Genomic DNA, 56,937 nt, shown 5'->3' with positions numbered 1-56,937 from the left:
CACGCGCACTGCGCAGCGTCGACGTCTACTGTGCGCCGAACACCGGCGGCGAGAGCTTCGGCATGATCCTCACCGAAGCCATGGCCGCCGGAACGCCCGTGCTGGCCAGCAACCTGGACTCGTTCAGGCGCGTCCTCGACGACGGCCGCGCGGGCGTTCTCACGGAAACGGGTGACCCACACGCGCTCGCCTCGGCGTTGCGCGAACTCCTCGAAGACCCGGCACAGCGCCTGTCGCTGGCCGCCGCGGCGGGGGAGCGGGTCGCGATCTTCGACTGGTCCGTGGTGGCCACCCAGGTGCTCCGGGTCTACGAGACCGCGGTCGCGGCCGACCCGCGCCGCGTGAGCGAAAGCGACCGGGAGTTCTCGTGACCTGGCTGATCGCGCTGATCGTCGCGCTCCTCGTGCTCGGCGGCCTCTTCCTGGTCGCGACGGCGAACCGCCTCGACCGGCTGCATGTCCGCCTCGACGCCGGCTGGCTCGCACTCGACGCCGCACTCGCCCGCCGCGCGGTCGTCGCACGCGCCGTCGCTTCGTTGAACGGATTCCCGGGTTTGCACGCACTCGCCGAGCGCGCCGAAGCCGCCCCGCGCGCGGAACGCGAGTTCGAGGAGAACGACCTCACCCTGCGCCTGGCGGAAATCGACCGCACCACACTGCCTTTGCCGTTGGCCGACGAACTCACCGACGCCGAGCACCGCGTCGTCATCGCCCGCCGCATGTACAACGACGCCGTCCGCGACACCCTCGCCTTGCGCCGCCGCCGCAAGGTCCGCTACTTCAAACTGGCGGGCACCGCGCCGCACCCCGTGTATTTCGAGATCGCCGAACCCGACGTTTAGCTCTCTTCCACCTCGCGGAGGCGCTGCCGGATATCCCTCGCTCGATGAGGGCGGCCGCAATTCTCAAAGAGAGCAGCTGCTCCACGCCAGCATGAGATGGCCTCGACAGTGTCGCCGGTTTGGTGCAGGGATATCGCGAGTGTGGCCAGCGCATCGGCGGCGGACACGGCGTACTGGCCTACTGCGCGACCGAGAGTGATCGCCTCTCGGCAAAGCGCGATCGCCATCTTGTGGTTACCGAGCCCTTGCCATGCTTCAGCCACGTAACAGAGGGCAGCCGACTCTCCAGTGAGGTCGCCGGAGCGTCGCCGGAGTTCCAGCCCACGCTCCCCATGCTCGAGCGCTTCCTGGTAACGATTGAGGCCGGAATAGGCCCGACTGAAGTTTCCCTCGACGACCGCCTCCCGTCTTCCGCTGTCGATACCCTGGACTAAGGGCAGTGTCTCTTCTAGAAGGAGCAGTGCTTTCTCGAACTGCCTCCGGTCACAGAACATCGCGCCAAGATTGACGAGTGCCCCCGCTTCTTGGATGCGGTTGTCGAAAGCGCGGGCCAGCGTCAAGGCCTGGTCGAGGTCGGATTGCGCCTCGTTCCATTGCCTTAGCATCATGAACGTTTCTCCACGGTCACTGAGGAAATTCGCCTCCGCGTCACGGTCCCCGCAGGATCGCGCCACCGCTAGTCCGCAACTTGCGGTATCGAGGCATTCATCCCAGCTACCCGACAGTATGAGGAATCGCATACATTCGGCTAAGTCGATGGCATGGTGGTGCAGCTGGTCGCGGACGGCGTTGTGCAGAGCAGCAAGCAGTGATCTCCGTTCGGTCTCCAACCATTCGAACGCTTGCACCCGATCAAGAGGTGGCGTCGTGTCGGCGGAAGCAGGCAGCCTGGGTTGTAGCCGAAGGTGGGCTGGGAACAAGACTTGGTCACAGGCTCGGGCCATATAGGTGTACCAGCGGAGGAGAGCTTCGTGGGCACTGCTGAGCTCGTCAAAGGAGTCGTCGTGATGCGCTCGGTCAGCGGCGTAGGCACGGAGCAGATCATGGAACCGGTATCGGCCTCGTCCCGTAGGTTCGATCAGGTTTGCCGCAGCTAACGCGTCCAGTAAGTCGCGGGTTGTTCGCAAGTCCAGGCCAGCCACCGCGGCCGCGCCCTGCGGAGAGAAACCGGGACCGGGGTGCAGGCCGAGCAGCCGGAACAGTCGGGCTTGATCGGCGGGCAGACGCTGATAGGACCAGTCGAATACGGTCCGTACCGTAGCCAGCTCGTCACTGCCGCGACTCAGTACGTTCAATCCTTCTTCGGCCAGTTCCGCGACGACCTCCGCGACCGTGGTCTGTGGGTGTGCGGCCACCTTGCTGGCGGCAATGCGCAGGGCGAGCGGTAGCTGGGCGCAGAGCCGGATCAGGTCTTTGACTGCCTCGGGCTCGGCTTCGGCGCGATCGGCCCCGATGATGCCGCTGACGAACTGGAGCGCTTCAGGCGGGCTGAGCAAGTCGAGATTGAGCCGGTAGGCGGCCTCGGTGACGACGAGGCCGGTAAGGCTGTCCCGGCTGGTGACCAGCACCATGCATCCAGGCGTGCCCGGCAGCAGAGGCGGACCTGGGCCGCGCTGTTGGCGTTGTCGAGCACGATCAGCATTCGGCGTCCGTTGAGCAGAGAACGGTAAAGGGCTGCTTGTGCGTCGGCCCCGGTCGGCATCTTGTCGGCCGGAGTGTCGAGTGCGCGGAGGAATCCGTCCAATGCCTCACCGGCGGTTGCGGGCTCGCCGGGGCCGTAGCCGCGCAGGTTGATGTGCAAGGTCCCATCGGGAAAGCGGTGTTGGATGCGGTGAGCCCAATGAACCGCGAGCGTGGTCTTGCCGATGCCCGCGCAGCCGTCGACCGCCGAGATGACGACCGCACGCATCGCCTCGTCCTCTGGCGGGATCAGTTTGTCGAGCGCGGCCAGATGCTCGACGCGTCCGGTGAAATCGCGCACGGCGAGCGGCAATTGCCGTGGCACTGTGCGTTCGGGCGCCGGGGCGTTCGCGGCGTCGGGTGGATAAGGATGGTCAGGCAGTGTGATCCAGCCGGTAGTGGTGGTTTCCTTTTCCACCACCGAAACCTGGCGGTAGGTAGCGGGCGCGGCACCGGGACTGTGCCGTACGACGTCGTCGAAGAACCAGTTCGACGTGATCACCGCCAGCACGCCCGGCGAGGAGGCGAGCGCTGTCTTCAGTGGCGCCGCGTTGATCAGCCTGAAAGCCAGAGTGAGTGAAGCCGAAGTGACGCCGTGGTCGTCGTAGCAGACCTCCCCGGCATGCAGGGCCATCCGCAGCCTGATGCGCTGCGCGTCGGGGTGAGTTTCGTTGTGCACCCTTAGTGCGGTGATCAGCGTCGGAGGCAGCGTCTCGACGAAAAGGGCCTTCGGTGTCGTTGCGGGCGCGAGGATGAAGACCGCGTCGCCGCGATCCTCGTGATAGCAGTCCGCCCACGGCACTCCGACGGTGTCAAAGGCCGTCTTCACCACCTGGTAGAGCCCGTCGCGGACGCCGCGCTGATGGGTGTTCGTGCGACGCCGGTCGCCGAAACCCTCGACGTCCACCACGACGACCGTGTGGTGTTTGATCTCCATCTCAGCGAGTGCAGCGTCTGATGACCCAGGCGCTATAACCCCACACGTGTTTCTCGGCTTCGAAGCAATCGGTGAAACCGGCGGCGTCGGATTTGTGTTGCGCGTCCCAGCGCGCGTACATCAAAGCGAATTCCGGCCCGAAGCTGCTGTCACCGTCACCGCGGAAATCCCTTGTCTCACTGGCGGACGCGAGCGGAGCGCTCAACAAGGACACGGTGGCCGCGATCAACACGGCCCGTTTAAGGATTTTCGTCATGTTCAAAACGCTAGTGAGTACATGACGGTGGCACACTAGCCCGCATGGCCGATTCCTCTTGCGAAGTAGCACATGGCAACGCGGCACCCGAAACGGCGGAACGCACCCTGGTCGCGGTCTTCGCCTCACCGGTCGCGCGTTTCCTGCTCGCCTATGCCCGCGACCTCGGCTACCGCCCGGTGCTCTTCGAACCCGACACCACCCGCGAAGTCCCCGAGGGCGTCGAAGTGATTTCCGCCGCGCCCGATGTCGACGGCACCGCCGACATCGTGGTCACCGACCACCACCGCCCCGAGCTGGGCGCCGTGCTCCGCGACGTCCTCGCGGGCCCGTCACGTTGGATCGGCGTACTCGGCAACCCGCGTCACCCCGGCCCGCACGTCGACGCGCTCACCGCGCTCGGCGTGCCCGCCTCGGACATCGCGCGCGTCCACCGTCCGGTCGGCCTGAACATCGGCTCACGCACCCCGCCCGAGATCGCCATCGCGACTCTGGCCGGCCTCATCGCCGACCGGAACGCCCGCCCCGGCGGCTTCGCCTTCTGACAAAAATCCCAATGTGGCATTGGTCAGGTTTGAGCTGACGAATGCCACATTGGCGTGCTGAAACCTGACGAAAGCCGCATTGGGATTTTTGGGGACCGGGTCAGTGGGCGGCGGCTCCTTGGGGCATGGGTTCGAAGCGGGCGTGGTGGCGGGTGAACGTCGCGGTGCCCGAGGTGAGGGAACGCAGGTCGATCGCGTAGCGGATCAGCTCCGTCGCCGGGACCTCGGCGCGGACGATCGTGCGGCCGCCTTCGTCGGCCTCGGTGCCCATGACCCGGCCTCGGCGGGAGGACAGGTCGCCCAGCACGTTGCCGAGGTGTTCGTCCGGCAGGCGGACGGCGACCTCGTCCAGCGGCTCCAGCAGGGAGACCCGGCCGTTGGCGGCCGCGTCGCGCAGCGCCAGCGCGCCCGCCGTCTGGAAGGCGGCGTCCGAGGAGTCGACGCTGTGCGCCTTGCCGTCGACCAGTGTGACGCGGACGTCGATGACCGGGTGACCGTCGACCAGCCCGCGCGCGAGCTGGGCGCGGACGCCCTTTTCGACGCTGGGGATGAACTGGTGCGGCACCGCGCCGCCGACCACCTTGTCGACGAACTCGAAGCCACCGCCGCGGGGGAGCGGGGAGACCTCGATGTCGCAGACGGCGTACTGCCCGTGCCCGCCGGACTGCTTGACGTGGCGGCCGTGTCCTCGCGCCGGCGCGGCGAAGGTCGAGCGCAGGCTGATGCGGACGGGCTCGGTGTCGACGTCCGCGCCGCCCGCGCGCAGGCGCGAGAGCACGACGTCGGCGTGTGCCTCGCCCATGCACCACAGCACGAGCTGGTTCGTCTCGGCGTTGCGGTCGAGACGCAGCGTCGGGTCGCCCGCGACGAGGCGGGAAAGGTTGCGCGCCAATGTGTCCTCGTCGCTGCGGGTCTTCGCGATGACCGCGACGGGCAGCAGCGGCTCCGGCATCGCCCACGGCTTCATGAGCAACGGCTCGTCCGGTGACGACACCGTGTCGCCGGTCTCGGCCGAGCCGACCTTGGTCAGCGCGCACAGGTCGCCCGCCACACAGAACGGGACCTCGCGCAGGTTCGCGCCGAGCGGTGAATAGAGGTGCGCGACGCGTTCGTCGGCGTCGTGGTCCTCGTGACCGCGTTCGGCGAGGCCGTGCCCGGACACGTGCACCGGGCGCTCCGGCCGCAGCGTCCCGGAAAACACCCTGACGAGTGAAACCCGGCCGACGTAGGAGTCGACGGCGGTGCGGACGACCTCGGCGGCGAGCGGGCCGTCCGGGTCGGTGGTCAGCGTCGCGGGCGGGGTGCCGTCGGGCGCCGTGACCTCGGGCAGCGGGTGCTCCAGCGGCGAGGGGAACGCCCTGATCATGCCTTCGAGCACCTCGGAGAGGCCGAGCCCGGTGGTGGAGCAGACCGGGATCACCGGGTGGAAGGAACCGCGCGCGACGGCGGTCTCCAGGTCCGCGATGAGTGTCGCCTCCGGCACCTCCTCGCCCGCGAGGTAGCGGTCCATCAGCGTCTCGTCTTCGCTCTCGGCGATGACGCCCTCGATCAGCTCGTTGCGTGCCTGGGTCATCCGGTCCAGGTCGGCGGGGTCGGGGTCGGCGATCTTCGGCGGGAACCCTTCCGAGTAGTCGAAGAACCGCTGCGTGATCAGCCCGACCAGGCCGTTGCCTGCCGGTAGGTAGAGCGGGAGCACGCCGGCGCCGAACGCGGCCTGGCAGGCGGCGATTTCGGCCTGCGCGTCGGCGCGGTGGTGGTCGAGCCTGGCGATGACGACCGCGCGCGGCATCCTGACGGCCGCGCACTCCTCCCACAGCGCGATGGTGGCGGCGTCGACGCCTTCGGCTGCGCACACCACGAACAGCGCGGCGTCGGCGGCGCGCAGACCGGCACGCAGCTCACCGACGAAATCGGCGTACCCGGGCGTGTCGATCAGGTTGATCTTGAAGCCGTTGTGGACCACCGGCGCCACGGACAGCCCGACCGAGCGCTGCTGTCGCACGGCGGCGGGGTCGTGGTCGCAGACGGTGGTCCCGTCGACCACCGACCCGGCCCTGGTCACGGTGCCCGAGGCGGCCAGCAGCGCCTCGGTGAGGGTGGTCTTGCCGGACCCCGACGGGCCGACCAGCACTACATTGCGCACCTTCGCGGGATCGTCCACAGCGACGGCGGCCCCGGAGTCTCCGTTCCTGCTTTGTTTGTCGGCCATTTCACTCTCCTCGTCGAGCAGTGTGCCCTCGATCACACACCCGATATGCTGACGGCGGCAAGACCTGGGGCTAGGGGGCTGAGGTATGACATTCAATCGGCGTACATTCCTGCGGATTTCCGGAGCGGGGGCGGTGGCGGTCGGCGTAACGGGCGCGTCGGCGCCAGCGGTCGCGGCGCCGCGATGGGACAAGCTGCGGGCCAAACTCAAAGGCCCGCTCTATCTGCCGTCGGATCCCGGCTACGAGGGCGTTCGCACGGGCTTCATGACCATGTTCGACGACCATTTCCCGGCCGCGGTGGCCAAGGTCGCGCGGCCGGAGGACGTCCAGGCCTGCGTCGAGTTCGCGGCGAACCACGACATCCCGATCGCGGCGCGCAGCGGCGGCCACGGTTACGCCGGCTACTCGACGCCGCATCAGGGCCTGGTGGTCGACCTCGGGCCGCTGAACGCGATCCAAGTTCACCCGGACGGGCGGGCGGTCGTCGGCGCGGGCGCGCGGCTCGGCGAGGTCTACACGGCGGTCGCGAAGGCGGGCAGGCTGCTGCCAGCCGGATCGTGCGCGACGGTCGGGATCGGCGGGCTGGCGCTCGGCGGCGGTATCGGCGTTCTCGGCCGGAAATACGGGCTCACCTGCGATCGGGTGATCTCGATGCGGGTGGTCACGCCGGACGGACGGCTGCGGACGGTCTCGGCGATCTCGGAACCCGAGCTGTTCTGGGCGCTGCGTGGCGGCGGGGGCGGCAACTTCGGCATCGTCACCTCGTTCACGTTCGACACCGCGCCCGCGCGTGATCTTTCCGTGTTCGCACTGGGTTTCGTGCCAGAGGCGCTGCCCGCGGTGCTCGCCGCGTGGCACGACTGGGTGCTGTCGGCGCCGGACGAGATGTGGGCGAGCATCGGGATCTCGGGTGGCGTGCAGCCGTCGTTCGGGCTCGAAGGCTGCTTCGCCGGCCCCGCGAGCGCGGCCGCGCCGATTCTCGACGACCTCATCCGCCGGGTCGGCAGCAAGCCGACTTCGCGGTCGGCGAAGGACCTGAGCTATTACGCGACCATGGAGTACTACGGCGGCTGTGGCGATTTCACCGCGCCCAAGTGCGGCCCGAGCTGGAGTGGCGGCAAGGGCGAGTACGCCAGGGGCGCGTACGTGGGCGCGTCGCGGATGATCTCCGCGCCGTTGTCCGACCCGGCGCGTTTCGCCGAGGTCGTCACGGCGACGCCCACGATGTACACGATCGTCGACACCTTCGGCGGGGCGATCGCGCGCGGGGATTCGGCGTTCCCGCATCGCGACGCGACGTCGAGCACGCAGATCCTGCTCGACGTCGGGCCGTCGACCGGCGACGAGGCCGCCGTGCGGCGGCAGGTCGGCCAGGTCCGCGACGAGATCGGCAAGATGACCGGTCCCACCGGCTACGTGAATTACCTTGATCCGGAAATGCCGGATTGGGCGCACGCCTATTACGGCAGGAACCTGCCGAGGCTGCGCCGGGTCGCCAGTAGATATGACCCGGACGGGTTGTTCGCGTTCGCGCAAGGTCTGTCTACAAAGGATTGACCTTAGACTCGGCGGAGTGCCCCAATTCGCGTTGACCGCCCAGGACATGGCGCACACTCGCTTCGCGTTCTCTCCACTGTGGGAATGCGTCGCGAGTGTGCGTGTGCTCTCCGAACCCGGCGGCCACGCGGTGCACCTGCCGTGGGCCAAGCGGGCGCGGCGGCGGATTTCCCAAGCGGGACTGGACATCGGGCTGCTGCGTGACCTGGTGCCCGACCGGCAGCTGCCCGGCTTCCTCACGCCGACCCCGTCGACGCCGCTCCCTGACCTGGAGCACGAACTCGACGTGCTGCGTGACGTGCCCGCCGGCGTCGTCCGACGTGATCTGGACACAATGGACTCTTACGGCTCCGGCGGCCTCGCCCGGTTCTACCGCGATCCGGCGAAAGGCCTGGAACGGCTGGCGACGCTGATCGAGGACTATTGGAAACTGGTGCTCGAGCCGTGCTGGCGGCGGATCAGCGCGCTGCTCGAGGCGGATGTGCTCCACCGCGCGCGGCAGCTCGCCGAGCACGGCGCCGAGCACCTGCTCAACGACCTCTCGCCGATGGTCGCCTGGCACGAGGGCGCGCTGACCGTCGCGCACGCGCACCTGCACGCCGTCCACCCGCTCGGCGCGCGGGGGCTGGTGCTGGTGCCGTCCGCGTTCGCGTGGCCGAAGGTGTATTCGAAGAACGATCCACGCTGGCAGCCGGTGCTGCGCTACCCGGCGCGCGGTCTGGCGCGGCTGTGGGAGGAGGGCGGCGCGCCCGCGTCCCGTGAACTGGCCGCGGTGGTCGGCAGGGGAAGAGCGATGTTGCTCACGGAATTGGCCGCCCCGGTGGCCACTTCCGAGCTCGCCACAAGGACCCGCATGACCCCGGCGGCGGTACGCGGGCAGCTGACGACTTTACGGGCTGCGGGCCTGGTCAGCGCACAGAAAGTAGGCCGCGAGACGCTCTACGTGAGAACGGCGGCCGCCGACGGCCTGGTGGCCGCGAGTGCCGAAGTGGACTGCTGAAATCGTCGCGTACTGGCCTGGGTGAGCGGTCCACGTGGCACCTAGACTGGGTGGCACAGACCCCTCTTGGAAAGGCCACTTCAGTGACTGACGTTCAGCCCACTCCCGAAACCGGCACAGCCCGCGTCAAGCGCGGCATGGCGGAAATGCTCAAGGGCGGCGTGATCATGGACGTGGTCAACGCCGAGCAGGCGAAGATCGCCGAGGACGCGGGCGCCGTCGCCGTCATGGCGCTCGAGCGCGTGCCCGCCGACATCCGCGCGCAGGGCGGCGTCGCCAGGATGAGCGACCCCGACCTGATCGACGGCATCATCGAGGCCGTCTCGATCCCCGTCATGGCGAAGGCGCGCATCGGCCACTTCGTCGAGGCGCAGCTGCTGCAGGCGCTCGGCGTCGACTACATCGACGAGTCCGAGGTGCTCACCCCGGCCGACTACGCCAACCACATCGACAAGTGGCAGTTCACCGTGCCCTTCGTCTGTGGCGCGACCAACCTGGGCGAGGCGCTGCGCCGCATCAACGAGGGCGCCGCGATGATCCGCTCCAAGGGCGAGGCCGGCACCGGCGACGTCTCCAACGCGACCACCCACATGCGCAAGATCCGCGCCGAGCTGCGCCGCCTGTCCTCGCTGCCCGAGGACGAGCTCTACGTCGCGGCCAAGGAGCTGCAGGCCCCGTTCGAGCTGGTCAAGGAGGTCGCGGCCAAGGGCAAGCTGCCGGTCGTGCTGTTCACCGCGGGCGGCATCGCCACCCCGGCCGACGCGGCGATGATGATGCAGCTCGGCGCCGAGGGCGTGTTCGTCGGCTCCGGCATCTTCAAGTCCGGCAACCCGGCCCAGCGCGCCGAGGCCATCGTCAAGGCGACCACCTTCTACGACGACCCGGACGTCATCGCCAAGGTCTCGCGTGGCCTGGGTGAAGCGATGGTCGGCATCAACGTCGACGACGTTCCCGAGCCCCACCGTCTCGCCGAGCGCGGCTGGTAAAGCTACATCTGTTGATCGAGAGGCCCTGTGAACGCCTGTTCACGGGGCCTCTTCGGTTCTCAGCCGAGTGCGAACACGGTCGCCGAGGCCCCGCCGCCACATTTCGGTGCCCCGCCGACGAAATAGGCGGTCCGCCCGGCGGCCGCCGCGCCGAACGCGTGGCGCGGCGCGGGCAGCGGCGCCAGCGCCGTCCACGCGTCGGCGCCGAGGTCGTACTCGAACGCGTCGCGGTAGGCGTCGAAGCTGGCGGCGTCCCCGTTGGCGGAGCATTCGCCGCCCACATAAAGGATTCTGCCGTCGAGCACGCAGTACGCGCCCGAAGACCGGGCCGCGGGCAGCTCCGCCGCGGCCGACCACGCACCGGTGGCGGCGTCGTACACGTCGTGCCGGGAAAGGTTGTCGCCGATGTCCTCCCGGCGGCCGCCGAAGAGGTGCACCCGGTCGCCGAGGACGGCGACGCCCAGGTGGTCCCGCGCGGGACCGGGCAACGGCGCGGCCGTCGCCCACGTCCGCGTGCGCGGGTCATAGGTGCGATGGGTGCTCACCGTGCCGAAGCCCGCGGACAGCTCGGGCCCGCCGGGGCCGGTGTCGAGCTTGACGATCCGGCTGGACGTGCGCCCGCCGAAGACGTGCAGCAGCCCGCCCGCGGCGGCCACCGCGACCGACCCGATCGCCTCGGGCAAGGGCGGCAAGACGTGCCAGCTGTCCGTCGCGGGATCGTAGGCGAACACGCAGTCCCGCGGACGCAGGTGCACGGGTTCGAGGAAACCGCCGACGGCGTAGAGCAGCCCGTCCAGCACGGCGACCCCGGCGTGGCTCAACGGCGCAGGTAACGGGGACCGTTCGCGCCACGTGTCCGAGGCGGGGTCGTAGACGGTGTTGCGGGTGCAGGCCCACAGCGGCGCGCCCGCCGCCTGGAGCGTGCCGCCGAGCACGTGGATCTCGCCGCCGAGTTGGGCGACCCCGATCTCGGCTCGCGCCTCGGGCAGTGGTGCTCGTTCGGTCCACGCGGTCACTGGTCGTTCGTTCACGATCCCAGTAGAGACCGGCGCCCCGGCGGTGCGCCAATACCCATGCCGTACCCCACGAACCGTCCGGGTATCAGCCCACTTCGCGATAGGCGGCCACGGCGAGCCTGACGAAGGATCGCACGAGCGGACCGGGGTCGTTCCCATGCCAGGCGACCACGACCCGGCTGGGTGCCATGCCCGTCAAGGGCACGACGGCCAGCTCCGCCGGATGCCGGTTCCCCAGTGGTGTCAACCCGATCGTGCCGTTCCACAGCACGGCCTGCCTGCACTCGTGCACCGCGCGGACGACCGGACCCTCCCTCGGCTCACCACCGTTCCAATAGGACTGCCAGAGCGGATCGGTGCCCGCCGGGAACTGGAACCAGCGCCGTTCCCGTAGTTCGGCCAGCGCCAGCCCGGTCCGCCCCGCGAGCGGGTCGTCGGTGCGGAGCACCACCCCGACCGGATCGGCCCGCAACTCGTGCACGGACAGCCCCGTCAGGTCGAACGGCGCCCGCGTCACCGCGACGTCGACCAGCCCCGCCCGCAACCCGCAGGTGGGATCGGCCAGGTCAGCCTCCCTGATCCGGACCTCGACCGCGGGGTGCCGCCGCCGGAACGCGTCCGCCAGCCGGGTGGCGGCGACGTCGTCCCCCTCACCCAGCAACCCGACCTCGAGCACTCCGGGCCCGTCGGCCGCCGCCACCCGCGCCCTGGTCCGCTCGGCAAGGTCCAGCATCAGCCTGGCCTGCTCCAGCAGCGCGTCCCCGGCCGAGGTGAGCGTGATCCCGGCGGGGGAGCGGCGCAGCAGCGTGGCGCCGAGGTCGGTCTCCAGCTGCTTGATCGCCCGGCTCAGCGGCGGCTGGCTCATGTGCAACCGAGCGGCCGCGCGTCCGAAGTGGAGTTCTTCGGCCACGGCGACGAAGTAACGGAGTGTGCGCAAGTCCATCGCCGCGCAGCGTACCCGCGCCGGTTGGTGCGTCGCCGGGCGTTTCATCGGGATTTCATCGCGCCCGCCTAGCGTTCCAGGCCAACCCTCGAGGAGGAGGAATGGGACTGCTTCACGCCTGGCGCGTCCAGAAGGTCGTCTCAGACGCCACGACGGCGTTCAACAGGGGCGATCTGACGTTCACCGTCGACATCGACATCGATTTCCGCGCCAGGGTGACGGCGAAGATGGTCCGCAAGGAAATCGACCTCATCGCCCGCCGTGTCGAACCGCAGGGCTGGCGGTTGATCGAGTACGGGCCGTTCCTCAACTCCATCGAAATGCACTTCATGCGCGCGCCGCGGTAAGAGAGCGTGTGGGCGGAATCTGGACGGTCACGCGGGAAGACTGCCGCGCATGAGCATCAAGAGGATCCTGGCAGCGGCCGGATGCGCGGTCGCCGCGATGGTGGGCCTGGCGCCAGCGGCCACGGCGCAGGTCGAAGCCGCGCCGAACTGCCAGTACGGCAACACTTATGGCACTCGCGTCACCTCCGCCGCGGTAGGCGGGATGGGCGCCATCCAGCTCTGCCGTGACAGCAGCTATCGGTACTGGGGCTTTCTGCTGCTGACTCGGTCGCCGTCGTCCGGGCAGCACGGGCAGGGCTACCTCGAGCGCTACCGCGACGGAAAGTGGGAAAGCTACGTGACCTGCGACAGCTCCGGCGGCAACGGCAAGGTGCTGCCCGGGCAGACCCGATGCTGGACGCCGAAGTTCACCGGGGCGAGCGGGCACTACACGTTCCGGGCCTGGGGAGCGGTGTTCGACAACCCCCACCCCCACGACCCCGTCGCCTCGGGTTACACGGGGCTCACACGCTAAAAGGTCGTGAGTGGTATTGCCGGTTCTAACCGGCAATACCACTCACGAGTGCTCGGATATCTCAAAGCTCCGGGTGTCCGGCTCCAGCGCCTCGAAGATGTGCGGCGCGTCGCCGGGGTAGGAGATGTAGTCGCCCGGGCCCAGTTCCACGGGGTCCTCGAGTGGCCCGACCAGCGCGCGCCCCGTCGCGATCACGATGTGCTCGATGACGCCGCGCATGTGCGGTTCGGAAACGCGGGCCGAGCCCGGCTGCGCGACGATCTGATAGAGGTCGCGCTGCGCGTTGGACGGGCATGACGAGAGCAGCGTGCAGAGGTAGTGCGCGCGCTCCGAATAGATCTGGGGCCCGTCGCCTGCCCTGATCAGCCGTACCTGGGGGACCGGCGGCTCGAACAGCCGCGACAGTGGCACGTCCAGTGCGACCGCGAGCGCCCAGAGTGTCTCGACGCTCGGGTTGCCGGTGCCGGACTCGAGCTGCGAAAGCGTCGACTTGGCGATGTTGGCCCGTTTGGCCACTTCGGTGAGCGAAAGCCCTGCGTGGGAGCGCTCGCGGCGCAGTGACGCCGCGATCACGTCCAGTGGTGCGCCGCCTTTGGCCTGGTCGTGCTGCATGTGTTCGCTCCAGCGGTCAATCCGTTCGACTTGACGAACGGGTCCGAAGTGTTCAGTATATGATGCTATGCGTTCGATATGGCGAACCTTGGATCGCCGGATCATCAGGGACATCGGGCTGGTCGGCCTCGCCAGCACCATTGTCGGGCTGTCGTACGGGGCGATCTCGGTCGGCTCCGGCTTCCCCGTGTGGCTGCCGATGCTGATGTCGGTGGTGGTCTTCGCGGGTGCCTCGCAGTTCATGTTCATCGGCATCGTCGCCTCCGGCGGCAACCCGGTGGCCGCGGTGCTGGCAGGCCTGCTGGTCAACACCAGGCATCTGCCGTTCGGCTTCGCGATCGGCGACGCGATGGGCACCGGCTGGGCCGCCAGGCTGGCCGGCAGTCATCTCATGGCCGACGAGACGGTCGCGTTCGCGCTGGCGCAGGAGGACACGCGACGACGCCGCGCCGTCTACTGGGCGTGCGGGATGACGTTGTTCGTCTGCTGGAACGTGGGCGTCGTGACCGGCGCGTACGCGGGCTCGGCCATCGGTGACACCGACGCGTTCGGCCTCGACGCCGCGTTCCCCGCCGTGCTGCTGGCGCTCGTCGTGCCCTCGCTGAAGGACCGCGCGACGCGGTTGCCGGTGGCGATCGGCGTGGTCGTCGCGCTGGCCACCTCGGCGTTCCTGCCCGCCGGGCTGCCGGTGCTGCTCGCGCTGGTCGGGGTGTTCGCCGCGCTGGACCGCAAGAAGGCGGAGGTGACGTGCTGATGGAACCGTTGACGCTGGTCATCGCCACGGTCGTGCTCGGCGCCGGCACGTTCGCGCTCCGGTTCGCCGGGCCCGTGCTGCGCGCGAAGATGACGTTGTCCCCGAAGGCGGAGCGGCTCATGACCATCTCGGCGGTCGTGCTGCTGGCCGCGCTGGTCGCCGTCGCCGCGCTCACGGAAGGTCACGGCTTCGCCGGCATCGCGCGGCCCGCGGGTGTGCTGGTCGGTGGAGTCTTGGCCTGGCGCAAGGCGCCGTTCGTCGCCGTGGTGATCGCAGCGGCGGCCACGGCGGCGCTGTTGCGGCTGGCGGGCGTGCCCTGACCGTCGGTGACCAGTGCGGACCGCCTAGAGTAGTGGGAAGGTCTTCGGGAGGTCAGGTGTCGGTCGCTCGGCCGTTGGTGGGTGTGCTCGCTCTGCAGGGTGCCGTGCGTGAGCACGTCGCGATGCTGGAGCACGCGGGCGCGCGCGCCATCGGCGTGCGCAGGCTCAGCGAACTGTCCGAAGTGGACGGTCTGGTGCTGCCGGGTGGCGAGTCGACCACCATGTCGAAGCTGCTCGAGACGTTCGAGCTGCTGGAACCGCTGCGCGAGCGCATCGCGGGCGGCATGCCCGCGTTCGGCTCGTGTGCCGGGATGATCCTGCTGGCCAAGCAGGCGCTCGACGGCAGGCCCGACCAGCAGCAGCTCGGCGGGCTCGACATCGTCGTCCGGCGCAACGCGTTCGGCAGGCAGGTCGACTCGTTCGAAGAGGATCTGGAGTTCACCGGCCTGGACGGTCCGTTGCCCGCGGTGTTCATCCGCGCCCCGTGGGTCGAGAAGGCGGGCGACGACGTCGAGGTGCTGGCCCGCGTGCCGCGCACCCCGTCGGCCGGTGAGGCTGCCGATAGGATCGTCGCGGTCCGGCAGGGGGCGGTGCTCGCCACCGCGTTCCACCCGGAGCTGACGGGGGACGAGCGGGTGCACCGGTTGTTCGTGGAAATCGTGCGCGAGGCGTAGGCGCAGCAGCTGCGCATTGCAGATGGAGGAGAGATGAGCGGCCACTCCAAATGGGCCACTACGAAGCACAAGAAGGCCAACCTCGACGCGAAGCGCGGCAAGCTCTTCGCGAGGTTGATCAAGAACATCGAGGTGGCCGCGCGCACCGGCACCGGCGGTGGCGACCCGGACGGCAACCCGACGCTCTACGACGCCATCCAGAAGGCCAAGCGCAACTCGGTGCCCCAGGACAACATCGAGCGCGCGCGCAAGCGCGGCGCCGGTGAAGAGGCCGGCGGCGCCGACTGGCAGACGATCACGTACGAGGGCTACGGCCCCAACGGTGTCGCCGTGCTGATCGAGTGCCTCACCGACAACAAGAACCGCGCCGCCATGGAGGTGCGCACCGCGCTCACCCGGAACAACGGCTCGCTGGCCGACCCGGGTTCGGTGTCGTACATGTTCAACCGCAAGGGCGTGGTGATCATGCCCAAGGCCGGCACGACCGAGGACGACGTCCTCATGGCCGTGCTCGACGCCGGCGCGGAAGAGGTCAACGACCTCGACGAGAACTTCGAGATCGTCTCCGAGGCGACCGACCTGCTGCCGGTGCGCAAAGCCTTGCAGGAAGCCGGTTTCGAGTACGACTCCGCGGACCTCACCTTCCTCCCGTCGGTCAGCGTGCCGCTGGACGTCGAGGGCGCCAAGAAGGTTTTCAAGCTCATCGACGCGCTCGAAGACTGCGACGACGTGCAGAACGTCTGGGCGAACTTCGACGTCTCCGATGAGGTCATGGCCGAAGTCGATTAACTTTTTCTGTTGGCACACTGGGAATGAACGAGGGCGTGGGGCAGAATGGCCGCCGTGACGACGACCGATGCCATCACCGCGCAGGATTCCCAGCTCATCGAGTGGATCGAGGCGCAGGCGAAGGAGCGGGGCAACGCCGTCATCAGTGTTCCTGAGGACAAAGACGGCGCCGGGTTCTGCTTCACCGCCTGCGCCTGGGCGCTGCACGAGGTGCCGGAGGCGGTCGTCATCGGCCTGCCCGCGCACATGGGCCCGGTGCTGCTGGACGCCTATGTGGACCGAGCGGCGGCAGGCGAGGACTTCGAGACCGGGCGTCGCTACACCGACTTCTTCGAGGGCGTCTCGGTCACCTTCGAATGGGTCGCCAAGGGGCACTACCCCGAGTTCTTCGGCAGCGCGTTCCTGATCTACCCCGACGGTGACTTCCCGGCCTTGCAGCTGATCGTCGCCACCCCGGACGGGCACTGGCCGTGGAGCCCCTTGGCTCCCGAAGGCTTCGCCGACTGGCAGCCGGTGCTCACCGAGTCCGGGGCCCCCGAAAGCTGGACGCCCGGCGTCGACGGCGTCTGAAAAAAATCCCAATGTGGCTTTCGTCAGCTCAGAGCTGACGAAAGCCACATTGGCGTGCTGAAACCTGACCAATGCCGCATTGGGATTTTTTTCAGGGCGGGAACTCGACTGAGGCGTCGGTGTAGGGCGGGACCACGACGGTGCCCATGAGGCTCCAGGCGCCCAGGGACGAGGCCGACTGCCAGACTCCGGCGGGCACGACGACTTGGGGGCGTTGACCTGTGGCGACGTCCAGGCCGAGCGTCACGCGCGAGACCCGGCCGTCGGGGTGCTCCAAGGTCATCGCGACCGGGGCGCCGCCGTGGAAGACCCAGATCTCCAGCCGGTCAAGGCGGTGCCTGGCCGAGGTCGCGGGCGGCACCAGCAGGTAGTAGATCGCCGAAGCCTCCGAGGAGCGGTGGCTTTGGGCGAACAGGCCGCCTTCGACCGGTAACGGCACCAGGCCGAGGTGGTCGATGATCTCGGCCGGGGTCGGCATGTCTGCGGCTGAGGGCACGGCGTGAACGGTAGCCTGATTCCTCGAACTGGTGTTCGCCGTAGTTGAGACAGCAGAGGGGAAACCGAGCGTGCGGGTATTCGGGGTCGACCCCGGTCTGACCAGGTGCGGGTTCGGCGTCGTCGACGGCGGGACCGGCCGGGCGGTCAGTGCTGTCGCGGTCGACGTGATCCGCACGCCAGCCGATATGGATCTCGCCAAGCGGCTGATGGGGATCTCCGACGCCGCCGAGCGGTGGATGGACCTCTACAAACCCGAGGCCGTGGCCGTCGAGCGGGTGTTCGCGCAGCACAACGTGCGTACCGCGATGGGCACCGCGCAGGCTGGCGGCGTGGTCGCGCTGGCCGCCGCGAAGCGGAACCTGCCGGTGGTGTTCCATACGCCCAGTGAGGTCAAGGCCGCGGTCACCGGCTCGGGCCGCGCCGACAAGGCGCAGGTCACCGGAATGGTCATGCGGCTGCTGAAGATCACCGAAAGCCTCGGCCCGCCGGACGCCGCCGACGCGCTCGCGCTGGCCATCTGCCATCTTTGGCGTGAGCCCATGCGGGTCAGGCTCGCCGAGGCGGAGGCGAGGGCCAAGGAGATGGCGCAGGTGCACAAGGCAAGGCTGGCGGCGGCCGCGAAACAGGCAGGTAGGCGATGATTTCCTCAGTACGCGGCGAAGTTCTCTCGGTCAGTCTCGACCATGTGGTGGTCGAGGTCGGGGGAGTGGGCCTCGCGGTCCAGTGCACCCCGTCGACGCTCGCCACGCTGCGCCGAGGCGAGGAGACCCGGCTGCACACCGCGCTCGTGGTCCGCGAGGATTCGCTGACCCTCTTCGGGTTCGCCGACGCCGACGCGCGCGAGCTGTTCGGGTTGCTGCAGACCGTTTCCGGCATCGGGCCGAGGCTCGCGCTGGCGACGCTCGCCGTGCTCGATCCCGACAAGCTGCGTGCCGCGCTCGTCGAAGGCAACATCACCGTGCTCACCCAGGTGCCCGGCATCGGCCGCAAGGGCGCCGAGCGGCTCACGCTCGAACTGCGCGACAAGGTCAACGCCATCCCCGGCGCCGAGGGTGTCACCTCGGCAGCGCCGTCGGCGATCCGCGCCGAAGTGGTGGAAGCGTTGGCGGGCCTCGGTTTCCCGGCCAAGCAGGCCGAACTGACCGTCGACAAGGTGCTCTCCGAGCAGTCCGACGCGACCACGTCGACCGTGCTGCGTGCCGCGCTCGCGACCCTCGGCCGGAAGCGGTAGGCGCCCGGCGTGGAGTATGAAGCCATGGCCGAGCCGGACGACGAGACGCTCTCCGCTCTCGCGCAGACGGGCGACCAGGACGTGGAAACCACGCTCCGGCCCCGAAAACTGGACGAGTTCATCGGCCAGCCCCGCGTCCGCGAGCAGCTCGAACTGGTGCTGGAGAGCGCGCGCCGCCGTGGCGTGCCACCCGACCACGTGCTGCTGTCCGGCCCGCCGGGGCTCGGCAAGACCAGCATGGCGATGATCATCGCCGCCGAGCTCCACGCGGCGCTCCGGATCACCTCGGGCCCCGCGCTCGAACGGGCGGGTGACCTCGCCGCGATGCTGTCCAACCTGGCGCCCGGCGACGTGCTCTTCATCGACGAGATCCACCGCATCGCCCGCCCCGCCGAGGAGATGCTGTACCTGGCGATGGAGGATTTCCGCGTCGACGTCGTCGTCGGCAAGGGGCCGGGCGCGACCAGCATCCCGCTGGAGATCGCGCCGTTCACCCTGGTCGGCGCGACCACCCGGTCGGGCTCGCTGACCGGCCCGCTGCGCGACCGGTTCGGCTTCACCGGCCAGATGGAGTTCTACTCCGACGCCGAGCTCGACCAGGTCGTCACCCGCGCCGCGCGCATCCTCGAAATCGAGATCGACCCGCTGGGCTCCGCCGAGATCGCCAGGCGCAGCCGTGGCACGCCCCGTATCGCGAACCGCCTGCTCAGGCGCGTGCGCGACTACGCGGAGGTGCGGGCGGACGGCGTCGCCACCAGGCAGGTCGTGCGCGCCGCGCTCGAGGTCTACGACGTCGACGAGCTGGGCCTCGACCGGCTCGACCGGGCGGTGCTCGGTGCGCTGGTCAAGTCGTTCGGCGGTGGCCCGGTCGGCGTCTCGACCCTCGCCGTCGCGGTCGGTGAAGAACCGACCACGGTGGAGGAGGTCTGCGAGCCCTACCTGGTGCGCGCCGGTATGCTCGCGCGCACTCCGCGTGGCCGGGTGGCCACCGCGGCGGCCTGGGAGCATCTCGGCCTGCAACCCCCGGATCGCGTACTGCCCGACCCGGGACTGTTTGACCAGCCGTAACCTGGCACACTCGAAAGAGCACATACCCCAAAACCGGACGTATCACCCCCCATACGCGTCCGCTGAACGGAGAATCATGAACAATCTGGCGCTGCCCCTTCTTCTGGTACTCGTCCTGGGCGCGACCCTCTTCATGGGTTCCCGCAAGCAGAAGAAGGTGCAGCAGGCTCAGAAGGACCTCCAGGACAGCATCCAGCCCGGCGACCGCGTCATGACCACTTCCGGTCTGTACGGCACCGTCGCGGACGCCAGCTCCGACAGCACGATCGACATCGAGATCGCCCCTGGCGTCATCACCACGTGGCTGCGTCTCGCCGTGCGCGAGAAGGTCCAGCCCGAGGTCGAAGAGACCGAGGACGAGATCGTGGCCGAAGAGTCGTCGATCATCGAGTCCTCCGCGGGCATCGAGGAGCAGAAGTCGACCGCCCAGGTCGCGGAGCCGCTGGAGCACGGCAAGAAGTAGCACCATGCGCTCCCCGAAACTCCCGACTTTCGTCGGGACGGGGGTCACGCCGGACTCACGCAGCACCGAGTAGTGTCTCGGTGCTGCGTGCGTGCCCGCCGTCATATATTTCGCGCGTGGAAGCGGTAGCACCACACACCATCCATGGGGAAACCCTCAGTTCGAGGAGACCGAAGCACCGTGGCATCACCGGCCGGGCACCTCCGCCCGGGACGCTATCTCGCCTTATTCGCCGGCATCGTCGTCGTGCTGTACGCACTGGTGTTCTTCACCGGTAACCACAGCGCCAAGCCCAAGCTGGGCATCGACCTGCAGGGCGGCACCCGGGTCACCCTGACGGCGCGCACGCCGGACGGTGGCATCCCCCCGCGAGAGTCCCTGAACCAGGCACGCCAGATCATCGAGAAGCGCGTTAACGGGATCGGTGTCGGCGGTACCGAAGTGCTCCTCGACGGCAACAACGTCGTCATCACCGTTCCCGGTGAGCAGGGTGGCGACCAGGCGAAGACGCTCGGCAAGACCGCGAAGCTCGGCTTCCGCAAGGTCATCACGACCACGCAGGTGACGCCGCCCGGCATGCCGCAGACCCCGCCGCCGTCCGGTGCGGCCACGGCCACCCCGCCGCCTTCGAGCGGCGCGCCCTCCTCGCCGGCGGCCCCGAGCTCGAAGCCGGGTGGTGGCGGCGCCGTCGGAGCGCCGGCCCAGCAGCCGACCCCGACGCCCAGCCCGTCCCCGTCCGCGCAGGCCCCCGCGCCCGCCCCGGGGCAGGACGGCAACACGGACGCGAACACGGCCAAGCAGATCCAGGCCGCGCAGGCGATCCGCCAGAACCCGGACCTCGCGGGCAAGCCGGACGACCCGAAGACGCAGGCCGCGCTCCAGGCCGCCTACAACTCGATCACCTGTGCCCCGAACGAGGAAGACCCGCTGGTCGGCAACGACCGCACGGACCTCCCGCTGGTCACCTGTGACACCAAGGGCACCGAGAAGCTCCTGATGGACAAGGAGTTCCTGCCGGGAACCGAGATCGCGGGCGCGACCTTCGGCTTCGACAACCAGCGTGGTGGCTGGGTCGTCAACCTGAGCTTCAAGAGCGCCGGCGGCAAGATCTGGGGTGACTTCACCGCGGCCAACCTGCAGCAGCGTGCCGCCTTCGTGCTCGACACGAAGGTCGTCTCGGCGCCGACCATCCAGGCCGCGATCCTGGACGGCAACACCCAGATCAGCGGGCAGTTCACGCAGAAGGACGCCAAGGACCTCACGGACGTGCTGAAGTACGGCTCGCTGCCGCTGTCGTTCGAGTCCTCGGACGCGACCACGGTGTCCGCGACGCTGGGTCTCGCCTCGCTCGAGGCGGGCCTGATCGCGGGCGGCATCGGCCTGCTGATCGTCTTCATCTACTGCCTGTTCTACTACCGGCTCCTCGGCGTGCTGACGATCTTCTCGCTGGTGCTGTCCTTCGGGCTGGTCTACGCGGTGCTCGTGCTGCTCGGCCGCTGGATCGGGTACACGCTCGACCTGGCCGGTATCGCGGGTCTGATCATCTCGATCGGTATCACCGCCGACTCGTTCGTCATCTACTTCGAACGGCTGAAAGACGAGATCCGGGAAGGCAGGAGCTTCCGCTCCGCGGTGCCGCGAGGCTGGGTCCGTGCCAAGCGCACGATCCTGGCGTCCGACGGTGTCAGCTTCCTGGCCGCGGCGATCCTGTACATCTTCGCCGTCGGTGACGTCCAGGGCTTCGCGTTCACCCTGGGTATGTCCACGGTCCTCGACCTGGTGGTCGTGTTCCTGGTGACGCACCCGCTGATCGCGATGATCTCGAAGTCGAAGTCGAAGTTCCTGTCGGACCCGAAGCACCTCGGGCTCGGCGCGGTGCAGGAAGTGGGTTCGCACGTGAAGACGGCCGCCCCCAAAGTCGGCGCTTCCGCGAACGTGAAGGAGGCCTGACGTGGGCGTTGAAGACCTGGGCACGGACGCCGCGAAGGCGCCTGCCAAGAAGGAAAGCATCTTCCAGCGGCTGTACGTCGGCACTGGCGCGTTCGACATCGTGGGCGCGCGCAAGCGCTGGTACATCTTCTTCGGTGTGCTGGTGCTCGGCTGCATCCTGTCGATGTCGGTCAAGTGGTTCAACCTCGGCATCGACTTCGTCGGTGGCACGCAGATCCAGTTCTCCGCGAACAGCGCGAGCGGCCAGATCACCGAGGACAAGGCGAAGGAAGCCTTCAAGGCCGCGCTCGGCAAGGACGCCGACGAGGTGCAGAAGGTCGGCACCGGCAACGCCACGACGCTGCAGATCCGCACCGGCACGCTCGACCCCGCCGACGTGTTCAAGGTGAAGCAGGAGATCGCGACCAAGCTGGCCCCGGTCGGCGCGAACGGCACCACCGGCCCGCAGGCCATCTCGGACAGTGCCGTCTCGGCGTCGTGGGGTGGCGAGATCTCGCAGAAGGCGCTGCTGGCGCTCGGGATCTTCCTGCTCGCCGTGGTCATCTTCCTGGCGGTCTACTTCGACCTCCGGATGGCGGCGGCCGCGTTCATCTCGCTGATCCACGACATCGTGGTGACCGCAGGTGTGTACTCGCTGGTCGGCTTCGAGGTCTCGCCCGCGACCGTCATCGGCCTGCTGACGATCCTCGGGTTCTCGCTGTACGACACCGTGGTGGTGTTCGACAAGGTCCGCGAGAACACGCGCGGCCTGCTCGGCCTCACCCGCCGCACGTACGCCGAGGCGGCCAACCTGGCGCTGAACCAGACCCTGATGCGGTCGTTCAACACCGCGTTCATCGCCATGCTGCCGATCCTCGGCCTGCTGATCGTCGGCACCCTCCTGCTGGGCTCCGGCGTGCTGCAGGACCTGGCGCTGGTGCAGCTCACCGGCACCATCGTCGGCGTGCTGTCCTCGGTCGCGCTGGCCACGCCGCTCCTGGTCGACCTGAAGCTGCGTGACCCGAAGTACCGGCAGCAGGCCGCCCGCGTCGCCGCCCGTCGCGCGAAGGTCGCCAAGACGACCGTCGAGGACGACTTCGACGCGAGCGACGACGACGCGCTGGCCGCCGAACTCCGCAAGGAGAAGGCGTACGCCGCTGCGGCGAGCGTGCCTGGCCGGATCCCGAAGAACAAGCCGAACCAGAAACGCAAGAAGTAAGAGATGGAACTGCAGAAGGCGCTCGGCCTCATCGCCGAGGTGCCGGACTTTCCCGAGCCCGGCGTGCTCTTCCGCGATCTCTCCCCACTGTTCGCCGACCCCGCGGGTTTCTCCGCGGTGGTCGGCGCTTTGGCGGAGACGGTCGGCCCCGAGGTCGACCTGATCGCGGGTGTCGAGGCGCGTGGCTTCCTGCTCGCCGCCGCCGTCGGCTACGCCCGCGGCATCGGCGTGGTGCTCGTGCGCAAGCCGGGCAAGCTGCCGCGCGTCGCCGGACGGGTCGACTACAAGCTCGAATACGGCACCGCGTCGGTCGAACTGCCCGCCGGGATCGTTTCGCCCGGTCAGCGCGTTGCAGTACTGGACGACGTGCTCGCGACGGGTGGCACGGCCGCGGCCGCGTGCCGCCTGCTGCAGGACGCCGGAGCCAGCGTCGAGGGCGTGTCGGTGGTGATGGAACTGACCGCGCTCGGTGGCCGGGCGGTACTCGACGGTTACGGAGTACACGCACTTCAGGCCTGCTGACCTGGGCGTCGCGACGTACTGTCGTGGCTGGGCGTTACCCTTGACTCCCAGAGGTACATGCAGCAGGAGGTGCGGGTGAGCCAAGAGCTCGAGTCCGTAGTGCCCGCCCAGAACGGCGCCGCCCCTACGCCGTCGGCCACCCGGCGGGTCAGGGCCAGGCTCGCCAGGCGGATCACCGCGCAGCGGCCCGCCTCGGTCAAGCAGGTGCTCGAACCACTCGCCGTGGTGCACCGCGAGCTGCACCCGAACGCCGACCTCGCCCTGCTCCAGCGGGCCTATGACGTCGCCGAGGAGCTGCACCGCGACCAGCGGCGCAAGTCCGGCGACCCGTACATCACGCACCCGCTCGCGGTCGCCACCATCCTCGCCGACCTGGGCATGGACACCACGACGCTGGTCGCGGCCCTCCTGCACGACACGGTCGAGGACACCGGCTACTCGCTGGACACCCTGAAGGCCGAGTTCGGCGACAAGGTCGGCGAACTCGTCGACGGTGTCACCAAACTGGACAAGGTCAAGCTGGGCACCGCGGCCGAGGCCGAGACCATCCGCAAGATGGTCATCGCGATGGCCCGCGACCCGCGAGTGCTGGTCATCAAGCTGGCCGACCGGCTGCACAACATGCGCACCATGCGGTTCCTGCCGCCCGAGAAGCAGGCACGCAAGGCCCGCGAGACCCTCGAGGTGCTCGCCCCGCTGGCGCACCGGCTCGGCATGGCCACGGTCAAATGGGAGCTGGAGGACCTGGCGTTCGCCATCCTGCAGCCCAAGAAGTACGACGAGATCGTGCGCCTGGTCGCCGACCGCGCGCCCTCGCGCGACATCTACCTGCGCTCGGTCATCACCGACCTGACGGCCAACCTCGAAGGCTCGCGGATCACCGCGAAGGTCGAGGGCAGGCCCAAGCACTACTACTCGATCCACCAGAAGATGATCGTCAGGGGCCGCGACCTCGACGACATCCACGACCTGGTCGGCGTGCGGATCCTGGTCGAGGACGTCCGCGACTGCTACGCCGCCATGGGCGTCGTGCACGCGCTGTGGCAGCCGGTGCCCGGCCGGTTCAAGGACTACATCGCGCAGCCGCGGTTCGGCGTCTACCAGTCGCTGCACACCACGGTGATCGGGCCGGACGGCAAGCCGCTCGAGGTCCAGATCCGGACCTACGAGATGCACCGCACCGCCGAGTACGGCATCGCCGCGCACTGGCGGTACAAGGAGACCAAGGGCACGCACAGCAGCGGCAATGCCAACGCCGTCGACGTCGACGAGATGGCGTGGATGCGGCAGCTGCTCGACTGGCAGCGGGAAGCCGCCGATCCGGGCGACTTCCTCGAATCGCTGCGCTACGAGCTGGCCGCGCGCGAGATCTTCGTGTTCACGCCCAAGGGCGACGTGATCACGCTGCCCGTCGAGTCGACCCCGGTCGACTTCGCCTACGCCGTGCACACCGAGGTCGGCCACCGCTGCATCGGCGCGCGCGTCAACGGCCGTCTCGTCGCGCTGGAGCGCAAGCTCGAAAACGGCGAGGTCGTCGAGATCTTCACGTCCAAGGCGGAGACCGCCGGCCCGTCGCGCGACTGGCTTTCGTTCGCGGGGTCACCGAAGGCACGCGCCAAGATCCGGCAGTGGTTCGCGAAGGAACGCCGCGACGAGGCCATCGAGGCCGGCAAGGAACAGATCACCAAGGAGGTCCGCAAGGTCGGCCTCCCGATCCAGCGCCTGGTCTCGGCGGAGTCGATGGGCATGGTGGCCACCGAGCTGCGCCACGGCGACATCAGCTCGCTCTACGCGGCCGTCGGCGAGGGCCACACCAGCGCCAAGCACGTCGTTTCCCGCCTGGTGGCGCTGATCGGCGGCGTCGACGAGGCCGAAGAGGAACTGGCCGCGCGGGCGACACCGTCCACAGTGACCCGTCGCCGCGGCTCCAACGACGTCGGCGTGGTCGTCAAGGGCACCACGGACATCTGGGCCAAGCTCGCCCGGTGCTGCACGCCGGTGCCCGGCGACGAGATCTTGGGCTTCGTGACGCGCGGCGGCGGCGTTTCGGTGCACCGCACGGACTGCACGAACGCCGAGGACCTGCACGCCCAGCCGGAGCGGCTGGTCGAGGTCGAATGGGCGCCGTCGGCCTCGTCGGTGTTCCTGGTGGCGATCCAGGTCGAGGCACTCGACCGTCACCGGCTGCTCTCGGACGTCACGAAGGTGCTCGCCGACGAGAAGGTGAACATCCTCTCGGCGTCGGTGACGACTTCGCGCGACCGGGTCGCGGTCTCGCGGTTCACCTTCGAAATGGGCGACCCCAAGCATTTGGGCCACGTCTTGAAGGTCGTCCGCAGTGTCGAAGGCGTCTATGACGTCTACCGCGTCACCTCCGCTTCGTAGGCCATCCCGTCTAGTGTTCGGGCATGACTGAAGGGTTCGAGTTCGCCCGCGACGGTGCCGTCGCGCGGCTGACGTTCGCCAGGCCGTCGAAGAAGAACGCGATCACGCACGTGATGTGGTCGGCGCTCCCGGAGATCATCGCGGGTGTCGAGGCCGACCCGGCGGTCAAGGTGCTCGTGCTGACCGGCGCGGGCGAGGACTTTTCGGCGGGCGCCGACATCAGCGAGTTCGGCGAACTCCGCTCCAACGCCGAGGGCGCGGCCGTCTACGACAAGGCCATCGAGGCCGCGGTGCGCGCGCTGACCGGCATGCGCAAGCCGAGCGTCGCGATGATCCGCGGCAACTGCATCGGCGGCGGCTGCCAGATCTCGGTCGCCTGCGACTTCCGCTTCGCCGCCGAGGGATCCCGTTTCGGCATCACTCCGGCGAAGCTCGGCATCGTCTACGACTTCGTCTCGACGCGGCAGCTCGTCTCGCTGATCGGGCCCGCGCACGCGCGGTACTTCCTGCTGTCGGGCGAGCTGATCACGTCCGCTCGCGCCCGCGAGATCGGGTTGCTCAACGAGGTCTTCGCTCCGGAGGACCTCGGCGACGGCGTGGCACGCTTCGTCGAGACGCTCTGTTCGCGGTCCCAGGCCTCGATCAGGGGCATGAACCGCATCATCGAGAAGATCCTGGCCGGGCAGGTCGAACCGGACGCCGAAGTCGACCAGATCCGGCTGGACGCCTTGCACGGCGAGGACTACGCGGAGGGCGTCGACGCCTTCCTCAGCCGCCGTACGCCGAGGTTTAAGTACTCGTGAGTGGTACGGCCGGTTAGAACCGGCCGTACCACTCACGACCCCAGCGCGACCTACAAGGAGGGCCCCGCCGTCAACTGCCCGGCGGGGCCCTCCTTCGAAGCTTGGGTCAGCCTTCGACGCTCACCGCGGTGAACTTGACCGGCGTGACCGGCTTGCCGGTGCCGTCCTGGCTCGTCGCGGCGCTGGACGGGTCGATGCCAGCCCTGGCGACCTTGTCGAGCACCTGGAGGCCCTCGTCGGAGATGCTGCCGAAGACCGTGTAGTTCGGCGGCAGGCCCGCGTCGCCGTAGACCATGAAGAACTGGCTGCCGTTGGTGTCCGGGCCGCTGTTGGCCATCGCGAGCACGCCGCGGCCGTACTTCAGCTCGGGGAACACCTCGTCCTTGAACGAGTAGCCCGGCCCGCCGGTGCCCTTGGCCGTCGGGTCACCGCACTGCAGCATCTGCAGTCCTTCGGTGGACAGCCGGTGGCACTCGGTGTCGGTGAAGTAGCCCTGCTTGGCGAGGCTGATGAAGCTCTCGACGGCACACGGCGCGAGCGAGCGGTCCAGGGTGATCTTGATGTCACCCGCCGTCGACTTCAGCGTCGCGTTGACCGTGCCGGTCGAGGCGACGTTGCCGTTCGCCGGAGCCTTCGCGGGCTTCGACGCGGGGCGGTCCGCCTCGGCCTTGAACTCGCAGGAGATCGGGTTCGCCAGCGCGGTCGGCCGCTTGACGGCCTCGGCGCGCTGGGTCGGGATCTTGATCTCCGGCGGCTTGGTCGGCGTCGCCGATGCCTGCGTGCCGGTCGAGTCGCTGCCGTTGGTCGCCACGATCAACCAAATGGCGCCGGCGACCGCGATCACGGCACCGATCGTCACGCCAATACCGACGTTCCTGCGCCGCTTCGCACGCTCGGCCCTGTGCACAAGCTGCCTTTCGAGCTTGCGCTTCGCGGCCTCACGGCGCTGCTGGTTGGTCGCCACCCGCGTCCTCCCGGTTCCACTAGGTGTCACACGCCTGGGGTAGCGGCAGTGTATGGGCACAGCCTGTAAGGCCGGAGTACAGGGTTGGCTAGGCTGGCCGAAATCGCCTGAAATGGGGATTCATACCCGGTCAGAGGGAGGGTTCTTGCTCGTCGTGGGGTTCGCGTGTGGACCGCTGGCGGCCAATTGTTACCTGCTCGCGACCTCCGAGGGCGCGGGCTGCGTGATCGTCGACCCCGGCCAGGACGCGGTGGAGCCGATCACCGCCGCACTCCGGCGCCACCGGCTGACCCCGGACGGCGTGCTCCTCACGCACGGCCACTTCGACCATGTGACCTCGGCCGCCGCGTTCGGCGTGCCGGTGTGGCTGCACGAGGCCGACCGCGACCTGCTGCCGGAGCCGATCGGCTTCACGCCGCTCGAGGCCGGGGCGCTGGCCGTCGCGGACCTGGAGATCACCGTCGACCACGCGCCGGGGCACACGCCGGGTTCGGTGGTGCTGCGGCTGGAGAGCGGCGAAGGCGGGAAGCTGGCGCTGACCGGCGACACCGTGTTCGCCGGGTCCATCGGGCGCGGCGACGCCGAAGAACTCCAGAACTCCTTACGTGCCACAGTGATGACCCTGCCCGGCGACACCGTCCTGCTACCCGGCCACGGCCCGGCGACCACGGTCGGCGCCGAGCGCACCGCCAACCCGTACTTCGGAGAAGTGACCCGATGACGAACGAGCCCGAACGGCTCCCGCTCTACCACGACGACCCCGCGCTGAGCCGCCGCCGAGCCTGGTCCGGCCTGATCGGCGTGGTCGTGTTCGCCGCCGCGTTCGGCGGCATCGCCGGACTGATCGGCGGCAAGGTCGCCGGTCTCGTCACGGCGGCGGTCGCCGGGCTGGCGCTGCTCTACGTCGTGCTGTTCAACCTCCGCAGGCGCCTCTGGCTCGAAGGCACGGTCGTGCTCGTCCGCACCTGGGGCGTCCGCCGCATCGACCTGGTCGCCGCCGAGCGCATCGACCTGCTGGTCACCGACGTCCGCGGCACCCGCACGGTCGCGCTCCTGATCAACGCCGGTCAGCGGCGCAAGACCGTGAAGATCGACCTCGCCCTGTACGCCGGGACGGGCGGCCGTGAACTCGGCATCCTGCAGCTGCGCAGGCTCGCGGACGCGCTGGTCAACAACGTCGAGGCGAACGGCCTCGTGTTCTCGGAGCTGCTGGTGTCCCAGCTCAAGTCGGAGGCACGCGGCGACGGCCTCGGTGACCGCCCGCTCTACCGGCTCGCGTCGGCCGCGCCTTCGGGGAAGATCGCGCAGCGGTTCACCATGGAGGCGGTCAGCCGCTTCGTGGCGACTCTCGACTGACGGGCTCGTGAGCGCTGCGGTTCTAGCCCAATGCTGGGTAGTTAAGACTTGGCCTGCGTTGTCAAGCAGCGTGTGAAACCCGAGTTTCGGCCACTGGATGGCCGAAACTCGGGTTTCGCGAAGGTCAACCACTGCCAGACGGCCCGATCACAGGCCAGTCATCGTCCACATAGGACCCAAACTACGGCCTTTTATCACGAAAAGTCGCATTTGCCCGCCTTCTCGAGTGGGTGCTGACGGAACAAACGGCGCTTATGCGTCGCTCAGCGTTGCGAACGCCCCGTTCACAACGTTCAGCCACCCTTCACGGCACCCACCGAACAGCGGCAAGGCGTCCGCAACGCTCACGAGCCCATCGGGCGCGGGGACTCTCGAATGGCTTTCTCGAGGTCGACTAGGCGTTCTTGGACCGCTTCGAGCTGGTAGACGAGCTCGGGCAGTTCCTCGGCCGCGAAGGTGGCCAGACGCTCGACGTGCGCCATCGACTTCTGGATGTCGTCGAGTGCGCGCGCGATGCGGGGCACCGCGTCGACGGCGGTCAGCACGCGGCGCGCGACCGTCAGCATCGCGCGGGGGAGGGCGAACAGGATGTCGGCCACCGCCACTTCGTACCCCACCTGAGGCGGTACGCCGAAGCGGGGGTTCGGCCTTGTGGCTACTGGATACTGGTGGTGCTGGTGAGTTCTTCCACCGGTTCCCGTGAGGCGATCAGGGCGGCCAGTACCGTCGTCACCGGGACGGCCGCGACGATGCCGACGCTGCCAGCGAGTGTCCGGACGATCTCCTGCGCGATGTCCTCCGAGCCGAGGATCGCGCCCAGGCCGATGCCCGAGAGCGATGAATACAGCAGCACCGGCAGCGCGGCGCCCGCGTAGGCCATGACGAGGGTGTTGACGGCCGAGCCGACGTGGTCGCGGCCGATGCGCAGGCCCGCGCCGTAGAGCTCGCGCCAGCCGAGCGCCGGGTTCGCGCGGCGCAGTTCCCAGACGGAGCTCGTCTGGGTGACCGTGACGTCGTCGAGGACGCCGAGCGCGCCGATCACCACGCCTGCCAGCAGGAGGCCGCGGGCGTCGATGCCGTGGCCGAGTGAGCCGATGAGGTTGGACGTGTTGTCGTCGAGCCCGGTCAGCGACGCGGCCGCGGAGAACACGGCGGACAGCACGCCGATCAGCGCGAGGCTCACCAGCGTGCCCAGCACGGCCACCGAGGTTCTCGCCGACAGTCCGTGCGTGAGGTAGAGGGCGATGAACATGATCACCCCGGCGCCCACGATCGCGACCAGCAGCGGGCTCTCCCCGGCGAGGATGGCGGGCAGCACGAACAACGCCAGCACGAGGAAGCTCAGCCCGAGCGCGACGAGCGCGGCGACGCCTTGCCAGCGGCCGAGCACGATCACGGCCACCGCGAACAGCCCGGCCAGCAACGCCAAGGGAAGCCCGCGCTGGAAGTCGACGATCTGGTACGCGGACGGGTCGTCGGCCTTGCCGCCGTTGTAGGACAAGACGATCGTGTCGCCGGCGCTGAACCGCGGGGTGCTCGGCTCGATCGGCACGGTCAGCTTGAGCTGCTGGCCGCTCGCCTGGCCGTCGGTCAGCTTCAGCTCGACCGTCAGGCACGGCTTGGCGTCCGGCTTGGGCGCGCCGACCTGGACCTCGCCCTGGCCGAGGCACGGCCCGGTGATCGTGGTGGTGATCGTGCCGTGCACCGGGGTGCCCTGCGGGACCACGCTCGTCGGCGCCGCCTTGCCCCACGGGTACAGCACGATCATGCCGAGCACGGTCGCGGCGGCGAGCGGGGCGAGCAGCCAGATCAGCAGCAGCCGGACGCGGCGTGAGGCCGGTGCGGCGGGGCCGTGCCCATGACCGTGGCCGTGCCCGTGTCCGGTCTCCGGTGGTTTCGGCGGCTGTTCGGGCGACTCCGGACGCGCCGCGGGGCGGCGCGGCCGCGCGGCCTGGCCTGCGGGCGGTGGCCGGCGCCTGACCGGACGGGACGGCGTGTCGGTTATCCGGCGAATCGGGCCGGTGACCTCGTTGTCGCCCTCATCGGCGCTGGAATGACGGTCCACGCGCACATCGTGCACAGTGCTTCGCGCATCCTGCGCCCGGGGGGCGCCCTTTCGCCCGTCGGGGTGACGCGCGCTGAGCCATACTGGAAGCGGGAATTCGAGAATAGCGACGGATCGGGGGAGATCGGTGGCGCACGAATCCAGCGAAGAGGTGGCTCCTGTCGCCGCGGCTCGCCCGGCTTCGCCGGCCGTGGATCGTGCGCTCACGGTGCTGGAGACCCTTGTCGCGACGGAAGACGGGCTGACGCTGACGGCGCTCGCCCGTGCCACCGGCATCCCGCTCGCCACCTGCGCTTCGATCGTCTACACGCTGGAGAAGCGCGGCTACGCGAGCAGGCTGGTCGTCGGCAGGAGCCATTTCTGGCGGGTGACTTTGCGGTTGTACGAACTCGCTTCGCCGTTGATCCGGCAAGAGGACCTGTCCGAGGTCGCGGAGCCGCAATTACGCCTATTGGCGGACAAACTCCGCATGCCCGCTCACGTCGGCGTGCTGAACGGCGCGTCGGTGGTCTATGTCGCGAAGGCGACGAGTCCCGGTTTCATCCAGTTCGACACGTATCCGGGCAAGGTCGTGCCGTTCCATGCCACCGCGCTCGGCAGGGCGATCGCCGCGCATCTGCCGGACGCCCAGCTCGAGCCGCTGCTCACCAACCGGATGACGCTGCGGGCCGCCCGGTCACAGCTCGCCAAGGTACGGCAATTGGGCTACGCCATGGAGGACGAAGAAGACGAAGCGGATGTCGCCTGTTTGGCGGCACCGTTCTTCGACGCGGAGGGCCGCGTCGCCGGTTCGGTCGGCGTCACCGGGTTCACCCGCGAGCTCGCGGGCGCCAGGCTGGACATCGCCGCCGATCTCGTTGTGCGCCAGGCGAAGCAGATTTCCGTCAAGCTCGGCTGTTGAGATGTAACCGGTTCTAGCGCGGCCGCCGCCGAGAAGTTATCTTCGAAAGCGGGGTGCGGCGGATCTTCGCGACACCTCCTCACCAGGCTCCGTCGGGGGACGGGCGCGGGAGGGAGCGGGGATGGGCATCTCGGGGGCTCCGCGATGAGCCGGGCGGGGATCGTGCTGGTGGGTCTGGGCGAGACGGCGCTGACGGCGCATCTGCCCGCGTTGCTCCGGCATCCCGCGGTCAGCGTGGCCGGCTTGGTCGATCCGGTCGACCGGCGGCGCGTGCTCGCGCAGGAGCGCGTACGGGCGCCCGCGTTCGGCGACGTGACGCCGTTCCTCGACGACCCGGCGGTGGACGGGTTCATACTGGCGACGCCGCCATGGGTGACGCCCGCGCTGCTCGACCGTCTGGTCCGAAGTGGACGGTTCGTGCTCACCGGGCAGGTGCTCGCGACCACCAGCCGCGCGGCGCGGCCGTTGTCCGCGCTGCCGACGGAGTTCCGCTCGCGGGTGCAGACCGGGCTGGCGTACCGGCACGACCCGGCGCTCGCGGTGCTGCGTGACTGGATCACGCGCGGCAAGCTCGGCGATTCGCTGCTCGTGCGCGCGCATGTCTATGGTGAACTGCGCGACCGTTTCGACCCCAAGCACACGGAACGGATCGAGGCTGCGCTCGTGCACGGCATGCCGGTGCTGCACGAGGGTTCGCACGTGTTCGACTGGCTGTCGTACCTGTTCGACGGCGGCCCGCGCGCGGTCGAGGACACCTGGGCGTTCCCGACTCGCTCGGGGCTCGCGCAGCCGAACGTGTGCGGCGCCCGGCTCGTCTATCCGAAAGGGACAGTCGTGCTGGCCGAATTCGGCTGGCTGGCAAGCGCTTTCCCGCACGCGGAGCTGAGCGTGGTCGGTGATCGCGGGCACGCGCGGCTGGACATCGGGAACTTCGTGCTCGACCTGATCACCGCGGAGGGCGCCGAGCGGGTCGAATTCGAGCCCGATCACCGCACGCGCTGTTTCGACCTGCAGCTGGAACGCTTCGTCGAGCTGATCACCGGGGTGCGCACCGAGCCGACACCCGATCTCGCCGACGGGCTGGCCGCGCTCGCGCTGAGCGAGCGGATCGCGAATCTCGCCAGGGGTTTGATGGGATGAAACCGACTACGCAGCAGGAAAGGAACGCCGGTGACGCGCATCGCCGCTGTCCACACCGCAGCCGTCGACCTCGCCCCGGATCCCGATCTGGTGGTGCGGGGAGCCAGAGGGGCGCACGACCGGTCGCATTTCCTGCTGGTGCGGGTGGTGACCACCTGCGGCGCCGAGGGCTACGGCGAGGTGAGCGCGACACCGTTCTGGAGCGGCGAGGACGCGGCGAGCGCCGCGCATTTCATCCGGCACGTGCTCACGCCCGTGTTGCTGGGCAAGGAACTCGCCCCGATCGGCGGCCTTGAGTCCCTTATGGACAGAGCGCTCGCCGGCAACCCGTTCACCAAGGCGGGGCTGTCGACGGCGCTGTGGGACGTCTACGCGAGGACGTTGGACCTGCCGCTGGCCGAGGTGCTCGGCGGGCCGTACCGGACCGAGGTGCCGATCAAGCTTTCCCTGTCCGGCGACGGCGCAACGCTCGAACGGACCTACGCGGCCGCGGTCGCCGCCGGGTTCCGCGCGTTCAAGGTGCGGGTCGGTCTCGGCGTGCCGGGTGACATCGCGCGTGTGGCGCGGGCACGCGAACTCGCGGGCGCGCAGGCGTTCCTCGGGCTGGACGCGAACGGCGGCTGGACGCGTTCGCAGGCCGCTGCGGCCCTGCGTGAGCTGGACGTCTCACGGCCCGCTTTCGTCGAGCAGCCGGTCGTGCCCGGCGATCTCGGGGGCATGGCCGCGGTGCGCGAGTTCGGCCTGCCGGTGGTCGCCGACGAGTCGGTGTTCGGCACCGGCGACCTCGTCCGCGTCATCCAGGCGGCCGCCGCGGACATGGTGAGCCTGTACGTCGGCAAGGCAGGCGGTCCCGGCCGCGCGGTCGCGATGGGCGCGCTGGCCGCGGCCTTCGGCTTGGACACCGTGGTCGGCTCCAACGGCGAACTCGGCCTCGGCGCCGCCGCGCAGGCGCACGTCGCTTGCGCGCTGCCCGACCTGAGCGCCGAGGTCCCGTCGGACATCATCGGCGCCCACTATTACAACGAGGACATCCTCGAAAAACCCTTGGACAGCAACGGGGTCCGTGTCCGTCTCCCTGACGGCCCCGGCCTCGGTGTCCACCCGCGCGAGGACCTGGTGCGCCGCATGCGCTAGGCGGGAGTGTGGCGGAGGTGGACTCGGCGGTAGGCCGACGGCGGCGTGTCGTAGTGGTCGAGGAAGGCCTGGCGCAGGGTTTCGGTCGAGCCGAAACCGCAGCGGCGGGCGATCGCGGCCAGCGGCAGCTCGGTCGTGGAGAGCAGGTGGGCGGCGGCTTCGGTGCGGGTCGCGCGGACGTGCTTGCTCGGAGTGGTGCCGAGGTGGGCCTCGAAGAGACGGCTGAGCTGGCGGGTGCTGATGCCCGCGTGCGCGGCGAGCGCGGGTGTGCCGAGGTCGGCGTCGAGCTTCTCGGCGATGTGCGCGACGAGGTCGCGGACCACGCGGTGCTCTGGGGGCGGGCCGGAGATGAACATGCTCACCTGGGCCTGGTTTCCGGGGCGCTGCAGGTAGGTGACGAGCATCCGCGCGACCTCACGGGCGAGCGTCGGGCCGTGGTCCTCTTCGACGAAGGACAGCGCGAGGTCGAGCCCGGCGGTCACCCCGGCCGCCGTATAGACGGAGCCGTGGCGGATGAACAGCGGCACCGGGTCGACGGTCACCGCCGGGTACCGCTCGGCCAGCCTGGCCGCGTAGATCCAGTGGGTGGTCGCGCGGCAGCCGTTGAGCAGGCCCGCCGCGGCGAGCACGGCCGCGCCACTGCACACCGACGCGACGCGCCTGGTGCTGTCGGCGAGGCGGCGGATGTGGTTGATGAGCCGTACGTCGTCAGCTGCCCGTTCGCAGCCGATGCCGCCGGAGACGATCAGCGTGTCGAGTCCGCCTTCGACCTGGTCAAGCCGCTGCTGTGCGCCTAGGGTGAGGCCGTTCTGGCAGCGGATGCCGTTGCCGTCGACGGTCGCCGTGCGCAGTTCGTACCGCGGCTGGACGCCGAGCCGGTTCGCCGCGTCGAAGACGTCGGCAGGGCAGGCGAGGTCGAGCAGTTCCGCGTCCGGATAGCCGACGAGGACCACGCGGCGGGGAGTGCGCTCCATGGGCGGCGACGCTAGCAGTTTCACCTGGCCGTTGGACGCGGTTCGCAGGATTTGAGACATCCGCGCCACGCGATCGCCTGGTCGGCGACACCCTCTGTGTCATGACAGATGAACCCAAGACGATCGCGTTCGTCCTCTATCCGGGCCTCACCCTGCTCGACCTCGCCGGCCCGCTGCAGGTGCTCGGCGCGCTGTCGGACCTCGGACTGCCCTACCGCGCGGTGACGGTGTCCGAGCGCAAGGAGCCGATCGGCACGGACACCCCGATGTCGCTGCTCGCGACGCACACCTTCGACGAGATCCCGAAGCCGGCCGCGATCATGGTGCCCGGCGGCGGCACGCCGACCATGCGCGCGCTCACCGACGAGACCCTGCTGTCGTATCTGCGCAGCGCCGCCGAGAGCGCGGAGTTCATGACCTCGGTGTGCACCGGGGCGATGATCCTCGGCGCGGCCGGGCTGCTCGAGGGCCGCGAGGCGACGACCCATTGGCTCTACCTCGAAACGCTCAAGGAGTTCGGTGCGACGCCGGTCACGAAGCGCTGGGTGGAAGACGGGCCGATGATCACCGCGGCCGGGGTTTCGGCGGGTATCGACCTGGCTCTGCACTTGGTCGGGCGCATCGCGGGCGACGAGGTGCAGCGCGGCGTGCAGTTCATGATCGAGTATGACCCGGAGCCGCCACTCGGCCCCCTGGACTGGTCCGCGGCGCCGCGCGAGATGTTCCATCCGTGGGCGGAAGCCACGCTGCGCCAAGGACTCGAGGGCCATCCCGAACTGCTCGCGCGTTTGCTCGTGCACGTCTGACCCCACTGTCCACAAAGGAAGGCCGGGACCGGTTCACGCTGGTCCCGGCCTTTTGTTCGTTAATTCCCGACGGGACTTACCGCGATCGCCCGGTTACCGATATAGTCACCGCCGCAAGTTACCGGCGAGTCCGATCCAGGCGGGAGGGGTTCCAGCGGGCTGGTGACCGCAGGCGGGGTGCCGGGCCTCGCATTCGTACCGGGCGGCGCGACCCTACCGTCGTCATAGGGTTTCGGCTATTGGCTGAACCGCCGATTAACGGCCTGGTTCATCCGCCGCGGTGGTCCACCTTCTGTTCATTTACGGAAGCCTTTCAGACGGCCGTATTATCAGCGCCTCACAAAGCGTTCGCTCACATAGTGGGAGCGAGTGCGGCCGGCTTCCCCGCTGTTGTTAATTTTGTGAAAATAGCCTGGCCCCCGTCTATTGACCGGGTAGATGCCCAGCGTCATGCCATGGTCGCCGACCAGTGAAAGTCACATCGTGTCGGACATGTGTCGACAGTGCTAACTTCAGTCGTCCGCGGATTGCCCGTTGGGTGGGATCTGCGTCAATTTCGTGGGACGACCCCTGTTAACAGCGTTTAGTCATTGACGGGACCGCGATCGCGCGCTTAAGTACAGACCGTCACCCTTTTTCCCACTTCCGTGTTGCGGGGGTTCTCATGCGTGTGTCGAAACTCGGCACCAATGACGCTGCGTCGGCGAATGCGGCCGATCTCGTACTCGCGGTGACCCCGTTCGGAATTCCTTCCGCGCGGGTCGTCGCCGCGGCGGCGCAGGCCGGTGGCCTGGGCGTTCTCGATCTCACTGCGGGCGGGCGCGCGGCGGCCGAAGAGCTCGCGCTGACCGCTGAATGGGGCGTGCGAGGTTACGGTGTGCGTCTTGCCCACACCAGCGACTTTCCGGTGAAAGTTCTCCCGGATCAGGCGCACACCGTGGTGCTGACCGTCGACTCGGCACTGTCCGCAGAGGACTTTCCCGGTCGCCGGGTATTCGCCGAGGTGACCGGCCGCGACCAGGCGCGGCGTGCGGCCGCCGCTGGCGCACACGGCTTGATCGCGCGCGGACACGAGGCAGGCGGCCGGATCGGTGAGCTGAGCAGCTTCGTCCTGCTGCAGCAGTTGCTCGCCGACGGCGCGCACGACCTGCCGGTATGGGTCTGGGGCGGTGCCGGTCCGCACACCGCGGCGGCGGCGGTCGCGGGCGGCGCGGCCGGTGTGGTGCTCGATACGCAGCTCGCGTTGCTGGCCGAAGTGGACCTTCCGGCCGAGATCACCACCACGCTCACCGGGCTCGACGGCTCGGAAACCGCCGTGGTGGAGGGTATTCGGTATCTGCACCGCCGAGGTGCTGATCCTTCCGGACAGACGCTGCCAGTCGGTCAAGACGGTTTTCTCGCAGGCCGCTTCCAGGAGGACTGGGGCACCGTCGCCGCTGCCGTCCGTGGCGTGCGTGACGCGGTGACCGAGGCGCTCGCCGCGCCCGCGCCCCTGCTGTCGGTCGCGCAAGGCCCCATGACCCGGGTGAGTGACCAGGCCGCGTTCGCCGCGGCGGTCGCGAACGACGGCGGTCTCCCGTTCATCGCGCTCGCGCTTTCCGGAGCCGCGCAGACCCGCACGGTTTTGGAGCAGACCAAATCCGCACTTAACGACGCGCCTTGGGGTGTCGGCGTTCTCGGGTTCGCCGACGAGAATGTCAAAACCGCGCAGCTGGAAGTCATTCGCGAAATCCGGCCGTCGCACGCGATCATCGCGGGCGGGCGTCCCGCGCAGGCCGCCGCGCTCGAAGAAGTCGGTATCGAGACTTTCCTGCACGTGCCGTCGCCGGGGCTGCTCAAGCAGTTCCTCGACGCGGGCGCGCGCAAGTTCATCTTCGAAGGCTCCGAATGCGGCGGGCACGTCGGCCCGCGCAACAGTTTTCCCTTGTGGGAGGCGCAACTCGGGGTACTCGACAATTACCTTGACCTCGCGCCGGAGCTGCAGCTCTATTTCGCGGGCGGCGTGCACGACGAGCGGTCGGCCGCCATGGTCGCCGCGATGGCCGCCCCGCTGAGCGCGCGCGGCGCGAAGATCGGCGTCCTGATGGGCACGGCCTATCTGTTCACCGAAGAGGCCGTCGCCGCAGGCGCGGTGCTGCCGCTGTTCCAGCAACAGGTGATCGAGGCCGAGCACACCGATCTGCTGGAGACCGCGCCCGGGCACGCGACCCGCTGCGTCCGCAGCCCGTTCACCGGCGAATACGCCGCGATCAAGAAGGACCTCGCCGAGCGCGAGGTGCCCAGCCGCGAGGCATGGGAGCAGCTCGAACAGCTCAACGTCGGACGGCTTCGCCTCGCCAGCAAGGGAATCGAGCGCGTCGGTGACGACCTGCGTGAAGTCGCCGAGGACCGGCAGCTGGCCGAAGGCATGTTCATGGCCGGTGAGGTCGCGGTGCTGCGGTCCGAGGTGACCACCATCGCGGCGCTGCACGAAGCCGTCGGGACCGGCGCGCGGGAGTTCCTCGCGAACCGGATCGCGGAGCTCGGTTTTGCCGCCGGAGAAATCGATTCCACCCCGGAGCCGCTGGACATCGCCATCGTCGGGATGTCGTGCATGTTCCCGCAGGCGCCCGATCTCACCACGTTCTGGGCGAACATCCTCGGCGGCGTCGACTCGGTGACCGAGGTGCCGTCGCGGCGCTGGGACCAGTCCCTCTACTACGACCCCGATGGCGACGGCAGCCGCACGCCGTCACGCTGGGGCGGGTTCCTGCCCGAGATCCCGTTCGACCCGCTGAGCTACGGCATCCCGCCGTCGTCGCTGGCGAGCATCGAGCCGGTGCAACTGCTCGCGCTCGAAGCCGCGCGCCGTGCGCTCGTCGACGCGGGCTACGGCGACCGCGACTTCGACCGTTCCAAGGCTTCCGTGGTGTTCGGCGCCGAGGCGGGCAGCGACCTGTCGAACGCGATGACCCTGCGCACGGTCCTGCCGTCCTACATCGGCGAGATCCCGCCCGCGCTCGACGCGCAGCTGCCCAAGCTCACCGAGGACTCGTTCCCCGGTGTGCTGGCGAACGTCATCGCCGGCCGCGTCGCGAACCGGCTCGACCTCGGCGGCGCCAACTACACGGTCGACGCCGCCTGCGCGTCTTCGCTGACCGCGGTCGACGTGGCATGCAAGGAACTCACCGCCGGTACCAGCGACCTGGTGCTCTGCGGCGGCGCCGACCTGCACAACGGCATCAACGACTACCTGCTTTTCGCTTCGGTCCACGCGCTTTCGCCGACGGGCCGGTCGGCCACCTTCGACAGCGCGGCCGACGGCATCGCGCTCGGCGAGGGTGTCGCGTGCGTCGCGCTGAAGCGGCTCGCGGACGCCGAACGCGACGGTGACCGGGTCTACGCGGTCATCAAGGGCGTCGGCAGTGCGAGTGACGGCCGCGCGCTCGGCCTCACCGCGCCGCGGCCCGAAGGCCAGCACAACGCGCTGACCAGGGCGTATCGCAACGCCGGGATCTCGCCCGCCGAGGTCGGGCTGGTCGAGGCGCACGGCACCGGCACCGTCGTCGGCGACCGCACCGAACTCGGCACGCTGACCAAGGTGTTCGCCGAAGCGGGCGCGGAGCCGGGTGCCTGCGCGGTCGGCTCGGTCAAGTCGCAGATCGGGCACACCAAATGCGCCGCCGGTCTCGCCGGGCTCATCAAGACCACGCTCGCGCTGTACACCGGCGTCAAACCGCCGACGCTGCACGTCCAGAAGCCGAATCCGGCCTGGGAAGCCGAAAACAGCCCGTTCGCGTTCAACACCGAGGCCAGGCCGTGGGCCGCCGCACCCGCAGACCGGATCGCGGGCGTGTCCGCGTTCGGCTTCGGCGGGACCAACTTCCACGTCGTGCTCCGCGCGCACCAGGGCGGGGCGCCGCCCGCGCACACCGCCGACGAATGGCCGGTCGAGCTGTTCACCTTCCGCGGCGCGGATCACGGCGCGGCGGCCAAGGCGGCGAAGGAACTGCTCGCGCTGGTCGAGGCCGACCCCGGCAAGTTCGAGCCGTGGCGTCTGCGTGACTTCGCGCTCAGCGCCTCGCGCCGGTCCGAGATCGGGGCCACCCGAGGCACCCGCGTCCGGATCGCCGTGCTGGCGTCCACTGTGGACGAACTGGCCGGGCTGCTGCGCCGGGCCGTCGACGGTGAGCACAACCCTGACCTGGGGCTTTTTCAGGCATCGGACGAGGAAACCGGGGATCTGGCATTCCTCTTCCCCGGCCAAGGCAGCCAGCGGCCCGGTATGTTCGCCGAGCTGTTCGTCGCCTTCCCCGAGATCCAGCGCTACCTGCGGCTCGGCGGTTCGACCGCCGGCGTGCTCTTCCCGCCCGCCGCGTTCGACGAGGCCGGGCGCAAGGCGCAGCTCGCCGCGATCACCGACACCCGCGTCGCGCAGCCCGCGCTCGGTATCGCCGGGCTCGCCGCGAACGCGTTGCTCGCCAAGGCGGGCGTGCGCCCGGCGATGATGGCGGGGCACAGCTACGGCGAGCTGGTCGCGCTGACCGCGGCGGGCGCGCTGAGCCCGGAGAGCCTGCTGCGGTGCAGCACCGCCCGCGCCGAGGCGATCCTCAAGGCGACCGGAGCCGACGACCCCGGCACGATGGCGGCCGTTTCGGCGGGCGCGTCGGAGGTCACCGAGGCACTCGAGGACGCGGGGCTGGGCGACACGGTCGTCACCGCCAACCGCAACTCGCCCAAGCAGACCGTGATCTCCGGGCCGACAGCGGCCGTCGACGCGGCGGTCGAGAAGCTGCGCGCGAAAGGCCTGGGCGCCAAGCGGATCACGGTCGCGTGCGCGTTCCACAGTCCGCTGGTCGCGGCGGCGGGGGAGACGTTCGCCGAGGTGCTCGGCGTCGAGCCGGTGGCCGAACCGGAGATCCCGGTCTGGTCGAACCGCACGGCCTGCGCGTATCCGAACGAGCCAGCCGCCATCCGCGGCGAGCTGGCCGCCCAGATCGGCGCGCCGGTCGGGTTTGTCGAGCAGATCGAGGCCATGTACGCCGCGGGTGCCAGGGTGTTCGTCGAGGCCGGGCCGGGTTCGGTGCTGACCAAGCTGGTGCAGGCCATCCTCGAGGACCGTCCACATCGGACGGTGTCGCTGGAGGGCAGGCGCCGCACCGGCCTCGCCGGGTTCCTCGGCGCGCTCGCGCAGCTCGCCGTCGCCGGGGTGGACGTCCGCACCGGCTGGCTGTTCCAGGGCCGTGACGCCGTCGAAGCGGGGAAGGCTGCCCGCCGCAAGCGCGCGGGCTGGACGGTCGACGGCCATCTGCTTCGCACCGTCGACGGGTCGATCCCCGCGACGGCACTTCATCCCGCCCAGCGTATTTCGGAGGCTCTCGTGACAACAACCGGACACGCCGCCCCCGGTCAGACCAGCGGCTCCGAGGCACTCATCGCCGAATTCCTGCGCACCAGCAGGGAGATGGTCGCGGCCCAGCGTGACGTCCTGCTCGGCTACCTCGGCACGGACCCCGGCGCCCGCCCGGCCATCACCTACGTCGACGCGGCTCCGGCACGGACCGTCGCCGCTCCCGCGCCGGTGAGTGTGGCCGTCGTGGCGGAGAAGCCGGTCGAGGTCGTCGCCGCTCCGAAGCAGGATGTGCTTTCGGTGGTGCTGGAGGTGATCGGGGAGCGCACTGGATATCCGGTGGACATGATCGAGCCGGATCTCGATCTCGAAGCGGACTTGAGCGTCGACTCGATCAAGCGTGCCGAGATCGCCGGTGAGCTGGCGAGCAGGCTCGGGCTGCCGCTCGACGGCGACTCCGAGGAGCTGGCCAAGGCACGGACCGCCGCGAGCATCACCGCGCTGATCAGCGGCAAGGCACCCGCTCCCGCGGTCGTCGTCTCAGTCGCACCGAAGCAGGACGTACTCTCCGTGGTGCTCGAAGTGATCGGGGAGCGCACGGGTTACCCGGTCGACATGATCGAGCCGGATCTCGATCTCGAAGCGGATCTGAGCGTCGACTCGATCAAGCGCGCCGAGATCGCCGGTGAACTCGCGACCCGGCTCAGCCTCCCGCTCGATGGCGACTCCGAAGAACTGGCCAAGGCGCGCACGGCCGCCGCGATCACCGCGTTGATCGTCGGTGGCGGCGAGACGGCTGCCGAGCCCGCGCCGGTCGCGGAAAAGCCCGCCAGCACCGACGAGCCGGTCATCGTCGCGCCGAAGCGCCTGATCATGACCGAGTTCGAGCTGGCGAAGGCCGAGCTGAGCCCCGGTGAGCTGGCCGGACGCGAGTTCCTGGTGCTCGGCAGCGACGATCTCGCCGACGCGCTGGCCGCCAGACTCGGCGCCCAGGGCGCCGAAGCGCTGGTCACCACCGAGGCCCCGGCGTCACGGAAGTTCGACGGCGTCTACTTCCTCGGCGACCTGAGCGACCCGGTGCTGCCGGACGCTTTCCCGACCTACCAAACGGTGCTGGCCACTTCACCGCGTTGGGTCATCGCGAGCGGACCGGCCGAGGGCCTGCGCGGGTTCTTCCGCTCGGTGTCCCGCGAGTATCCGGACACCATCGCCCGCGTGGTCGAGCAGGCTGGGGCGACCGAGGTGATCGCGGACGGGCTGGTCGCGGAACTGTCCGGTGTGGACCGTGAGCCGGTCGTACTGCGGTCCGGCGAGACCCGTCACGGCCTGCGCATGGAGGAGACCGCGCTGGGCCTGCTCGGCAGCACGGGAGCCGGGCCCGCCGGTGACGGCGCCGCCGAGGCCGCCGCGCTCGGGCTCGACCGTGACTCGGTGGTGCTGCTGGTCGGCGGCGGGAAGGGCATCACCGCCCGGTTCGCCACCGCGCTGGCGGCCGCGAGCCGCTGCCGCATCGAGCTGTTCGGCCGGACCGCGCTGACCGCCGACGAGGACGCGGCGACCGCGGGAGCGTCCACCGAAGCAGAGCTTCGCGCCGCACTCATCGCGAGCGGCCTGCGCAAGCCTGCCGAGATCGAGAAGGCGGTCAGCCGGATCCAGGGTGAGCGCGAGGTCCGCGACACGGTGCGCAGGCTCACCGAACTCGGCAGCCAGGTCCGCTACCACTCGGTCAACATGCTCGACGGCGCCGCCGTGCAGCGCGCGATCAAGGAGATCCACACCGAGCACGGCAGGCTCGACGGCCTCGTCTACGCGGCGGGCGTGATCGAGGACAAGCTGATCGCCGAGAAGACGCCGGAGTCGTTCAGCCGGGTCTACAGCACGAAGGTCGACGGCGCGCAGGCGCTGCTCGACGCGGCGGGCACGCTCCCGAACGGCCCGCGGTTCGCGGTGCTGTTCGGCAGCATCGCCGCCACACTCGGCAACCGGGGGCAGTCCGACTACGCCTCGGCCAACGACGCGCTCGAGACGCTCGGCCGCCACTGGTCCGAAGTGGACGGACGACGCGGGCTGACCGTCCACTGGGGGCCGTGGGCGCCGACCGGTACCAACAACGGCATGGTCACGCCCGAGCTGATGCGCAACTACGCCAAGCGCGGCATCGAGCTGATCGACCCCGAAGAGGGCACCATGAGCCTGCTCCGCGAGCTGGCCTGGGGCTCCGAGGACGCCACCGCGGTCGTCTACACGGCCTCCGGATGGTGAGCTCCATGCCCGTCGCCATTGTCGGAATGTCGGTGCTCTTCCCCGGGGCACCGGATCTCGACACGTACTGGCGCAATCTCGTGCAGGGCGTCGACGCGATCACCGACGTCCCCGAGGGCCGCTGGGACGGTGACTACTACGCGCCGGGCGCGGAACCGCGGGCCGACCGGATCTACTGCAAGCGCGGCGGTTTCGTCGACGAACTGGCCGAAGTGGACGTCACCGGGTTCGGCATCATGCCCAACTCGGTGCAGGCCACCGAGCCGGATCAGCTGATCGCGTTGCGGGTCGCGGCACAGGCGATCGCGGACGCGGGCGGCGACGAGCGGCTGCCGTCCGACCGCCAGCGCACCGGGATCATCCTGGGCCGCGGCGGCTACCTGACGCCCGGTCTCGTCCGGCTGGACCAGCGGGTGCGGACCGCGAGCCAGCTGGTCAGGACCTTGGGTGAGTTGCTGCCCGAGCTTTCGGGGGAGCGGCTGGAGCAGGTGCGGCAGGCGTTCACCGATCAGCTCGGCCCGGAGGCACCGGAATCGGCGATCGGCCTGGTGCCGAACCTCGCCGCGTCCCGGCTGGCGAACCGGCTCGACCTGCGTGGCCCGGCGTACACAGTGGACGCCGCGTGCGCGTCTTCGCTCGTCGCGGTCGACCACGCCGTGCGTGAACTGCAGACCGGACGCTGTGACGTCGTGCTGGCCGGCGGGGTGCACCACTGCCACGACATCACGTTCTGGAGTGTGTTCAACCAGCTCGGCGCGTTGTCGCCGAGCCAGCGGATCCGGCCATTCCATCGCGGCGCCGACGGCGTGCTGATCGGCGAGGGCACCGGCGTGGTCGTGCTCAAGCGGCTCGAAGACGCCGAGCGCGACGGCGACCGGGTGTACGCCGTCATCACCGGCACGGGCGTGGCCAGTGACGGCAAGACCGCGAGCCTGCTCAACCCCGACTCGGGCGGCCAGGTCCGCGCGGTCCGTCAGGCCTGGGCGGCGGCCGGGCTCGACCCGGCCGAACCCGGCTCGGTCGGCCTGCTCGAAGCACACGGCACCGCGACTCCGGCCGGCGACAACGCCGAGCTGGCCACGCTCGCCGAGGTGTTCGGCGCGGCGACCGACGAGCGCGCGGTGATCGGCTCGGTCAAGTCGATGATCGGCCACACCATGCCGGCCGCTGGCGTCGCCGGGCTGGTCAAGGCGGCTTTGGCCGTCCACCACGGGATTCTGCCGCCGACCCTGCACTGCGACGACCCCAACCCGGCGCTCGCCCGCACCCGGTTCACCACTTTGGACAGTGCCCAGCCGTGGCAGACCACCGACGACCAGCCCGTGCGCCGGGCGGGGGTCAACGCGTTCGGCTTCGGCGGCATCAACGCGCACGTCGTGCTGGAGCAGGCGGCCTCCAGGCCCGCTGTCACGGTTCGCGAACCCGAGCGGGTGCTGCGGCTGACGGCCGCGAGCCCGGCCGAGCTGGCCGCGGTACTCGACGCGGACGACAGCGAAGTGCTGGCGGCCGGACTAGACGAGCGGATCCGAGCAGGCGGCCCGACGCGCCTCGGTATCGTCGATCCGACGGCAAAACGCCTCGCGCTGGCCCGCAAGGCCGTCGCGAAGGGCAAGCCGTGGCGTGGCCGCAACGACTTGTGGTTCGTGCCGGAACCGCTGCTCGGCCCAGGCGGCGGCAAGCTCGCGTTCGTCTTCCCCGGTCTGGAAGCCGAGTTCGAACTGAACTCCGAGGACATCGCGCGCCACTTCGGACTCCGCTGGTCACTGTCCGCCGAGGACATCAAGATCGGTGACGTCGGCCGTCAGGGCACCGGCGTCTTCGAGCTCGGCCGGTTGCTGAATTCCGCGCTGGGCAGGCTTTCCGTGGTCCCGGACGCGCTCGCCGGGCACAGCCTCGGCGAGTGGACCGCGATGGCCGCCGCCGGGATCCACGCCGAGGACGAGGTCGACGCGTTCCTCGCCAAGTTCGACCCGGACGCGCTGAAGGTGCCCGGCCTGGCATTCGCGGTCATCGGCGCGCCGGCGCCCCAGGTGCTCGAAGTCCTCAAGGGACAGTCGGAAGTCGTGCTGTCCCACGACAACGCCCCGAACCAGTCGATGATCTGCGGCCCGGCACAGGCCGTCGAATCGCTCGTGCGGCGGTTCCGCGACCGGGCGGTGATCTCGCAGGTACTGCCGTTCCAGTCCGGGTTCCACACGCCGATGCTCGCGCCGTACCTCGACCCGATCCGCGAGGCCGCCGAGGCCTACTCACTGCATCCGGCCAGGCTGCCGGTGTGGTCGGCGACGACCGAGTCGGAGTACCCGGCCGAGCCCGCGGCGATCCGCGAGCTGTTCGTCCGGCATCTGCTGGAGCCGGTCCGGTTCCGCCCGATGATCGAGGCGATGCACGCGCGGGGCTTTCGCGCGTTCGTCCAGCTCGGCGCCGGGCAGCTGGGCTCGCTCATCGGCGACACGTTGCAGGGCAAGGATCACCTCGTCGTACCCGCGCATTCCGCGCACCGGCCAGGGCTCGCGCAGCTGCACCGCGTGGTCACGGCGTTGTGGGTGGACGGCGCCGAGCCCGACGCCGAACCGTTGGTGGGCAAGAAGCCTTCGGCGCGCAAGCCGGTCAGGCTCGACCTCGGCGGTGCGCTCATCTCGCTCGACGAACGCACCCGCAAGGAGGTCTCCGCAGGGCTCGCCCCGGCCGGTCCGTCTCCTTTGGACTCGCTGAGCTCACCGATCGCGGCCGAGTTCTCCGCTCTGCTCAAGGACACCGCGGCGCTCGCGTCCGATGTGCTCAGGGCCGGTGCCACCCGGACGATCTCACGTCCGGCGGTCCCGCGTGCGCTCGAAAGCACGTTGCGCGTCTCCGTCGACACCATGCCTTACCTGCTCGACCACTGCTTCTTCAAGCAGCCGGCAGGCGCGGACCCCGCGGACTCGTGGCCGGTCGTGCCCGCGACCACGGTCATCGGGCATCTGATGGACTTCGCCGAGCAGGCCTCGCCCGGTCTGCGCGCGGTCGCCGTCCACGAGGTACGGCTGAACAAGTGGATCACCGCGATCCCGGCGCTCGACGTGCCGGTCAAGATCGTGCCGGACGGCCCGCACCGGGTCACCGCGTCACTCGGCGGCTACTCGCAGGCGACCGTCGAACTCGCTCCGGGCTTCCCGGCGGACCGGCCCGTGCCATGGACGTTCCCCGCCTACGAGGAACGCGCACCCGAGCTGACCGCGGAGGCGCTCTACACCGAGCGCTGGATGTTCCACGGCCCGCAATTCCAGGGTGTCAAGGAATTGATCGCGGTCGGCGACGCGCACACCCGCGCGATACTGACCACCCCGGCCGCGCCCGGCGCGCTGCTGGACAACGTCGGCCAGGTGCTCGGCTACTGGATCATGTCGCAACTGCCGTCGCGCACCACGGTGTTCCCGGTCGGCATGAAGGAGATCCGGTTCTACGGCGACCATCCGGCGGCGGGCGAGGAGCTGGAATGCCTCGTCCGGATCACCGCACTGAGCGACGCGCTGCTCGAAGCCGACATGCAGCTCGTCCACAAAGGACAGGTGTGGGCCGAGTTCACCGGCTGGGTCGACCGCCGCTTCGACAGCAACCCGGTGATCCGCCGGATGGACCGCGTGCCGGAGCACAACACGCTGTCCGAGATCCAGCCAGGCGGCTGGGCGCTGGTCCACGAGCAGTGGCCCGACCTCGCCACCCGCGAGCTGATCATGCGCAACATCCTCGCCGGCGCCGAGCGTGAGCAGTACGAAAGCCATTCCCCGCGCGGAAAACGGCAGTGGCTGCTCGGCCGGATCGCCGCCAAGGACGCCGTGCGCCGCTGGCTGTGGAACCGGGGCGAAGGCGGGATCTTCCCGGCGGAACTTCGCGTGGTCAACGATCGCGCGGGCCGTCCGCACGTCGAGGGCGCCTACGGCAAGGTGTTGCCGGGGCTGACCGTGTCGATCGCGCACCGCGGCGAGGTCGGCGTCGCCATCGTCCGGAGCGGACGGTGCGGTATCGATGTCGAAGAGGTCATCAAACGCAGCGACACCACTTTCTCGGCGGCGCTGAGCGCGGGGGAGTGGGAGCGGCTGATCGAGGCCGCGAAATACCACGACGACTCGGAAGACCTGTGGTTCACCCGGTTCTGGACGGCCAAGGAGGCCGTCGCGAAGCTGCGCGGCACCGGGCTCATGGGTGAGCCGAGGAATTTCGAGGTCGTCAAGGCCGATCCCGAGGTGCTGACCGTCCGGGTGGACGGCGAGGAGTACCCGGTATGGCACCGGCGGGTCGCGAACCCGGCCGGGCTGCCCGAGCGCGAATACGTCGTGGCGTGGACTGAGGAAGAGGAGAAGAAATGAGCACAGAGACCACGGTCGTCGACGAAGCGTCGGTCTTCGCGGACATCTCCGGGATGCTCCAGGACCTGCTCGAGGAGTACGGCCTCGACGACACCGAGATCACCATGGACACCAAGTTCCACGACGACCTGGAGCTGGAGAGCATCGACCTGGTCGCGCTGTCCGGCTCGCTGCGCGACCGCTACGGCGAGACGATCAACTTCGCCCAGTTCATCGCGGACAAGGAACTCGGCGAGATCATGGCGATGACGGTCGGCGAGCTCGTGGTCTTCGTCGTGAAGTCGCTGTCATGAGCAAGATCCGCGTCGGCGAGATCGACGTCCACGTGCAGCGGCTGCCCCCGGTCGTCCCACCTCCGCCAGGTGAGGAGGCGCCGATCGTGGTGCTCATCCACGGCCTGCTCTACGACAGCCTCGCCAGCTTCTACTTCACGCTCGGCCCCGCGTTCGCCAACGCGGGCATGGACGTGATCATGTACGACCTGCGCGGGCACGGGAAGTCCAGCCGCCCGCCCACCGGCTACCTGCTCGAGGACTTCGTGCACGACCTGGACCTGACGCTCGGGGTGCTGGGCGTCGACCGGCCGGTGCACCTGATCGGCAACTGCTTCGGCGCGACCGTCGCCTACGGTTACGCGGCCTCGCGGCCGGACCGGGTGGCGAGCATCGTCGCGATCGAGGGCACGCCGCCGGTGCCGCTGTGGGCGGAGATGCTCGGCGACACGCTGGCCGACGCCAAGGTCAACCTGGCCTCGGAGTCCTACCTCGCGCGCCTCAGCGCCGAGCACGGCAGCCACGTGGCGAGGCTGACCAAGGCCGCCGGCCGGATCCTGCAGGTCACGGCGCTGGCCGAAGAAGTGGTGCGCAGCAAGACCATCGACCACTACCTCGGCGACATCAAATGCCCGGTGTTCGCGTTGTTCGGCGAGGACTCGCCGATGGCCATCCAGCGCGAGCACATGGAGAAGTACCTGGAACGCGGCAGGGTCACCATGCTGCCGGACCAGGGACACTCGGTGCTGGTCGAACGGACCGAGGAGATCTCCGCGCTCATCAGCGATTGGGTAGCGGAACACTCGCTAGTGGAGGCGGAGTGAGCCGCTTCCTGTTCGTGGTGCCGCCACTGGTCGGCCACATCAATCCGACCATCGGCGTCGCGGCCGAGCTGACCGCGCGCGGCCACGAGGTCGCGTGGGCGGGCGCGTCGGAGATCCTCACCCGGCTCGCCGGGCCGCGCGCGACGATCTTCGACTGTTACGCGCCCGAAGGCGGGCTGCGCCGCACGGCCGACCTCAAAGGACCGGCCGCCTTCCAGTTCCTCTGGGAGGACTTCCTCATCCCGCTCGCCGATCACATGGGACCAGGCGTCCGAGCGGCGATCGAGCGGTTCGAGCCGGACGTGGTGATCTCGGACCAGCAGGCCGTCGCGGGCGGGCTGATCGCCGACGACCTCGGCCTGACCTGGGTCACCTCCGCGACCACCTCGGCCGAGCTGATCAACCCGCTCGGCGGGCTGCCCAAGGTGGCTGCCTGGCTGGACGGTCTGCTCGAAGACCTGCGCGGGCGGATCGGGGGACGCGGCACCGCCGACCCGCGGATGTCGCCGCACGGCGTGCTCGCCTTCACGACCCGTGAACTGCTCGGGCCGGTTTCGCTGCCCGATGACGTCTGGCTGATCGGGCCGTCGATCGCGACCCGTCCATCCACATCGGACTTCCCATGGGAGTGGCTCGACTCGCCTTCGCCGACCGTGCTCGTCACGCTCGGCACCGCCAATGTGGACGCGGGTGCCGGTTTCCTGACCGCCGCGGCCGCCGCCTTGTCCGAAATGGACGTACGGGCCGTCGTGCTCGATCCCGGAGGCGTGCTCGGCCCGGTCGGTGGCAATCTCCTTGTGCGAGGCCATGTTCCGCAGCTGCCGCTGCTGGAGCGGGTGGACGCGGTCGTCTGCCACGCCGGGCACAACACGGTGTGCGAGTCGCTCTGGCACGGCGTTCCGCTCGTGGTCGCGCCGATCAGGGACGACCAGCCGATCGTCGCCGGTCAGGTCGTCGACGCCGGCGCCGGTGTCCGCTTGCGGTTCGGGCGGGCCACTCCGGCCAAGATCGCCGAAGCCGTGACCGCCGTGCTCGACCCCGATCAGGGTTATCGCCGGGCCGCCGAAACCATCGGCCTCTCGTTCCGCGCGGCGGGCGGCACGACCGGCGCCGCCGACCACCTCGAAGACTTGCTAGTCAAAGTGGAGAACTGATGAGCGCACCCGGGTCGTTCGGCGCGTTGCTCGCGTACGCGAAGCCGCATCGCAAGGTGCTGGCCGCGTCGCTGGGCATCACCCTGCTGGCCAGCGCCTCCGGGCTGATCCAGCCGAAGTTCGCGCAGGAGATCCTCGGCAGGCTGGCGCTCGGCACGAGTGTGGCGGGGCCGATCCTGATCCTCGCGGTGCTGCTCATCGCCGGTGCGCTGCTGACCGGGCTCAACGCCTGGCTGCAGCAGCGGACCTCCGAGCGTGTCGTCCGGCAGGTGCGCCGTGACCTGGTCTTCCGCCTGATCCGGCTGCGGGTGCCCGAACTCGACCAGCGCCCGCCCGGCGATCTCATCGCCAGGGTGACCTCGGACAGCACGCTCCTCAAGAGCGCCGCGACCGAGGGCTTGATCATGTCGGTCAACGGGGTGCTCACCTTCATCGGCGCCATCGTCATGATGGCGACGCTCCACTTCGGGCTGCTCGCGATCACCTTCGTGGTGTTGCTACTGGTCGGCGTCGTCATGACGATCGTGCTGCCGCGGATCAAGGCCGCGGTCGCCCGCGCGCAGGACTCGGTCGGCGTCATCGGCTCGATGCTCGACCGGACGCTCGGCGCGACCAGGACCGTCAAAGCCAACGGCGCCGAGGGCCGCGAGACGGCCGCCGCGCAGGAGGCGGTCGAGGAGGCCTATCAGGCGGGGCTGGTCGGCGCCCGGTACAGCGCGATCGTCAGCATGGTCGGCGGCGCGTCGATCCAGACCGCGTTCCTGGTGGTACTGGGTGTCGGCGGGGTGTTCGTGGCGAACGGCTCGATGGCCGTGTCCGAGCTGATCGCGTTCCTGCTGTACGTGTTCTTCCTGGCCAGCCCGATCGCCTCGCTGGTGACCGGCACGAGCATGCTGCAGCAAGGCCTCGGCGCGGTCGGCCGGATCGGCGAGGTCGCCGAAATGCCGATCGAGGAGGACGTTGAAGCGTCGGGCGTCCCGCTGGTCGCAGGCCCGCCGCCCGCGATCGAACTGCGGGGCGTCGAATTCGCTTACCCCGGACGGGCGCCGGCGTTGAACGGGATCTCGTTCAGCATCCCCGGCGGTACCCAGACGGCGCTGGTCGGCTTGTCCGGCGCGGGCAAGACCACGCTTTTCTCTCTGCTGCAACGATTCTACGAGCCATCCTCGGGCACGGTCCTGATCGGCGGCGTGGACATCTCGGCACTCTCGCGCGCCGAGGTCCGCCGCCGGATCGCCTACGTCGAGCAGGACGCGCCCGCGATGGCGGGCACCATCCGGGCCAATCTCCTCTACGCCGCACCGGACGCGTCCGCCGATCAGATCGCGCAGGCGCTGCGCGTCACCCGGCTCGACGGGCTGATCTCCCGGCTCACCGACGGCCTGGACACCCCGGTCGGCCCGCGCGGCGTCACCCTCTCCGGCGGCGAACGCCAACGACTCGCCATCGCCCGCGCGCTGCTGCGGCGGCCGCAGGTCCTGCTGCTCGACGAGGCGACCGCGCAGCTCGACGCCCGCAACGAGCAAGCGCTGAGCGAGGTCGTGACCGGGCTCGCCGCGCACTGCACGGTCGTGCTGATCGCGCACCGGCTGTCCACGGTCATCGAGGCGGACCAGATCGTGGTGCTCGAACACGGCAACGTCCGCGCGGTCGGCACCCATCGGTCCCTTGTGGACGATGACGAGCTGTACCGCGAACTCGCGGCCACCCAGCTCCTGGCCGCCGAGTAGGGCTCGCGGGCGGTTCTATTGGGCGGGAAGCCAAAGGTGGCGTGCTCGGTGTGAAGTGAGGGGGCCGTTGGGTGCGTAGTACGCATTCGGGGGCACCCTCGCTTCACGATGAGGCTCTGGCAAGCGGTCGTGAGTGGTATGGCCGGTTCTAACCGGTCTAAACACTCACGACCCCTGGCCTCCCCGAAGCGAAGACCCCGCCGGCCTGCCCGGAGCGCGCCACATTTGCCCTTCCCCTCAATAGAACCGCCCGCAACGCTCACGACTAAACTCTCCGGCTTATGGAGATCTGGATCAACCCGGCATGCTCGAAGTGCCGGTCCGCGTTGTCGGTGCTCGACGCGGAGGAAGCCCAGTACACGGTCCGGTACTACCTGGAGACACCGCCGACGGTCGCGGAACTCGAGGCGGTGCTGGACCGGCTCGGGCTGGAGCCGTGGGACATCACGCGGTTCGGCGAGGCCGTCGCGGGCTCGCTCGGGCTGAAGGAGTGGCCGCGCGAGGACCGCGCCCGCTGGCTCGCGGTGCTGGCCGAGAATCCGATCCTGATCCAGCGGCCGATCATCACGGCCGACGACACCGCGGTCATCGGCCGGTCCGAGGAGTCAGTGCGTTCCGTGCTGGGCTAGGCCCCGGTCGGTCGTCGGTCGTTTCTCTGCGCTTTCCATCTCACTTGCTGACTCGATTCCGCGAGAAGCGGAAACAATTCATCCCATCGTGAAAACTGCCGCTTACCCGACTCCGACTATTTACACTGGCACCAAACAGTCCTTTGGACTCGACCGTCAACCTCATTTCGTCCGGAGACGGCATCTTTCACAACCTCCGGGCGGTCGTGACCTGCCAGCCAGCCCGTGCGCTGACTCGCGCCGAAGACCAGCCAACGAAATTTCAAGGAGAACAATGCGGGCAACTGTGGTGACCTTCGCCGTGAGTGCGGTGCTGGTCGGCGGCGTCGCCGCCTGCTCATCCGCCGAGAGCCACTCCCAAGGCGCCTCGACCAGCCCGGGCGCCCCTGCCCCGGGGCAGCTCGCCTCGGCGACCTTCGCCGCTCCCGCGGCGGCCGGGACCCAGCCCGCGGCGATCACTTACCACGCCGACCTGGTGCCGGCCGGGGCCAAGGCTGTCGTGGCCACCTCGGTGGCCGATGGCAAAACGAAGGTCACCCTCGAGGTCTCCGGCCTGCTGTCCGGCCGGATGTACGGCGCGCACGCGCACACCAAGGCCTGTGGAGCGAAGGCGGCCGATGCCGGGCCGCACTACCAGGACAAGAAGGATCCGGTACAGCCCTCGGTGGACCCGGCCTTCGCCAATGCGAGCAACGAGATCTGGCTTGACTTCACCACCAACGACAAGGGTGAGGCCGTCGCGACAACGACGGTGCCCTGGCTCTTCCCCAAGGGGGGAGCGAACTCGGTGGTGCTGCACGCCAACCACACCAGCACCGAAACCGGTAAAGCCGGCACGGCGGGCGACCGCCTCGCGTGCATCACCGCCGCCTTCTAGGCGCTGTCCTGTAAGTCATCGGAACCAGAACACGATGGCTGCGATGGTGAGTTCCACTTACCGGACACGCACCAGGCGGAGCAGGGTGCCCGCCGGGTCGTCGACGGCGGGGTCGAGGACCACATCCGGGCTGACCGGCGCCTCGTAGGGCGCGTTGATCCCGGTGAAGTCGTTGATCTCGCCCTTCCTTGCCTTCGCGTAGAGGCCCTTGGGATCGCGGGATTCGCAGACGGCGAGCGGAGTGTCGACGAAGACCTCCACAAAGGACAGGCCAGCCTCTTCGTGTGCGCGGCGGATCCGGTCGCGGTCCTCTTGGTACGGACTGATGAGCGACGCGATCGCGACGATCCCGGCGTCGGCGAACAGCTTCGCGACCTCGCCGACGCGGCGTACGTTTTCGGCACGGTCCTCCGCGCTGAAGCCGAGGTCGTTGTTGAGGCCGTGCCGCAGGTTGTCGCCGTCGAGCAGATACGCTGGCCTGCCCGCGGTGACGAGCCGTCGTTCGAGTTCCGCCGCGATGGTCGACTTGCCGGAGGCGGACAGGCCGGTGAGCCAGATGGTCATGCCCCTGGTCGGCCGGTCGTCGCGGGTGACGGCGGTTTCGTGCCAGACGACGTTCGACGCGGCGCCGGTGATCATCCCGGCCGCGACGGTGTCGTGCGTGGTCTCGTCGACGAGGATGAAGCCGCCGGTGCCGCGGTTGCGGCGATACGGGTCGAAGTGCAGCGGACGCCGCGTGCGCAGCCGGACGCGGCCGATTTCGTTGAGGGACAAGGAAGTCGCGGCCTCGTCACGGTGCAGTGTGGTCACGTCCAGCCGGTAGTCGACCTTGCGGACGGTCGCCTTGGTGCGGCTCGTGGTGTGCTGCAGCGAGTATTCGTGGCCCTCGGTCAGCGCGGCCCGTTCGCTGAACCAGCAGATCATGGCGTCGATGTCCTGGCTCGCCTGTGGCTGGTTCCCTGGCCGGCACAGCAGATCGCCGCGGCCGACATCGAGTTCGTCGGCCAGTTCGACGGCGACGGCCTGCGGCGGGAAGGCCTCGGCGACGGGTTTCCCGCCGGGGCCCCAGATCGCGCGGATGGTCGTCGTGAACCCGGCGACGCGCACCTCGTCGCCGGGTTTGAAGACGCCGCCCTGGATCGTCCCGGCGTAGCCGCGGAAGTCAGGCTTGCGTATAACGTACTGTACAGGGAGGCGCGCGTCGATCAGGTTGCGATCGGACGCGATGTGCACCTCTTCGAGCTGGTGGAGCAGGGAAGTGCCCTCGTACCAGGGCATCGCCGTGCTGCGGTGCACCACGTTGTCGCCGAGCAGCGCCGACATCGGCACGAAGGTGAGGTCGTGGACGTCGAGCTTCATCGCGAACCGGCGGAACTCCTCGTGGATCTCGGCGAACCGGTCTTGGGACCAATCCACGAGATCCATCTTGTTGACGCAGAGCACGAGGTGCCGGATGCCGAGCAGGCTGGCGAGGAACGCGTGCCGCCGCGACTGCTCGACGACACCCTTGCGTGCGTCGATGAGGATCAGCGCGAGGTCCGCTGTGGACGCTCCGGTGACCATGTTGCGCGTGTACTGCACGTGTCCCGGCGTGTCCGCGATGATGAACTTCCGTTTGGGCGTCGCGAAATACCGGTGCGCGACGTCGATCGTGATGCCCTGCTCACGTTCGGCGCGCAGCCCGTCGGTGAGCAACGCGAGGTTGGGGTAGTCCTCACCGCGGTCGCGGCTGGCGCGCTCGACGGCCGCCAGCTGGTCCTCGAACACCGTCTTGGAGTCGAAGAGCAGCCTGCCGATCAGGGTGGACTTGCCGTCGTCGACACTCCCGGCGGTCGCGAGCCGCAGCAGCTGGGCCATCAGAAGTACCCTTCCTTCTTCCGGTCTTCCATGCCAGCCTCGGAAATCCGGTCGTCGGCCCTGGTCGCACCCCGCTCGGTCACCCGGCTGGCCGCGGTCTCGGCGACGACCTCGGCCGCGGTCGACGCGGTGGATTCCACGCACCCCGTGCACGTCGCGTCGCCCACGGTCCGGAAACGCACGGTCGCCTCGTACGGCTCCTCGCCGGGTCCGGGTGTCACGAAGCGGGTGTGCGCGATCAGCATGCCGTCGCGCTGGAAGACCTGGCGCTTGTGCGCGTAGTAGATGCCGGGCAGCCGGATTTCCTCGGCCTGGATGTACTGCCAGATATCGAGTTCGGTCCAGTTGGACAACGGGAACACCCGGATGTGCTCGCCCTTGCGATGCTGTCCATTGTAGAGCGACCAGAGCTCGGGCCGCTGCCGTCGTGGATCCCACTGCCCATGCTCGTCGCGGAAGCTGAACACCCGCTCCTTGGCGCGCGCCTTCTCCTCATCCCGCCGCGCACCCCCGAAGACGGCGTCGAACCGATGCTCGCCGATCGCACGCAGCAACGTGGCGGTCTGCAACCGGTTCCGGCTCCCGCCGTCGTCGGCGACCCGCCCGGCGTCGATGTCGTCTTGAACCCGCGCGACCAGCAGCCGGACGTCTTCGGTGTGCGCGTCCCGGAACTCGATCACCTCGTCGAAGTTGTGCCCCGTGTCGATGTGCAGCACCGGGAAGGGAACCGGCGCAGGCCAGAACGCCTTGGCCGCCACGTGCAGCATGACGACGGAGTCCTTGCCGCCGGAGAACAACAGCACCGGCCGCTCGAAGGTCGCGGCGACCTCACGGAAGACGTGCACCGCCTCCGCCTCGAGCGTATCCAGATGGGAGAGCTCGTACGCTGTGGTCACGACTGAAAAAACTAGAACAAGTTCTTGCGGTCGGTCAACCCCGCGAGGACGCTGTACCCATGGACCTGGTCGCCCTCGAAGAGCTCCGACGGCTCAAGTACCGCTACCTCCGCAGCCTCGACCTGAAACTCTGGGCCGAGTTCGAAGCCACTCTCGCCCCCGACGCCACCGCCGACTACGGCGAGCACCTGCGCTTCGGCAGCCGCGCGGAGATCGTCAAGTTCATGCGCACCTGGCTGGAGTCGGACATCATCACCGTCCACCACTGCCACCACCCCGAGCTGGAGGTCGACGGCTCGACGGCCACCGGCACCTGGTGCCTGGACGACACGATCATCGTCCCCGAGCACCGCCTGATGATCCGCGGCTCCGCGTTCTACGAGGACGCCTATGTCCGCGGCGACTCCGGCTGGCAGATCTCGCGCACCGGTTACCAGCGGACGTACGAGTCGACGATGTCGCTCGACGACATGCCCAGCTTCAAGCTCACGGCCAACCGCTGGGCTGCGGGCTAGCGCGGCCCGGAACAGAATGGGGCATGGATCCGGTGGAGCGGCTGCGCGAGCTGTGCCTGGCGCTGCCGGAGGTGACCGAGCGGCTCAACCACGGCGAGCCCGCCTGGTCGCGCCCCAGAAGCTGGCCGCGAAGCTGGGGTCGTGAGTGGTACGGCCGGTTCTAATACTCCAGCTGTAGTTCGTGATGTGGCTGGCGTGTCGGTGAAATAGGCGCGGCCACCACGGTGATCATGA

Annotated in this window: 52 protein-coding genes (1 of these 52 only partly in view); 38 read left to right on the top strand and 14 right to left on the bottom strand. The window is 69.3% G+C overall.

Annotated features, from left to right (window positions below):
* On the top strand, positions 1–371 hold the 3' end of the coding sequence (locus ACFV15_RS27045; RefSeq protein WP_378353408.1) for a glycosyltransferase family 4 protein. 772 nt of this gene lie to the left of the window's left edge; only the last 371 of its 1,143 coding nucleotides appear in the window; its start codon lies off the left edge, out of view; its stop codon occupies positions 369–371.
* Complete coding sequence (locus tag ACFV15_RS27040) at positions 368–841, top strand: NUDIX hydrolase (protein WP_378353407.1); 474 nt, start codon at positions 368–370, stop codon at positions 839–841. The genes ACFV15_RS27045 and ACFV15_RS27040 overlap by 4 nt, the downstream gene beginning before the upstream one ends.
* On the opposite strand, the gene ACFV15_RS27035 is transcribed toward ACFV15_RS27040, so the two are convergent.
* The 3 genes from ACFV15_RS27035 to ACFV15_RS27025 all read right to left on the bottom strand — a co-directional run bounded on the left by ACFV15_RS27035 (position 838) and on the right by ACFV15_RS27025 (position 3,714).
* Entirely contained in the window at positions 838–1,446 is a 609-nt protein-coding gene (locus ACFV15_RS27035; RefSeq protein ID WP_378353414.1) for a tetratricopeptide repeat protein, read from the bottom strand. The two genes, ACFV15_RS27040 and ACFV15_RS27035, sit on opposite strands and share 4 nt — an antisense overlap.
* A gap of 800 nt (positions 1,447–2,246) precedes the next feature.
* A complete protein-coding gene (locus ACFV15_RS27030) occupies positions 2,247–3,458 on the bottom strand; it encodes a hypothetical protein (protein ID WP_378353406.1) in 1,212 nt (403 codons plus the stop codon).
* A gap of 1 nt (position 3,459) precedes the next feature.
* A complete protein-coding gene (locus tag ACFV15_RS27025) occupies positions 3,460–3,714 on the bottom strand; it encodes a hypothetical protein (protein ID WP_378353405.1) in 255 nt (84 codons plus the stop codon).
* A 44-nt stretch (positions 3,715–3,758) separates the two neighbouring features.
* On the opposite strand from ACFV15_RS27025, the gene ACFV15_RS27020 reads away from it, so the two are divergent.
* Complete coding sequence (locus tag ACFV15_RS27020; RefSeq protein ID WP_378353404.1) at positions 3,759–4,259, top strand: XdhC family protein; 501 nt, start codon at positions 3,759–3,761, stop codon at positions 4,257–4,259.
* 100 nt (positions 4,260–4,359) lie between these two features.
* Here the strand turns inward: ACFV15_RS27020 and ACFV15_RS27015 are convergent, their stop codons facing one another.
* Entirely contained in the window at positions 4,360–6,468 is a 2,109-nt protein-coding gene (locus ACFV15_RS27015) for an elongation factor G-like protein EF-G2 (RefSeq protein WP_378353403.1), read from the bottom strand.
* Positions 6,469–6,553: 85 nt separating this feature from the next.
* Here ACFV15_RS27015 and ACFV15_RS27010 point away from each other — a divergent pair, with 85 nt between their 5' ends.
* The 3 genes from ACFV15_RS27010 (at position 6,554) to pdxS (ending at position 10,012) form a co-directional block, all read left to right on the top strand.
* A complete protein-coding gene (locus tag ACFV15_RS27010; protein ID WP_378353402.1) occupies positions 6,554–8,026 on the top strand; it encodes an FAD-binding oxidoreductase in 1,473 nt (490 codons plus the stop codon).
* Positions 8,027–8,042: 16 nt separating this feature from the next.
* Complete coding sequence (locus ACFV15_RS27005) at positions 8,043–9,026, top strand: DUF5937 family protein (RefSeq protein ID WP_378353401.1); 984 nt, start codon at positions 8,043–8,045, stop codon at positions 9,024–9,026.
* An 83-nt stretch (positions 9,027–9,109) separates the two neighbouring features.
* Complete coding sequence (pdxS, locus tag ACFV15_RS27000) at positions 9,110–10,012, top strand: pyridoxal 5'-phosphate synthase lyase subunit PdxS (protein WP_378353400.1); 903 nt, start codon at positions 9,110–9,112, stop codon at positions 10,010–10,012.
* A 59-nt stretch (positions 10,013–10,071) separates the two neighbouring features.
* On the opposite strand, the gene ACFV15_RS26995 is transcribed toward pdxS, so the two are convergent.
* Entirely contained in the window at positions 10,072–11,043 is a 972-nt protein-coding gene (locus ACFV15_RS26995; protein ID WP_378353399.1) for a Kelch repeat-containing protein, read from the bottom strand.
* 70 nt (positions 11,044–11,113) lie between these two features.
* Positions 11,114–11,971, bottom strand: a complete 858-nt coding sequence (locus ACFV15_RS26990; RefSeq protein WP_378353398.1) for a LysR family transcriptional regulator — start codon at positions 11,969–11,971, stop codon at positions 11,114–11,116.
* 101 nt (positions 11,972–12,072) lie between these two features.
* On the opposite strand from ACFV15_RS26990, the gene ACFV15_RS26985 reads away from it, so the two are divergent.
* Positions 12,073–12,318, top strand: a complete 246-nt coding sequence (locus ACFV15_RS26985) for a hypothetical protein (protein ID WP_378353397.1) — start codon at positions 12,073–12,075, stop codon at positions 12,316–12,318.
* A gap of 49 nt (positions 12,319–12,367) precedes the next feature.
* Complete coding sequence (locus ACFV15_RS26980) at positions 12,368–12,832, top strand: hypothetical protein (protein WP_378353396.1); 465 nt, start codon at positions 12,368–12,370, stop codon at positions 12,830–12,832.
* A gap of 42 nt (positions 12,833–12,874) precedes the next feature.
* Here the strand turns inward: ACFV15_RS26980 and ACFV15_RS26975 are convergent, their stop codons facing one another.
* Positions 12,875–13,444: a helix-turn-helix domain-containing protein gene (locus ACFV15_RS26975; RefSeq protein ID WP_378353395.1), complete on the bottom strand. Its 570-nt coding sequence runs from the start codon at positions 13,442–13,444 to the stop codon at positions 12,875–12,877.
* A gap of 67 nt (positions 13,445–13,511) precedes the next feature.
* On the opposite strand from ACFV15_RS26975, the gene ACFV15_RS26970 reads away from it, so the two are divergent.
* The 5 genes from ACFV15_RS26970 to ACFV15_RS26950 are packed head-to-tail and all read left to right on the top strand — an operon-like array spanning position 13,512 to position 16,551.
* The gene (locus ACFV15_RS26970) at positions 13,512–14,198 is read left to right on the top strand and encodes an AzlC family ABC transporter permease (protein WP_378353394.1); all 687 of its coding nucleotides are present in this window, start codon (positions 13,512–13,514) and stop codon (positions 14,196–14,198) included.
* The gene (locus ACFV15_RS26965; RefSeq protein ID WP_378353393.1) at positions 14,198–14,518 is read left to right on the top strand and encodes an AzlD domain-containing protein; all 321 of its coding nucleotides are present in this window, start codon (positions 14,198–14,200) and stop codon (positions 14,516–14,518) included. Before ACFV15_RS26970 ends, ACFV15_RS26965 begins: the two co-directional genes overlap by 1 nt.
* A 56-nt stretch (positions 14,519–14,574) precedes the next feature.
* Positions 14,575–15,192 carry a pyridoxal 5'-phosphate synthase glutaminase subunit PdxT gene (gene pdxT, locus ACFV15_RS26960; protein WP_378353392.1) on the top strand — a complete coding sequence of 206 codons (618 nt, stop codon included), beginning with the start codon at positions 14,575–14,577 and terminating at the stop codon, positions 15,190–15,192.
* Between the two features lie 33 nt (positions 15,193–15,225).
* Positions 15,226–15,981: a YebC/PmpR family DNA-binding transcriptional regulator gene (locus ACFV15_RS26955; protein WP_378353391.1), complete on the top strand. Its 756-nt coding sequence runs from the start codon at positions 15,226–15,228 to the stop codon at positions 15,979–15,981.
* 45 nt (positions 15,982–16,026) lie between these two features.
* Positions 16,027–16,551: a DUF4262 domain-containing protein gene (locus tag ACFV15_RS26950; RefSeq protein ID WP_378353390.1), complete on the top strand. Its 525-nt coding sequence runs from the start codon at positions 16,027–16,029 to the stop codon at positions 16,549–16,551.
* A 91-nt stretch (positions 16,552–16,642) separates the two neighbouring features.
* Here the strand turns inward: ACFV15_RS26950 and ACFV15_RS26945 are convergent, their stop codons facing one another.
* Complete coding sequence (locus ACFV15_RS26945; RefSeq protein WP_378353413.1) at positions 16,643–17,029, bottom strand: cupin domain-containing protein; 387 nt, start codon at positions 17,027–17,029, stop codon at positions 16,643–16,645.
* Between the two features lie 88 nt (positions 17,030–17,117).
* Here ACFV15_RS26945 and ruvC point away from each other — a divergent pair, with 88 nt between their 5' ends.
* The 9 genes from ruvC to ACFV15_RS26900 all read left to right on the top strand — a co-directional run bounded on the left by ruvC (position 17,118) and on the right by ACFV15_RS26900 (position 26,669).
* A complete protein-coding gene (gene ruvC, locus ACFV15_RS26940; protein ID WP_378353389.1) occupies positions 17,118–17,690 on the top strand; it encodes a crossover junction endodeoxyribonuclease RuvC in 573 nt (190 codons plus the stop codon).
* Positions 17,687–18,280 (top strand): Holliday junction branch migration protein RuvA, encoded by a 594-nt coding sequence (ruvA, locus tag ACFV15_RS26935; RefSeq protein WP_378353388.1) that lies wholly within the window; start codon positions 17,687–17,689, stop codon positions 18,278–18,280. The genes ruvC and ruvA overlap by 4 nt, the downstream gene beginning before the upstream one ends.
* Positions 18,281–18,289: 9 nt before the next feature.
* Positions 18,290–19,348 carry a Holliday junction branch migration DNA helicase RuvB gene (gene ruvB, locus ACFV15_RS26930; RefSeq protein WP_378353387.1) on the top strand — a complete coding sequence of 353 codons (1,059 nt, stop codon included), beginning with the start codon at positions 18,290–18,292 and terminating at the stop codon, positions 19,346–19,348.
* A 76-nt stretch (positions 19,349–19,424) separates the two neighbouring features.
* Positions 19,425–19,811 (top strand): preprotein translocase subunit YajC, encoded by a 387-nt coding sequence (yajC, locus tag ACFV15_RS26925; protein ID WP_378353386.1) that lies wholly within the window; start codon positions 19,425–19,427, stop codon positions 19,809–19,811.
* A gap of 180 nt (positions 19,812–19,991) precedes the next feature.
* Positions 19,992–21,761, top strand: a complete 1,770-nt coding sequence (secD, locus tag ACFV15_RS26920; protein ID WP_378353385.1) for a protein translocase subunit SecD — start codon at positions 19,992–19,994, stop codon at positions 21,759–21,761.
* A gap of 1 nt (position 21,762) precedes the next feature.
* Positions 21,763–22,959: a protein translocase subunit SecF gene (gene secF / locus ACFV15_RS26915; RefSeq protein ID WP_378353384.1), complete on the top strand. Its 1,197-nt coding sequence runs from the start codon at positions 21,763–21,765 to the stop codon at positions 22,957–22,959.
* 3 nt (positions 22,960–22,962) lie between these two features.
* Positions 22,963–23,481, top strand: coding sequence for an adenine phosphoribosyltransferase (locus ACFV15_RS26910; RefSeq protein WP_378353383.1), 519 nt, complete (start codon positions 22,963–22,965; stop codon positions 23,479–23,481).
* 75 nt (positions 23,482–23,556) lie between these two features.
* Complete coding sequence (locus ACFV15_RS26905) at positions 23,557–25,866, top strand: RelA/SpoT family protein (protein WP_378353382.1); 2,310 nt, start codon at positions 23,557–23,559, stop codon at positions 25,864–25,866.
* Between the two features lie 23 nt (positions 25,867–25,889).
* A complete protein-coding gene (locus ACFV15_RS26900; protein WP_378353381.1) occupies positions 25,890–26,669 on the top strand; it encodes an enoyl-CoA hydratase-related protein in 780 nt (259 codons plus the stop codon).
* A gap of 106 nt (positions 26,670–26,775) precedes the next feature.
* Here ACFV15_RS26900 and ACFV15_RS26895 read toward each other — a convergent pair whose 3' ends face one another.
* On the bottom strand, positions 26,776–27,633 hold the full coding sequence (locus tag ACFV15_RS26895; RefSeq protein ID WP_378353380.1) for a peptidylprolyl isomerase: 858 nt from the start codon (positions 27,631–27,633) through the stop codon (positions 26,776–26,778).
* A gap of 145 nt (positions 27,634–27,778) precedes the next feature.
* Between ACFV15_RS26895 and ACFV15_RS26890 the strand changes: the two genes are divergently transcribed.
* Together ACFV15_RS26890 and ACFV15_RS26885 are read left to right on the top strand one after the other, a co-directional pair.
* Positions 27,779–28,354, top strand: a complete 576-nt coding sequence (locus ACFV15_RS26890; protein ID WP_378353379.1) for an MBL fold metallo-hydrolase — start codon at positions 27,779–27,781, stop codon at positions 28,352–28,354.
* Positions 28,351–28,989 (top strand): hypothetical protein, encoded by a 639-nt coding sequence (locus ACFV15_RS26885; RefSeq protein WP_378353378.1) that lies wholly within the window; start codon positions 28,351–28,353, stop codon positions 28,987–28,989. The genes ACFV15_RS26890 and ACFV15_RS26885 overlap by 4 nt, the downstream gene beginning before the upstream one ends.
* 344 nt (positions 28,990–29,333) lie before the next feature.
* On the opposite strand, the gene ACFV15_RS26880 is transcribed toward ACFV15_RS26885, so the two are convergent.
* Entirely contained in the window at positions 29,334–29,588 is a 255-nt protein-coding gene (locus tag ACFV15_RS26880; RefSeq protein WP_378353377.1) for a hypothetical protein, read from the bottom strand.
* Between the two features lie 56 nt (positions 29,589–29,644).
* Positions 29,645–31,054, bottom strand: coding sequence for a YibE/F family protein (locus tag ACFV15_RS26875; protein WP_378353376.1), 1,410 nt, complete (start codon positions 31,052–31,054; stop codon positions 29,645–29,647).
* Positions 31,055–31,181: 127 nt separating this feature from the next.
* Between ACFV15_RS26875 and ACFV15_RS26870 the strand changes: the two genes are divergently transcribed.
* The 3 genes from ACFV15_RS26870 to ACFV15_RS26860 all read left to right on the top strand — a co-directional run bounded on the left by ACFV15_RS26870 (position 31,182) and on the right by ACFV15_RS26860 (position 34,229).
* Positions 31,182–31,955: an IclR family transcriptional regulator gene (locus ACFV15_RS26870; RefSeq protein ID WP_378353375.1), complete on the top strand. Its 774-nt coding sequence runs from the start codon at positions 31,182–31,184 to the stop codon at positions 31,953–31,955.
* 144 nt (positions 31,956–32,099) lie between these two features.
* Positions 32,100–33,095 carry a Gfo/Idh/MocA family protein gene (locus ACFV15_RS26865; protein WP_378353374.1) on the top strand — a complete coding sequence of 332 codons (996 nt, stop codon included), beginning with the start codon at positions 32,100–32,102 and terminating at the stop codon, positions 33,093–33,095.
* 30 nt (positions 33,096–33,125) lie between these two features.
* The gene (locus ACFV15_RS26860; protein WP_378353373.1) at positions 33,126–34,229 is read left to right on the top strand and encodes a mandelate racemase/muconate lactonizing enzyme family protein; all 1,104 of its coding nucleotides are present in this window, start codon (positions 33,126–33,128) and stop codon (positions 34,227–34,229) included.
* Here the strand turns inward: ACFV15_RS26860 and ACFV15_RS26855 are convergent.
* The gene (locus tag ACFV15_RS26855) at positions 34,226–35,203 is read right to left on the bottom strand and encodes a GlxA family transcriptional regulator (protein WP_378353372.1); all 978 of its coding nucleotides are present in this window, start codon (positions 35,201–35,203) and stop codon (positions 34,226–34,228) included. The genes ACFV15_RS26860 and ACFV15_RS26855 overlap by 4 nt on opposite strands.
* 101 nt (positions 35,204–35,304) lie before the next feature.
* Here ACFV15_RS26855 and ACFV15_RS26850 point away from each other — a divergent pair, with 101 nt between their 5' ends.
* The 9 genes from ACFV15_RS26850 to ACFV15_RS26810 all read left to right on the top strand — a co-directional run bounded on the left by ACFV15_RS26850 (position 35,305) and on the right by ACFV15_RS26810 (position 53,435).
* Positions 35,305–36,009 carry a DJ-1/PfpI family protein gene (locus ACFV15_RS26850; RefSeq protein WP_378353371.1) on the top strand — a complete coding sequence of 235 codons (705 nt, stop codon included), beginning with the start codon at positions 35,305–35,307 and terminating at the stop codon, positions 36,007–36,009.
* Between the two features lie 664 nt (positions 36,010–36,673).
* The gene (locus ACFV15_RS26845) at positions 36,674–43,600 is read left to right on the top strand and encodes an SDR family oxidoreductase (RefSeq protein WP_378353370.1); all 6,927 of its coding nucleotides are present in this window, start codon (positions 36,674–36,676) and stop codon (positions 43,598–43,600) included.
* Entirely contained in the window at positions 43,594–47,949 is a 4,356-nt protein-coding gene (locus ACFV15_RS26840) for a type I polyketide synthase (RefSeq protein WP_378353369.1), read from the top strand. The genes ACFV15_RS26845 and ACFV15_RS26840 overlap by 7 nt, the downstream gene beginning before the upstream one ends.
* Positions 47,946–48,242 carry an acyl carrier protein gene (locus tag ACFV15_RS26835; protein WP_378353368.1) on the top strand — a complete coding sequence of 99 codons (297 nt, stop codon included), beginning with the start codon at positions 47,946–47,948 and terminating at the stop codon, positions 48,240–48,242. Before ACFV15_RS26840 ends, ACFV15_RS26835 begins: the two co-directional genes overlap by 4 nt.
* Positions 48,239–49,045: an alpha/beta fold hydrolase gene (locus ACFV15_RS26830; RefSeq protein ID WP_378353367.1), complete on the top strand. Its 807-nt coding sequence runs from the start codon at positions 48,239–48,241 to the stop codon at positions 49,043–49,045. The genes ACFV15_RS26835 and ACFV15_RS26830 overlap by 4 nt, the downstream gene beginning before the upstream one ends.
* Positions 49,042–50,199 carry a glycosyltransferase gene (locus ACFV15_RS26825; RefSeq protein WP_378353366.1) on the top strand — a complete coding sequence of 386 codons (1,158 nt, stop codon included), beginning with the start codon at positions 49,042–49,044 and terminating at the stop codon, positions 50,197–50,199. Before ACFV15_RS26830 ends, ACFV15_RS26825 begins: the two co-directional genes overlap by 4 nt.
* Positions 50,199–51,929 carry an ABC transporter ATP-binding protein gene (locus tag ACFV15_RS26820; protein WP_378353365.1) on the top strand — a complete coding sequence of 577 codons (1,731 nt, stop codon included), beginning with the start codon at positions 50,199–50,201 and terminating at the stop codon, positions 51,927–51,929. The genes ACFV15_RS26825 and ACFV15_RS26820 overlap by 1 nt, the downstream gene beginning before the upstream one ends.
* 281 nt (positions 51,930–52,210) lie before the next feature.
* Positions 52,211–52,558, top strand: a complete 348-nt coding sequence (locus tag ACFV15_RS26815; RefSeq protein WP_378353364.1) for an ArsC/Spx/MgsR family protein — start codon at positions 52,211–52,213, stop codon at positions 52,556–52,558.
* A gap of 274 nt (positions 52,559–52,832) precedes the next feature.
* The gene (locus ACFV15_RS26810) at positions 52,833–53,435 is read left to right on the top strand and encodes a superoxide dismutase family protein (protein ID WP_378353363.1); all 603 of its coding nucleotides are present in this window, start codon (positions 52,833–52,835) and stop codon (positions 53,433–53,435) included.
* Positions 53,436–53,492: 57 nt separating this feature from the next.
* On the opposite strand, the gene cysC is transcribed toward ACFV15_RS26810, so the two are convergent.
* Entirely contained in the window at positions 53,493–55,292 is a 1,800-nt protein-coding gene (cysC, locus tag ACFV15_RS26805) for an adenylyl-sulfate kinase (protein WP_378353362.1), read from the bottom strand.
* The gene (gene cysD, locus ACFV15_RS26800) at positions 55,292–56,188 is read right to left on the bottom strand and encodes a sulfate adenylyltransferase subunit CysD (protein WP_378353361.1); all 897 of its coding nucleotides are present in this window, start codon (positions 56,186–56,188) and stop codon (positions 55,292–55,294) included. Before cysD ends, cysC begins: the two co-directional genes overlap by 1 nt.
* Positions 56,189–56,247: 59 nt before the next feature.
* Between cysD and ACFV15_RS26795 the strand changes: the two genes are divergently transcribed.
* A complete protein-coding gene (locus ACFV15_RS26795) occupies positions 56,248–56,703 on the top strand; it encodes a nuclear transport factor 2 family protein (RefSeq protein ID WP_378353360.1) in 456 nt (151 codons plus the stop codon).
* Between the two features lie 23 nt (positions 56,704–56,726).
* Positions 56,727–56,867 carry a hypothetical protein gene (locus tag ACFV15_RS26790; protein ID WP_378353359.1) on the top strand — a complete coding sequence of 47 codons (141 nt, stop codon included), beginning with the start codon at positions 56,727–56,729 and terminating at the stop codon, positions 56,865–56,867.
* Positions 56,868–56,937: the final 70 nt, after the last annotated feature.

The organism is Amycolatopsis sp. NPDC059657 (assembly GCF_042734395.1).
Lineage (GTDB): Bacteria > Actinomycetota > Actinomycetes > Mycobacteriales > Pseudonocardiaceae > Amycolatopsis.
This window is presented reverse-complemented; position numbering and strand designations above follow the sequence as displayed.

What these genes read in the sequence shown, in the direction of transcription:
- ACFV15_RS27035 (WP_378353414.1), bottom strand. Translation starts at nt 1,446, where the DNA reads ATGCTAAGGCAATGGAACGAGGCGCAATCCGACCTCGACCAGGCCTTG.
- ACFV15_RS27030 (WP_378353406.1), bottom strand. Translation starts at nt 3,458, where the DNA reads ATGGAGATCAAACACCACACGGTCGTCGTGGTGGACGTCGAGGGTTTC.
- ACFV15_RS27025 (WP_378353405.1), bottom strand. Translation starts at nt 3,714, where the DNA reads ATGACGAAAATCCTTAAACGGGCCGTGTTGATCGCGGCCACCGTGTCC.
- ACFV15_RS27020 (WP_378353404.1), top strand. Translation starts at nt 3,759, where the DNA reads ATGGCCGATTCCTCTTGCGAAGTAGCACATGGCAACGCGGCACCCGAA.
- ACFV15_RS27015 (WP_378353403.1), bottom strand. Translation starts at nt 6,468, where the DNA reads ATGGCCGACAAACAAAGCAGGAACGGAGACTCCGGGGCCGCCGTCGCT.
- ACFV15_RS27010 (WP_378353402.1), top strand. Translation starts at nt 6,554, where the DNA reads ATGACATTCAATCGGCGTACATTCCTGCGGATTTCCGGAGCGGGGGCG.
- ACFV15_RS26990 (WP_378353398.1), bottom strand. Translation starts at nt 11,971, where the DNA reads ATGGACTTGCGCACACTCCGTTACTTCGTCGCCGTGGCCGAAGAACTC.
- ACFV15_RS26985 (WP_378353397.1), top strand. Translation starts at nt 12,073, where the DNA reads ATGGGACTGCTTCACGCCTGGCGCGTCCAGAAGGTCGTCTCAGACGCC.
- ACFV15_RS26980 (WP_378353396.1), top strand. Translation starts at nt 12,368, where the DNA reads ATGAGCATCAAGAGGATCCTGGCAGCGGCCGGATGCGCGGTCGCCGCG.
- ACFV15_RS26975 (WP_378353395.1), bottom strand. Translation starts at nt 13,444, where the DNA reads ATGCAGCACGACCAGGCCAAAGGCGGCGCACCACTGGACGTGATCGCG.
- ACFV15_RS26970 (WP_378353394.1), top strand. Translation starts at nt 13,512, where the DNA reads ATGCGTTCGATATGGCGAACCTTGGATCGCCGGATCATCAGGGACATC.
- ACFV15_RS26965 (WP_378353393.1), top strand. Translation starts at nt 14,198, where the DNA reads ATGGAACCGTTGACGCTGGTCATCGCCACGGTCGTGCTCGGCGCCGGC.
- ACFV15_RS26955 (WP_378353391.1), top strand. Translation starts at nt 15,226, where the DNA reads ATGAGCGGCCACTCCAAATGGGCCACTACGAAGCACAAGAAGGCCAAC.
- ACFV15_RS26950 (WP_378353390.1), top strand. Translation starts at nt 16,027, where the DNA reads ATGGCCGCCGTGACGACGACCGATGCCATCACCGCGCAGGATTCCCAG.
- ACFV15_RS26945 (WP_378353413.1), bottom strand. Translation starts at nt 17,029, where the DNA reads ATGCCGACCCCGGCCGAGATCATCGACCACCTCGGCCTGGTGCCGTTA.
- ruvA (WP_378353388.1), top strand. Translation starts at nt 17,687, where the DNA reads ATGATTTCCTCAGTACGCGGCGAAGTTCTCTCGGTCAGTCTCGACCAT.
- yajC (WP_378353386.1), top strand. Translation starts at nt 19,425, where the DNA reads ATGAACAATCTGGCGCTGCCCCTTCTTCTGGTACTCGTCCTGGGCGCG.
- ACFV15_RS26910 (WP_378353383.1), top strand. Translation starts at nt 22,963, where the DNA reads ATGGAACTGCAGAAGGCGCTCGGCCTCATCGCCGAGGTGCCGGACTTT.
- ACFV15_RS26900 (WP_378353381.1), top strand. Translation starts at nt 25,890, where the DNA reads ATGACTGAAGGGTTCGAGTTCGCCCGCGACGGTGCCGTCGCGCGGCTG.
- ACFV15_RS26885 (WP_378353378.1), top strand. Translation starts at nt 28,351, where the DNA reads ATGACGAACGAGCCCGAACGGCTCCCGCTCTACCACGACGACCCCGCG.
- ACFV15_RS26865 (WP_378353374.1), top strand. Translation starts at nt 32,100, where the DNA reads ATGAGCCGGGCGGGGATCGTGCTGGTGGGTCTGGGCGAGACGGCGCTG.
- ACFV15_RS26855 (WP_378353372.1), bottom strand. Translation starts at nt 35,203, where the DNA reads ATGGAGCGCACTCCCCGCCGCGTGGTCCTCGTCGGCTATCCGGACGCG.
- ACFV15_RS26850 (WP_378353371.1), top strand. Translation starts at nt 35,305, where the DNA reads ATGACAGATGAACCCAAGACGATCGCGTTCGTCCTCTATCCGGGCCTC.
- ACFV15_RS26845 (WP_378353370.1), top strand. Translation starts at nt 36,674, where the DNA reads ATGCGTGTGTCGAAACTCGGCACCAATGACGCTGCGTCGGCGAATGCG.
- ACFV15_RS26840 (WP_378353369.1), top strand. Translation starts at nt 43,594, where the DNA reads ATGGTGAGCTCCATGCCCGTCGCCATTGTCGGAATGTCGGTGCTCTTC.
- ACFV15_RS26835 (WP_378353368.1), top strand. Translation starts at nt 47,946, where the DNA reads ATGAGCACAGAGACCACGGTCGTCGACGAAGCGTCGGTCTTCGCGGAC.
- ACFV15_RS26830 (WP_378353367.1), top strand. Translation starts at nt 48,239, where the DNA reads ATGAGCAAGATCCGCGTCGGCGAGATCGACGTCCACGTGCAGCGGCTG.
- ACFV15_RS26820 (WP_378353365.1), top strand. Translation starts at nt 50,199, where the DNA reads ATGAGCGCACCCGGGTCGTTCGGCGCGTTGCTCGCGTACGCGAAGCCG.
- ACFV15_RS26815 (WP_378353364.1), top strand. Translation starts at nt 52,211, where the DNA reads ATGGAGATCTGGATCAACCCGGCATGCTCGAAGTGCCGGTCCGCGTTG.
- ACFV15_RS26810 (WP_378353363.1), top strand. Translation starts at nt 52,833, where the DNA reads ATGCGGGCAACTGTGGTGACCTTCGCCGTGAGTGCGGTGCTGGTCGGC.
- cysC (WP_378353362.1), bottom strand. Translation starts at nt 55,292, where the DNA reads ATGGCCCAGCTGCTGCGGCTCGCGACCGCCGGGAGTGTCGACGACGGC.
- ACFV15_RS26795 (WP_378353360.1), top strand. Translation starts at nt 56,248, where the DNA reads ATGGACCTGGTCGCCCTCGAAGAGCTCCGACGGCTCAAGTACCGCTAC.
- ACFV15_RS26790 (WP_378353359.1), top strand. Translation starts at nt 56,727, where the DNA reads ATGGATCCGGTGGAGCGGCTGCGCGAGCTGTGCCTGGCGCTGCCGGAG.